General features: G+C 67.7%; 54 protein-coding genes (2 of these 54 cut by a window edge). 42 read left to right on the plus strand and 12 right to left on the minus strand.

Going from position 1 to position 57671, the window contains the following annotated elements; genetic code table 11:
• Positions 1-876: the 3' portion of a mitochondrial fission ELM1 family protein gene (locus tag MC380_RS17040; RefSeq protein WP_242166183.1), read on the plus strand. 99 nt of this gene lie to the left of the window's left edge; the window shows 876 of its 975 coding nt (coding positions 100-975); its start codon lies beyond the left edge, outside the window; its stop codon occupies positions 874-876.
• A gap of 49 nt (positions 877-925) precedes the next feature.
• On the opposite strand, the gene glnE is transcribed toward MC380_RS17040, so the two are convergent.
• The 8 genes from glnE to groES all read right to left on the minus strand — a co-directional run bounded on the left by glnE (position 926) and on the right by groES (position 13130).
• Positions 926-3712: a bifunctional [glutamate--ammonia ligase]-adenylyl-L-tyrosine phosphorylase/[glutamate--ammonia-ligase] adenylyltransferase gene (gene glnE / locus MC380_RS17045; RefSeq protein ID WP_242166185.1), complete on the minus strand. Its 2787-nt coding sequence runs from the start codon at positions 3710-3712 to the stop codon at positions 926-928.
• Between the two features lie 83 nt (positions 3713-3795).
• Entirely contained in the window at positions 3796-5250 is a 1455-nt protein-coding gene (locus MC380_RS17050) for a S8 family serine peptidase (RefSeq protein WP_277930019.1), read from the minus strand.
• 254 nt (positions 5251-5504) lie between these two features.
• Positions 5505-7085, minus strand: coding sequence for an NAD(P)/FAD-dependent oxidoreductase (locus tag MC380_RS17055; protein WP_242166187.1), 1581 nt, complete (start codon positions 7083-7085; stop codon positions 5505-5507).
• A gap of 62 nt (positions 7086-7147) precedes the next feature.
• Positions 7148-8782, minus strand: coding sequence for an NAD(P)/FAD-dependent oxidoreductase (locus MC380_RS17060; RefSeq protein WP_242101469.1), 1635 nt, complete (start codon positions 8780-8782; stop codon positions 7148-7150).
• Entirely contained in the window at positions 8779-9909 is a 1131-nt protein-coding gene (locus MC380_RS17065) for a UDP-N-acetylglucosamine--N-acetylmuramyl-(pentapeptide) pyrophosphoryl-undecaprenol N-acetylglucosamine transferase (RefSeq protein WP_242166189.1), read from the minus strand. The genes MC380_RS17060 and MC380_RS17065 overlap by 4 nt, the downstream gene beginning before the upstream one ends.
• 20 nt (positions 9910-9929) lie before the next feature.
• Complete coding sequence (locus MC380_RS17070; RefSeq protein WP_242166191.1) at positions 9930-10964, minus strand: DUF4349 domain-containing protein; 1035 nt, start codon at positions 10962-10964, stop codon at positions 9930-9932.
• Positions 10965-11105: 141 nt separating this feature from the next.
• Entirely contained in the window at positions 11106-12746 is a 1641-nt protein-coding gene (gene groL, locus MC380_RS17075; RefSeq protein WP_242101472.1) for a chaperonin GroEL, read from the minus strand.
• A gap of 96 nt (positions 12747-12842) precedes the next feature.
• Positions 12843-13130 carry a co-chaperone GroES gene (gene groES / locus MC380_RS17080; protein WP_242101473.1) on the minus strand — a complete coding sequence of 96 codons (288 nt, stop codon included), beginning with the start codon at positions 13128-13130 and terminating at the stop codon, positions 12843-12845.
• 524 nt (positions 13131-13654) lie between these two features.
• Between groES and MC380_RS17085 the strand changes: the two genes are divergently transcribed.
• The 37 genes from MC380_RS17085 (at position 13655) to MC380_RS17265 (ending at position 48928) form a co-directional block, all read left to right on the plus strand.
• Entirely contained in the window at positions 13655-14065 is a 411-nt protein-coding gene (locus MC380_RS17085) for a helix-turn-helix transcriptional regulator (RefSeq protein ID WP_242166192.1), read from the plus strand.
• 58 nt (positions 14066-14123) lie between these two features.
• On the plus strand, positions 14124-14468 hold the full coding sequence (gene cutA, locus MC380_RS17090) for a divalent-cation tolerance protein CutA (RefSeq protein ID WP_242166318.1): 345 nt from the start codon (positions 14124-14126) through the stop codon (positions 14466-14468).
• Between the two features lie 5 nt (positions 14469-14473).
• A complete protein-coding gene (dsbD, locus tag MC380_RS17095) occupies positions 14474-16861 on the plus strand; it encodes a protein-disulfide reductase DsbD (RefSeq protein WP_242166203.1) in 2388 nt (795 codons plus the stop codon).
• A gap of 49 nt (positions 16862-16910) precedes the next feature.
• Positions 16911-17513 carry a TlpA disulfide reductase family protein gene (locus MC380_RS17100; RefSeq protein WP_242166205.1) on the plus strand — a complete coding sequence of 201 codons (603 nt, stop codon included), beginning with the start codon at positions 16911-16913 and terminating at the stop codon, positions 17511-17513.
• Positions 17514-17664: 151 nt separating this feature from the next.
• Positions 17665-18147, plus strand: a complete 483-nt coding sequence (aroQ, locus tag MC380_RS17105) for a type II 3-dehydroquinate dehydratase (RefSeq protein ID WP_242166328.1) — start codon at positions 17665-17667, stop codon at positions 18145-18147.
• A 20-nt stretch (positions 18148-18167) separates the two neighbouring features.
• Positions 18168-18650: an acetyl-CoA carboxylase biotin carboxyl carrier protein gene (gene accB, locus MC380_RS17110; RefSeq protein ID WP_242166207.1), complete on the plus strand. Its 483-nt coding sequence runs from the start codon at positions 18168-18170 to the stop codon at positions 18648-18650.
• Between the two features lie 45 nt (positions 18651-18695).
• Positions 18696-20063 (plus strand): acetyl-CoA carboxylase biotin carboxylase subunit, encoded by a 1368-nt coding sequence (gene accC / locus MC380_RS17115; protein WP_242101478.1) that lies wholly within the window; start codon positions 18696-18698, stop codon positions 20061-20063.
• Positions 20064-20158: 95 nt separating this feature from the next.
• Complete coding sequence (gene prmA, locus MC380_RS17120; protein WP_242101479.1) at positions 20159-21109, plus strand: 50S ribosomal protein L11 methyltransferase; 951 nt, start codon at positions 20159-20161, stop codon at positions 21107-21109.
• Positions 21110-21114: 5 nt separating this feature from the next.
• Positions 21115-22698, plus strand: a complete 1584-nt coding sequence (locus MC380_RS17125) for a DUF3426 domain-containing protein (RefSeq protein WP_242166209.1) — start codon at positions 21115-21117, stop codon at positions 22696-22698.
• 107 nt (positions 22699-22805) lie between these two features.
• Positions 22806-23069 carry a DNA-binding transcriptional regulator Fis gene (gene fis, locus MC380_RS17130; RefSeq protein ID WP_242101481.1) on the plus strand — a complete coding sequence of 88 codons (264 nt, stop codon included), beginning with the start codon at positions 22806-22808 and terminating at the stop codon, positions 23067-23069.
• 87 nt (positions 23070-23156) lie between these two features.
• Complete coding sequence (gene purH, locus MC380_RS17135; RefSeq protein WP_242166211.1) at positions 23157-24743, plus strand: bifunctional phosphoribosylaminoimidazolecarboxamide formyltransferase/IMP cyclohydrolase; 1587 nt, start codon at positions 23157-23159, stop codon at positions 24741-24743.
• A gap of 19 nt (positions 24744-24762) precedes the next feature.
• Positions 24763-25263 carry an N-acetyltransferase gene (locus MC380_RS17140; protein ID WP_242101483.1) on the plus strand — a complete coding sequence of 167 codons (501 nt, stop codon included), beginning with the start codon at positions 24763-24765 and terminating at the stop codon, positions 25261-25263.
• Entirely contained in the window at positions 25256-25780 is a 525-nt protein-coding gene (locus tag MC380_RS17145; RefSeq protein ID WP_242101484.1) for a GNAT family N-acetyltransferase, read from the plus strand. The genes MC380_RS17140 and MC380_RS17145 overlap by 8 nt, the downstream gene beginning before the upstream one ends.
• A complete protein-coding gene (purD, locus tag MC380_RS17150; protein WP_242166213.1) occupies positions 25777-27072 on the plus strand; it encodes a phosphoribosylamine--glycine ligase in 1296 nt (431 codons plus the stop codon). Before MC380_RS17145 ends, purD begins: the two co-directional genes overlap by 4 nt.
• A gap of 301 nt (positions 27073-27373) precedes the next feature.
• Positions 27374-28204, plus strand: coding sequence for an alpha/beta hydrolase (locus MC380_RS17155; RefSeq protein ID WP_242166215.1), 831 nt, complete (start codon positions 27374-27376; stop codon positions 28202-28204).
• A gap of 230 nt (positions 28205-28434) precedes the next feature.
• A complete protein-coding gene (locus MC380_RS17160) occupies positions 28435-29340 on the plus strand; it encodes a universal stress protein (RefSeq protein WP_242166217.1) in 906 nt (301 codons plus the stop codon).
• A 544-nt stretch (positions 29341-29884) separates the two neighbouring features.
• Positions 29885-30502 carry a sigma-70 family RNA polymerase sigma factor gene (locus MC380_RS17165; RefSeq protein WP_242166219.1) on the plus strand — a complete coding sequence of 206 codons (618 nt, stop codon included), beginning with the start codon at positions 29885-29887 and terminating at the stop codon, positions 30500-30502.
• On the plus strand, positions 30499-31161 hold the full coding sequence (locus tag MC380_RS17170; protein WP_242101489.1) for an NrsF family protein: 663 nt from the start codon (positions 30499-30501) through the stop codon (positions 31159-31161). Before MC380_RS17165 ends, MC380_RS17170 begins: the two co-directional genes overlap by 4 nt.
• Before the next feature lie 175 nt (positions 31162-31336).
• On the plus strand, positions 31337-33478 hold the full coding sequence (locus MC380_RS17175) for an FAD-dependent oxidoreductase (protein ID WP_242166221.1): 2142 nt from the start codon (positions 31337-31339) through the stop codon (positions 33476-33478).
• 4 nt (positions 33479-33482) lie between these two features.
• Positions 33483-34577 (plus strand): inorganic phosphate transporter, encoded by a 1095-nt coding sequence (locus MC380_RS17180; RefSeq protein WP_242166223.1) that lies wholly within the window; start codon positions 33483-33485, stop codon positions 34575-34577.
• 15 nt (positions 34578-34592) lie between these two features.
• On the plus strand, positions 34593-35636 hold the full coding sequence (locus tag MC380_RS17185) for a methyltransferase domain-containing protein (RefSeq protein ID WP_242166225.1): 1044 nt from the start codon (positions 34593-34595) through the stop codon (positions 35634-35636).
• Positions 35637-35641: 5 nt separating this feature from the next.
• A complete protein-coding gene (locus tag MC380_RS17190; protein WP_242166229.1) occupies positions 35642-36313 on the plus strand; it encodes a glycosyltransferase in 672 nt (223 codons plus the stop codon).
• A complete protein-coding gene (locus MC380_RS17195; protein ID WP_242166232.1) occupies positions 36310-36999 on the plus strand; it encodes a DUF2064 domain-containing protein in 690 nt (229 codons plus the stop codon). The genes MC380_RS17190 and MC380_RS17195 overlap by 4 nt, the downstream gene beginning before the upstream one ends.
• Positions 36996-37820, plus strand: coding sequence for a sterol desaturase family protein (locus tag MC380_RS17200; protein WP_242101495.1), 825 nt, complete (start codon positions 36996-36998; stop codon positions 37818-37820). Before MC380_RS17195 ends, MC380_RS17200 begins: the two co-directional genes overlap by 4 nt.
• 6 nt (positions 37821-37826) lie before the next feature.
• A complete protein-coding gene (gene arsS / locus MC380_RS17205) occupies positions 37827-38783 on the plus strand; it encodes an arsenosugar biosynthesis radical SAM (seleno)protein ArsS (protein ID WP_242166240.1) in 957 nt (318 codons plus the stop codon).
• A gap of 8 nt (positions 38784-38791) precedes the next feature.
• Positions 38792-39322: an arsenate reductase ArsC gene (locus MC380_RS17210; RefSeq protein ID WP_242166245.1), complete on the plus strand. Its 531-nt coding sequence runs from the start codon at positions 38792-38794 to the stop codon at positions 39320-39322.
• 14 nt (positions 39323-39336) lie between these two features.
• Complete coding sequence (locus MC380_RS17215; protein WP_242166247.1) at positions 39337-39750, plus strand: MauE/DoxX family redox-associated membrane protein; 414 nt, start codon at positions 39337-39339, stop codon at positions 39748-39750.
• A 172-nt stretch (positions 39751-39922) separates the two neighbouring features.
• A complete protein-coding gene (gene msrB, locus MC380_RS17220) occupies positions 39923-40468 on the plus strand; it encodes a peptide-methionine (R)-S-oxide reductase MsrB (protein WP_242101499.1) in 546 nt (181 codons plus the stop codon).
• Positions 40469-40470: 2 nt separating this feature from the next.
• A complete protein-coding gene (gene msrA, locus MC380_RS17225; protein ID WP_242166256.1) occupies positions 40471-41136 on the plus strand; it encodes a peptide-methionine (S)-S-oxide reductase MsrA in 666 nt (221 codons plus the stop codon).
• A 96-nt stretch (positions 41137-41232) separates the two neighbouring features.
• On the plus strand, positions 41233-41946 hold the full coding sequence (locus tag MC380_RS17230) for a DUF1499 domain-containing protein (RefSeq protein WP_242166258.1): 714 nt from the start codon (positions 41233-41235) through the stop codon (positions 41944-41946).
• Positions 41947-42028: 82 nt separating this feature from the next.
• On the plus strand, positions 42029-42853 hold the full coding sequence (locus tag MC380_RS17235; RefSeq protein WP_242166259.1) for an AraC family transcriptional regulator: 825 nt from the start codon (positions 42029-42031) through the stop codon (positions 42851-42853).
• A 98-nt stretch (positions 42854-42951) separates the two neighbouring features.
• Positions 42952-43089 (plus strand): hypothetical protein, encoded by a 138-nt coding sequence (locus MC380_RS17240; protein WP_242101503.1) that lies wholly within the window; start codon positions 42952-42954, stop codon positions 43087-43089.
• Entirely contained in the window at positions 43086-44141 is a 1056-nt protein-coding gene (locus MC380_RS17245; protein ID WP_242166269.1) for a saccharopine dehydrogenase NADP-binding domain-containing protein, read from the plus strand. The genes MC380_RS17240 and MC380_RS17245 overlap by 4 nt, the downstream gene beginning before the upstream one ends.
• A 102-nt stretch (positions 44142-44243) precedes the next feature.
• Complete coding sequence (locus tag MC380_RS17250) at positions 44244-44963, plus strand: class I SAM-dependent methyltransferase (RefSeq protein WP_242166271.1); 720 nt, start codon at positions 44244-44246, stop codon at positions 44961-44963.
• 285 nt (positions 44964-45248) lie between these two features.
• A complete protein-coding gene (locus tag MC380_RS17255) occupies positions 45249-46301 on the plus strand; it encodes a sensor domain-containing diguanylate cyclase (protein ID WP_242101506.1) in 1053 nt (350 codons plus the stop codon).
• Positions 46302-46492: 191 nt separating this feature from the next.
• Positions 46493-47482, plus strand: a complete 990-nt coding sequence (locus MC380_RS17260) for a CorA family divalent cation transporter (RefSeq protein WP_242166273.1) — start codon at positions 46493-46495, stop codon at positions 47480-47482.
• A gap of 171 nt (positions 47483-47653) precedes the next feature.
• Complete coding sequence (locus MC380_RS17265; protein WP_242166275.1) at positions 47654-48928, plus strand: low temperature requirement protein A; 1275 nt, start codon at positions 47654-47656, stop codon at positions 48926-48928.
• A gap of 114 nt (positions 48929-49042) precedes the next feature.
• Here the strand turns inward: MC380_RS17265 and MC380_RS17270 are convergent, their stop codons facing one another.
• Positions 49043-49465 carry a DoxX family protein gene (locus MC380_RS17270; RefSeq protein WP_242166277.1) on the minus strand — a complete coding sequence of 141 codons (423 nt, stop codon included), beginning with the start codon at positions 49463-49465 and terminating at the stop codon, positions 49043-49045.
• Between the two features lie 29 nt (positions 49466-49494).
• Entirely contained in the window at positions 49495-50100 is a 606-nt protein-coding gene (locus tag MC380_RS17275) for an isochorismatase family protein (protein WP_242166280.1), read from the minus strand.
• Between the two features lie 125 nt (positions 50101-50225).
• On the opposite strand from MC380_RS17275, the gene MC380_RS17280 reads away from it, so the two are divergent.
• A complete protein-coding gene (locus MC380_RS17280) occupies positions 50226-51089 on the plus strand; it encodes a LysR family transcriptional regulator (RefSeq protein WP_242166282.1) in 864 nt (287 codons plus the stop codon).
• Positions 51090-51182: 93 nt separating this feature from the next.
• On the opposite strand, the gene MC380_RS17285 is transcribed toward MC380_RS17280, so the two are convergent.
• On the minus strand, positions 51183-52232 hold the full coding sequence (locus tag MC380_RS17285; RefSeq protein WP_242166284.1) for an ATP-binding protein: 1050 nt from the start codon (positions 52230-52232) through the stop codon (positions 51183-51185).
• Position 52233: 1 nt separating this feature from the next.
• Positions 52234-52929 carry a response regulator transcription factor gene (locus MC380_RS17290; protein ID WP_242166286.1) on the minus strand — a complete coding sequence of 232 codons (696 nt, stop codon included), beginning with the start codon at positions 52927-52929 and terminating at the stop codon, positions 52234-52236.
• A gap of 132 nt (positions 52930-53061) precedes the next feature.
• Between MC380_RS17290 and MC380_RS17295 the strand changes: the two genes are divergently transcribed.
• The 3 genes in view from MC380_RS17295 to MC380_RS17305 are tightly spaced (at most 3 nt apart) and all read left to right on the plus strand, a layout consistent with a single transcriptional unit that may run on beyond the window.
• The gene (locus MC380_RS17295; protein WP_242166287.1) at positions 53062-54507 is read left to right on the plus strand and encodes an efflux transporter outer membrane subunit; all 1446 of its coding nucleotides are present in this window, start codon (positions 53062-53064) and stop codon (positions 54505-54507) included.
• A gap of 3 nt (positions 54508-54510) precedes the next feature.
• Positions 54511-55620 (plus strand): efflux RND transporter periplasmic adaptor subunit, encoded by a 1110-nt coding sequence (locus tag MC380_RS17300; protein ID WP_242101515.1) that lies wholly within the window; start codon positions 54511-54513, stop codon positions 55618-55620.
• A protein-coding gene (locus MC380_RS17305; RefSeq protein ID WP_242166289.1) for an efflux RND transporter permease subunit crosses the window boundary here: on the plus strand, positions 55617-57671 show its 5' portion. 1035 nt of this gene lie beyond the right edge of the window; 2055 of the gene's 3090 nt are visible here — the first part of the coding sequence; the start codon lies at positions 55617-55619; its stop codon lies off the right edge, out of view. Before MC380_RS17300 ends, MC380_RS17305 begins: the two co-directional genes overlap by 4 nt.

Here is a 57671-nt window from a genome sequence, read left to right on the forward strand (position 1 = left end):
GCGCTCGGGATCGCAGCCGAACGCGACATCGTGCTGCAGCCCGGATGGCTGGCGCAGCAGCTGGCGCCGCGCCGCTGGCCGGGGGCCACGCGGGCCTTCGGCCCTGCATTCGCGTCTGCATTGCAAGCGGCGCCGCAGCTGGCCGTTGGCTGTGGACGTCAGGCCGCGTTGGCCACACGCCTGCTGCGGCAGCGTGGCACGCGCGCAGTGCAGATCCTCGACCCGCGCATCCGGCCCACACACTGGGACCTGGTGGTCGCACCGGAGCACGACGGGCTGCGGGGCGACAACGTCATCACCCTGCTCGGCAGCCTGCACCCGGTGGACGATGCCTGGCTGGCGCAGGCGCGCGCGCACTTTGCAGCGTTCGCCCAGCTGCCGGCACCACGCACCGCGGTGCTGGTCGGCGGCGCCAGCCGGCACGCACGACTCGATGCTGCGGCGCTTCCGATCCTGCTCTCGCAGCTGGATCGCGCCCTGGCGCGCGACGGCGGCAGCCTCTTGCTCACCGCATCGCGGCGCACGAATCCGGCGCTGTTCGACGCACTGCGGGAGTTCGCCTCCCGCTGGCCCGGGACTTGTTGGCTCGGTGCGGCGGACGGCGAGAATCCCTATCCCGGCCTGCTGGCATATGCGGACCGAATCGTCTGTACCGCCGATTCGGTGAACATGATCAGCGAAGCCTGCGCCACCCGCGCGCCGGTCTTCGTCTTCGATCCCGGCTCGGTCGGCGGCAGGCCGCGCCGATTCCTGGATGCGCTGCTCGCGCGCGGACGCATCCAGCCGGTCGACGCCGCGCTCAAATCATTTCCGGCCGAACCGCTCCGCGAAACCGCGCGTGTGGCCGCCGAAGTACGCCGCAGGCTAAGCCTGTAAGCGCATCGCCCGCTGCGCCGGCGGCGACATCGACCCGGCCATGCCCTCTCTAGCGTGTGCGACTGAAATCCAGCCCTGCACGCCGGACCGCAGCCGCCACCGCCTCGCGCGCGGCCGCGATGGCATCGGTCGGCGCGGTCAACCGCGGGCGGCGATCGAGCGTGCAGCGCAGGCCAGCGTCGGTGAGCACCGCATGCGCCTGGCGCAAGGAATTGGCGGTTTCGACATCCAGCAGCCGCGCCTGGCCCGCGGCGGCCAGCAAGCCAGGCGTCGCGCGCGGTTCGAGCAGAGCCGGTGCGCGCGAGGACTCGGCCAGTACCAGCGCCTGCAGCATGAATTCCAGATCCACCAACCCACCCTCGCCCTGCTTGAGATCGAAGCGCGCGGCATCGGAGCGATCGAGTTCCGCGCGCATCCTCCGGCGCATGTCGCCGACGTCGCGCAAGAGCGCGGCATGGTCGCGCACGCGCCCCAGCACCTGGCCGCGCAGGCGGCTGAAGTCGGCGCTTAGCGACCCATCGCCCGCCACGCAGCGCGCGCGCACCAGGGCCTGGTGTTCCCAGGTCCATGCGCGCTCGCGCTGATACTCGCAATAGCTTGCGAACGTGGACACCAGCAGCCCGTGCGTGCCATCCGGCCGCAGGCGCACGTCGACTTCGTAGAGCTTGCCCGCGCCGGTTTCGCTGCCCAGCAGCGCCACGATCTTCTGCGCCAGCCGCGCGAACCAGCGCGGCGCGTCCAGGGAACGTGCGCCATCCGAATGCGCCGTCGCAGCAGCGTCGTACAGGAACACCAGGTCGAGATCGGAACCGAAGGCGAGTTCCTCGCCGCCCAGGCTGCCGTAACCGAGCACGGCGAAGCGCGCGCCCTCGATGCGGCCGTGGCTGCGTTCCACTTCCGCGGTCGCCAGCTTGAGCACGATCGCGACCACCGCATCGGCCAGCCATGCCAGCTGCCGCGCGCTGTCGGTGGCCGGCTGGCGGCCGTCGAGCGTAGCCAAGCCGATGCGGAAGCCGAGCGCCTGGCGGCGCTCGTTGAGCGCCTGCAGCGCGGACTCGACGTCGCCGTGCAGGCCGGTCACGGCGGCTTCGCACTCCTCGCGCAGCCCGTCGCGCCCTGGCAACTCGCCGGACACGCGCGCATCGAGCAGCTCGTCGAGCAGCAGCGGATAGGCGGCGATGCGTTCGGCCAGCAGCGCGCTGCGCGACACCGCATCGACCAGCCGCGTCACGGCCGCCGGCTGTTCGTCCAGCAGCGCCAGGTAACTGCCACGGCGCAGGATGTTGTGCAGCAGCGCCAGCACCCGGAGCAGCGCCGCATCGGGCTGCGACGCGTCCGCTGCAGCCTGCAGCAGCGCCGGCATGACCCGATCCAGGCGCGCGCGCGCAGCATCGGAAAGATCGCGCACGCCGGGCGCACGCGCGAAATCGCGCAGCCTGGCGTCCAGGCCGCCGGCGTCGGCGAACCCAGCCGTGGCCAGCGCGTCGCCATCGCCGCCGTTTGGCAGCGCGAACCAGTAGGCGCCGAGCGCGGCCGGTGCGCGGCTGCGGCCGCGCGGCGCCAGCAGGGCCGCAAATTCACCGGCAACGCGCGCCCGATGCAGCTCCAGTTCGCCCTGCAAGGCCTCCCAGTGGACGAAGCCCAGGCCGCGCGCCAGCCGCAGGCGGGTGAGCGCATCGGCAGGCAGCACATGGGTCTGCTCGTCGCGCAGCATCTGCAGCCGGTTTTCGAGCCGGCGCAAAAAGCGATACGCCGCGGACAGGCTTTCAGCAACGTCGGGGTCGACCTGACGGGCGGCGACCAACCCGTGCATTGCCGGCAGCAACCGGCGTTCCTGCAGCGCCGGTTCCCGTCCGCCGCGGATCAGCTGCAGCGCCTGCACCAGGAATTCGATCTCGCGGATCCCGCCAGGTCCGCGCTTGATGTCGTCGGCCAGCTCCCTGCGTGCCACTTCGGCCGCGATCGCCGCCTTCATCGCGCGCAGCCCGTCGAGCGCGCCGAAATCCAGATAGCGCCGGTAGACGAATGGCCGCAGCGTGGCCAGAAAACGTTCGCCGGCGTCGAGATCGCCCGCGACCGGGCGCGCCTTCTGCCACGCGTACCGCTCCCAGTCACGACCTTCGCGCTGGAAGTACTGCTCCATCGCGGCGAAGCTGAGCGCGATCCTGCCGGCATTGCCGAACGGCCGCAGCCGCAGGTCGACGCGATGGCTGAAGCCGTCCGCGGTCACCTCATCGAGCAACCTGGCCAGCTGCTGGCCGATGCGGGCGAAATAGTCTGGTGCCGCCAGGCTTCTGGCACCGTCGGACTCACCATCGCTCTCGTAGGCGTAGACCAGGTCGACGTCGGAGGAAAAATTCAGCTCGCCACCGCCCAGCTTGCCCAGCCCGAACACGACCAGCCGCTGGACTTCGCCTTGCGCGTTGCGGATCACGCCATGGCGCTGGGCGAAGTCGCGATCCAGCGCGTCGAGCGCGAGCTGCAGGCAGGTTTCCGCCAGCTGCGTGCTGCCGGCGAGCGTTGCGTCCACATCGTCGAGTCCGCGCACGTCGCGCCAGACCAGGCGCGCAGATGCGGCCGCCCGGTAACGGCGCAGCAGCCGCGGCCAGTCCGCACGATTGTCCGGCTCCAGCTGCGGTGCGTCCGGCCATGCGGTGTCGCCGCCTGCCAGTCGCGTCCCCAGCGTGGGTTGGCTGACGAACGTTTCGACTGCGAAATCGCTTGCAAGCGCGACCTGCTCGAATGCCTGCCGATCGACATCGACCGCCACACCCGCGGCTTGCAGCCGCTCCAGCGCCCGCTCGATCACCAGCGCCAATGCGGGCTCGACGTCCATCGCCCGATTCTGGCATGGCCTCCGGAACCGCAAACGAACACGGGCGGCCAGCGCCGCCCGTGCCGTACAACGAAACGCGACGCTTACCGGGTCGCGGCGTCCGCGTCGACCAGGCCCGCACCGAAGCCCTGGCGGCTGCCGACGTTCTGCGCGGTTTCCTTCAGCCAGGAACGCACCTCGCCCGGCGTCCAGTCCGGATGCAGGGCGCGGACCTGGGCGGCCACCGCACTCACGTGCGGCGTGGCCATCGAGGTGCCCGCCATGAAGTAGTACACCGGGACGCCCATGGGTGCGGTCTCGCGGATGCCGGCGTTCAGGATGAAGTACGCCGGATCGCTGCAGTTGCCGGGGCCGCAGTCGCCGCCAGGCGCGGCTACGTCGACAGAAGAGCCGTAGTTGGAATACGACGCAAGGGTGTCTGAACCCGGCGCGGCGACGCTTTCGCCACCCACTGCGATCAGCTGGCTGGTGCCAGTGGCCGACGTGCTCAGCACCGTGGACAGGTCCGAGGGCACGTGCGCCAGCGATCCGTTGAGGTTGTAGGCCGAGTTACCCGCCGATGCCACCAGCAGCGCGCCATTGCGGTTGGCCCACTGCGCGACCCGGTTCCAGGCCAGCCACGAGGCATTGCTGCCCTTGTCGTTGCGCAGTACGTGGCTGCCCAGGCTCATGCTGATCACCGGATAGCCGGCCTGCGTGGCCTGCATGATGGCGCTGAACAGCGGGCCGTCGAACGCGCCGACTCCCTCCACCAGGCCATCGACCGGATCGGTGTAGCGATAGCGGTCAAACACCTTGTACGCGCCGATCTTGGCATCGGGGGAAACACCCACCACCCGGCCGCCGCCGAATTTGGAGGCGATGGTGCCGGCCACGTGGGTGCCGTGGCTTTCGTACGAGGCCGCGACGGGCGTGCAGCCGTCGTCCGGCGACCAGTCCGGATGCGCGTCGAAATCGATCAGGGTGGCGTAGACCGGATAGGCCGCCGAACCATCCGGTCCGACGGTGTTGCAGTAGGTGGTAGACACTGACGCATCCACCTGGCCGACGAGATCCGGGTGCGTGCCCATCACGCCCGTGTCCAGGACCGCGACGCGCGGGGTGCTGGCGGTCAGCGGCAGACGATTCCACAGGGCCGGAGCGCCCATGCGGCGCATGTCCCACTGATAGGTGGCGTAGAGATTGTCGGCGGCAGTGGGGGCGCCGTCGATCTGCGCGAGTTCCTGCTTCGCGGTTGCGGGCAACTTGAACACGTGCTCGCTGCCCACCGACAGCACCTTGCCGTCCTTCGCCATGCGCGCGGCGAATGCCGCATCGCCCTGCACGGTGGCAACGCCGACCTGCTGGAACGAACGCGTGACCTTGCCGCCATTCGCGCGGACGCGCAGCGCGGCGTCGGCAGGCAGGGTGCCGGACTTGAAGACCACCACATAGCGATTGGTGGCGGGAGCGGATGGCGTTGCAGCGTCGACCGACGCGGCAGAGAGCAACACGAGCGAACCGATTGCCGCCGCGATGGCGGTTGCGAGTTTGTGCATGCAAGACCCCTGTTGAAGTGCAGCGCGTGACGGGCGTCACGCTGACACGGAGCGTATCGCAATCCACAGATCGCGTTGCGCCACGTACTGCGGCCTTCGGTCCGGCCACGCAAAGAAAAAGCCCGCAACGACCAAGGTCGCTGCGGGCCTGCTCCCTCCCCCACGTCGGGATGCGGGGAGGATTGTGAAAGTATCGTTAGACCTCGTGCACGCTGCAGTGCAAAAAGAAACCAACGAGTACAGAAATCCGCAAGTTATGCGGCTTTGTTGGAAACGATTTCAAGGTTCGTCAGCACCGCCTCGGCCGCGAGCTCGCCCGATTCGCAGCCACCTTCCATGAAACCCTGGGTTTCCAGCGCACAGTGTTCGCCGGCGAAATGCAGGCCGCCGACCGATTCGCCCATGATTCCGCGCAGGCTGCTCCAGTCGCCGGGCCGCAGGCAGGCGTAGCTGCCACGCGCCCAGGGATGGCTGGGCCAGTGCATCCGTGCTTCGCGCCCGTTGCCGCGTGCGGCGGCGATGCCGGGAAAGATTGCGTCCAGGCTTCGCGTGGCCGCGTTGGCCTGCTCCCTGGCGCTGCCCTGTCCCAGTTCGACGCCGTGCCGGCCGCCGGTGAAGTTGGTCAGCGCGCCGGCGGTGCCGGCCTGCTTGCGACTGGTGTCCCAGGTGGTCTGGAACGGAAGATCGCTCATCACCGCACCGTTGGCGCCGTGCTCGCGCCAGACGCGGCGTTCGTAGCCGATCATCAGCTTGGCGTTGGCGCCGTAACCGAGCGTGTCGATGGCGCGGCGCTTGGCCGCTGGCAGTTCGGCCGAAATGCGGACATCGCGCAGCAGCGTGAACGGCAGGGCGAGGATCACCTGACGCGCGATCACGTCGCGCGATGCGCCCGCGGTACGGAACGTGAGGCGATAACCCTCACTCTGCGATGCGACGGCCTCGAGGACATGCCCGGTCTCGATCGCGTCATCGAGCCGCATCGCCAGGCGCTGCGGGACCAGGTCATTGCCGCCGCGCACGTGGAAGCGCTCATCGCTGGCGCCGAAAATCCTGAACGCGTCCTTCTCTTCGGTGCCGATGAAGGTGAGGAAGTTGAGCGCAGACTGCTGGTCGATCTCCAGCCCCATCTCGGTGGTATAGGCCACGTCGAGCAGCTTGCGCAGCCAGCCGGAAACGCCGTTGCGGTCGAACCATTGCGCGATGCTGAGCGCATCCAGCGCGCGGAACGCCGGATTCGCATCGCGATGGTCGTAGCTGCCATCGCCCGCGGCGGCGAGATCGCGTTCGATCGCCGCGGCGACCGGCACGAAGGCCTCGACGATCTCGCGCTCGCCGATCGCGCGGCCGTCGAAGAACCAGGTGTCGTGGCCGGTATCGCCTTCGAGCAGATCGTCCAGCGCCAGACCCAGTTCCTGCGCCAATGCGCGGATGCGCACGTGGTCGGTGTCGATCAGCTCGCCGCCGAGCTCGATCACCTGGCCCTCCGGAAAATGGTTGCGCAGACTGAGCATCCGGCCGCCGACCCGGGTCTGCGCCTCGAACACGCGTACCCGCACGCCCTGCTGGCGCAGGCGCCAGGCCGCGGTCAGCCCGGCAATCCCGGCGCCGACGATGACCACTTCCTCGCCCCGCGCCATCACCGGATTCGGAACCGCGCTGCAGCCCGCGAGCACCAGCGCCGCCCCGCCGCCCTGCAGCAGGCGTCGGCGTTGTGCGTCGAAGCGCACTTCCCTGCCCCGTGCGTAAAACTCGTCGAGCGGTGCATCGTCGTGCAAGGAAGCACGCGCGATGCGCGCCGCGCGCTGCAGCAGGTGGAACAACGGGGTTCGACCCATGGCTGGTTCCCGGCGGAGGTGTTGCTGGAAACGAACGCGGTGCACGGCCGCGGCGGGACAGCTCAGTCCGGACGCGGCCCCTTGTGCAGGTCCTTGAGGATCTCGCGTGCGGCATTGCGCCCGGGCAGGCCGGTCACCCCGCCGCCCGGATGGGTGCCTGAACCGCACAGATACAGTCCGTCGAGCGCGCCGCGGTAATTGCCCTGGCCCAGCAGCGGCCGCGCGCTGAACATCTGATCCAGGCCGAGTGAACCGTGGAAGATGTCGCCACCAACCAGGCCGAAGCGCCGCTCCAGGTCCAGCGGCGAGAGCGCCTCGTAGCCGAGCACGCTGGCGCGGAAGTTCGGCGCATAGGCATCGACCGTATCGATCATCAGCTTCGCGACCGTGTCGCGATGCGCATCCCAGCCGCCGTCGACCTCGGGATGTACCTGCTGGCAGAACAGGCTGGCGACGTGCTGTCCGGCCTGGGCGAGGCGCGCATCGACCAGCGTGTCGTCCAGGGTCGAGGAAATCACCACTTCCACGATCGGATTGCGCGCCCATCCAGCGTTGTGCGCCTTCGACTTGGCGTCGAAGTAGGCCTGCTCGAAGTACTGCAGCGAGTGACCGATCAGGATCCCGCTCTGGTGGTGCGGCTGCAGCTGCGTGCCAGGCGCGGCGCTGAAGTCCGGCAGCTCCGACAGCGCCACGTTCATGCGGAACGTGCCCGAGCCGCAGCGGTAGCGTTCGAAGCGCTGGGCGATGTCGTCGTCCAGGTGTTCGCGCGCGATGAGCCTGGTGTAGAGCAGCTTGGGGTTGAGGTTGGAGACCACGGTGTTCGCGCGCAGCTCACGGCCGTCCGCCAGCGCGATGCCCACCGCCTTATCGCCTTCTACGATCACGCGCGCGACCTCGGCATCGGTGTCGATGAGCACGCCGCGCACCTCGCACTCCTTGCGCATCGCCGCGGTGATCGCACCCATGCCGCCGATGGCATGGCCCCAGACACCGGCCTTGCCGTTGACTTCACCAAATACGTGGTGCAGCAGCACATAGGCGCTTCCCGGCGTGTACGGGCTGGCGAAGTTGCCCACCACCGAATCCCAGCCGAGCACCGCCTTGAGCGGTTCGGATTCGAACCAGCTGTCGAGCAGTTCGCCGGCCGACTTGGTGAACAGATCGAGCAGATCGCGGCGGCCGCGCATGTCCAGGTGCTTGAGCTGCTTCGCCGCGGACAGCGACGCCATCCAGTCGGCCAGCACGAAGCGGTCGGACACGTTCGGCGGCGTGCGCTGCATCAGCTCGCGCAATACCACCACGACACGGTCGAGCATCGCGTTGTATTCCGGCAGGCGCTGCGCATCTCGCTGCGACCACTTGGCCACTTCCGCCTGGGTGTGCCCGCCACCCAGCCGGAACGCGCGACCGTCCGGCAACGGCAGGAAGTTCGCATAGGGTCGCTCGACCACGCGCAGCCCGTGCTCGGCCAGGCGCAGCTCGCGGATCACCTTGGGGTTGAGCAGGCTCACCGTGTAGCTGGCGACCGAGTTGCGAAAGCCCGGGTGAAACTCCTCGGTCACCGCGGCGCCACCGACGATGCCGCGCCGTTCCAGCACGCGCACCTTCAACCCGGCGCCTGCCAGGTAGGCCGCGCAGACCAGGCCGTTGTGGCCACCGCCGATGATCAGCACGTCGCTGCTGCGCGTATCGCTCATGGTTCGGGGTTTCCGTTGGGTTCGAGCATGCGTTCCACCAGATCGGCCAGGTTTGCAGCTGCGTTGGGCTTTGCCATCGCCACGGCGGCGGCGGCGGCCTGGGGCAGCGTGTCAGGTGCTGCAAACAGCGACTCGAGCCGGCCACGCAACCATGCATCGGTGAAGTCGCTCTCCGGCGTCCACCAGCCCACGCCGGCCTGCGCCAGGGTCTCGGCGTTGCGGCGCTGTTCCTCGCGCGACCCGCCATGCGGGATCGGCACGAAGATCGCCGGGCGACCGGCGGTGAGCAGGTCGGCCGCGGTACTGGCGCCGGCACGGGTAATGATCAGGTGCGCCTGCGCCAGCTGTGCGCCCATGTCGTCGAAGAACGGACGGATGTCGGCGGCGATACCGCCATCGCGCAGGCGCGCGGCGAGGACATCGGCATCCTCGCCCTTGTACTGGAGCGACAGCTGCAGGCGACGGCGCAGCGCCTTGGGCAAGGCAAGCAGCGCAGGCGGCACGATCTCTCCGAAGATGCGCGCGCTCTGGCTGCCGCCGACCACGAGCAGCCGCAGCGGCGCATCCGCGTCGAAGCGGGGATACGCGGCGCGCGCCTCCAGGATCGACGCCCGCACCGGGTTGCCGGTCACCGTCACGCGAGTCGAATCGAACCCTTCCGTGCCGGCGATGGAGGGAAACGAGGAAGCCACGGCGCCTGCGAAACGCAGCAGCTGCCGGTTGGTCATGCTCAAGCGCGTGGCCTGTTCGTGCAGAAGCAGCGGCAGGCCCAAGCTCCTGCCGGCCAGCGCCGGCGCGAAGCTGGGATAGCCGCCGAATCCGGCTACCAAGGCCACCTTGCGGCGCTTCATGTCGGCGCGCGCCTGCAACAGCGCGCGCAGGATCGTCGCACCGGCGGCTGCCTTGCCCGCCAGTCCGCCGGCCAGGCTGCGTGCCGGCAGGACCACGTGTTCGATGCCCTGCAGTGCCTGCACGTACTGCGCGCCGCGTTGCTCGGTATACAGCACCACGGCGTGGCCACGCGCCATCAGCTCGCGCGCCAGCGCCTCGGCCGGGAACAGATGGCCTCCGGTGCCGCCGGCGGCGAGGGCGATGGTCGGAGCAGGAAGCGGTTTGTCGGTCGGCATCGGCGGATTGTCGCCGATCATCATCCGCCCGGGTCGGCGGTGCGCCTGCTCACTGCCTCGTTGTACCCCGAGCGACGCGCGCGGCGCAGGCGCCCGATGACCCAGGCGATGACCGCCAGCCCGATCCCGAGCGGCCACAGCCGGGTCGCGAACACCGTCGCCGCGAGCAGCGCACGCCAACCCGTGCCGAGCGCTTCGCCCATTTCGGCAAAGAAGCCTGGGCCGCGGTCTCGGAGCAGCGCGGCAGTATCAGGCACCGTGTTTTCGCGTACCTGCGAGGGCTCATGCAGCTCCAGCCGCAGCGTGCTGAAGGCGATCCGGTCTTCCAGCTCGCGCTGCGCGACCGTGGCCTCATCGCGGATCGCAAGCATCTGCTCACGCGCAGCGAGCGCGTCGATCTTTTCTCCGGTCCTGGCCGGCTGCGCGGCCGCGCTGCGGATCGCCTGCTGCAGCTCCTGCGCGCGCGCGAAAGCCAGCTGACGGCGCAGCAGCTCGAACTGCACATCATTGGCTTCGAAGTTGCGCGTATCCAGGAACTGCATCTGCCTGGCGATCACGCGCAGGAACGACTGGGTGCGCTCGCCTGGCACCCGAACCACCAGCGATCCCTGGGTGACGACCTCCGACAACTGCAGGCGCTTGAAATCGCCCAACGGACGTTCAAGCTGGCGGATCGTCTGCGTGCTGATGCTGTTGCGCACCACGAAACCGCCTTCGGCGGCCACAGCATCCTCGATCGCCAGGGTCGAGGCATACACGTCCTGGACCTGGAAGCTGGCATCGGCCGTGCGCACGAAGCGCCGCTGCGGACCGGTCGCGGTATTGGCGCTGGATGCGAGCTGGTCGGCGGCCACTCCCGGCTGCTGCACCTGGGCCACGGCCTTGGCTTCCTCCGCGGCGGCGGTGGCATGCGCAGAGCCCGCCTGGGCACGGCCGGCCGCGGGCATCGCCGCATCGGCGGCAACGGAAGACTCGGTTTGAGGCTGGTCGCTGCAGGCTAACAACGCGGCCAGCAAAGCTGCGGCCAGGAATACACGGGGATCGAGCCGGGCCATGCCACGTTCTCCTTGTGAAGGTGCTCCATCAACGCATCGCCGCAGCCGGCGGGGTTAGGGGGCGCCGTGGGCCGGCCCCAAAAAGGAAGGCCCGCTTGCGCGGGCCTTCCGGTGTTGCGATTGCGGCGTCGACGATCCGGATCAGAAATCCATGCCGCCCATGCCACCCATGCCGCCGCCCTGTGGCATCGCCGGCTCTTCCTTCTTCGGCGCATCGGCCACCATGGCCTCGGTGGTGATCATCAGCCCGGCGATCGAGGCTGCGTTCTGCAGTGCCGAACGCGTGACCTTGGTCGGATCCAGGATGCCGAACGCGATCATGTCGCCGTATTCGCCGGTCTGGGCGTTGTAGCCGAAGTTGTCCTTGCCGTCCTTGACCTTGTTGAGGACGACCGAAGGCTCCTCACCGGCGTTGGTGACGATCTCGCGCAGCGGCGCTTCCATCGCGCGCAGGGCGATGGCGATGCCGTGGTTCTGGTCTTCGTTGGCGCCCTTGAGCTCGCCGATGGCCTGCAGCGCGCGCACCAGCGCAACGCCGCCGCCCGGCACCACGCCTTCTTCCACCGCCGCACGCGTGGCGTGCAGGGCGTCTTCGACGCGCGCCTTCTTTTCCTTCATCTCGATCTCGGTCGAGGCACCGACCTTGATCACCGCCACGCCGCCGGCCAGCTTGGCCACGCGTTCCTGCAGCTTCTCGCGGTCGTAATCGGAAGAGGTCTCCTCGATCTGCGCCTTGATCTGCTTGATCCGGCCTTCGATGCCCGAGCTCTCGCCGGCGCCGTCGATGATGGTGGTGTTTTCCTTGCTGATCTGCACCTTCTTGGCGCGGCCCAGATCCTTGATCGTGGCCTTCTCCAGGGTCAGGCCCACTTCCTCGGAGATCACGGTGCCGCCGGTCAGGATCGCCATGTCCTCGAGCATCGCCTTGCGACGATCGCCGAAGCCCGGCGCCTTGACCGCGCATACCTTGACGATGCCGCGGATGGTGTTGACCACCAGGGTCGCCAGCGCCTCGCCTTCCACTTCCTCGGCGACGATCAGCAGCGGCTTGCCCGACTTGGCCACGCCTTCCAGCACCGGCAGCAGGTCGCGCACGTTCGAGATCTTCTTGTCGTGCAGCAGGATGAAGGGATCATCCAGCTCGGCCGACATCGACTGCTGGTTGTTGATGAAGTACGGCGACAGGTAGCCGCGGTCGAACTGCATGCCCTCGACCACATCCAGCTCGTTCTCCAGGCCCGAACCTTCCTCGACCGTGATCACGCCTTCCTTGCCGACCTTCTTCATCGCGTCGGCGATGATCGTGCCGATCGACTCGTCGCTGTTGGCCGAGATGGTGCCGACCTGGGCGATCGCCTTGTCGTCGGCGGTTGGCTTGCTGATCTTCTTGAGCTGCTCGACGGCGGCGATCACCGCCTTGTCGATGCCGCGCTTGAGGTCCATCGGGTTCATGCCCGCGGCCACGCCCTTCATGCCTTCGCGGATCAGTGCGGCGGCCAGCACGGTGGCGGTGGTGGTGCCGTCACCGGCGTTGTCGGAAGTCTTGGACGCGACTTCCTTCACCATCTGCGCGCCCATGTTCTCGAACTTGTCGGCCAGCTCGATTTCCTTGGCGACGGAGACGCCGTCCTTGGTGATCGTCGGCGCGCCATAGCTCTTCTCGAGCACGACGTTGCGGCCCTTCGGGCCGAGGGTGGCCTTGACGGCATTGGCGAGGATGTTGACGCCGCGCAGCATGCGCGCGCGGGAGTCTTCGCCGAAACGGATTTCTTTGGCAGCCATTGTTGCTAACTCCGAAGTTGTGATTCGTAGGGCGGGTTTCGACCCGCCGTCAGGAAAAGGAGATTGCGAAACGGCGGGCTTGGGCCCGCCCTACGCTCAGCCGACGATGGCGAGGATGTCGTCCTCGCGCACGATCTTGTATTCGACGCCGTCGAGCTTGTAAGCGCTGCCCGAGTACTGGCCGTAGATCACCTTGTCGCCGACCTTGACCTTCGGCGCGCGCACGCTGCCGTTGTCCAGGGCCTTGCCCTCGCCCACCGCGAGCACTTCGCCCTTGGTCGGCTTTTCCTTGGCGTTGTCGGGGATGACGATGCCGCCGGCGGTGACTTCGTCGGCTTCGATGGGCTTGACGACCACGCGGTCGTAGAGCGGCTTGAGATTCATGGCACCCTCTGCAAGTGATTGATTGGACAAAAGAAGAAGCGGAATTTTAGCAGCCGCACAGGGCGACTGCCAGAATTGCCGACACAAAGAACCCGCTAGGCGGGACGCGACTGCATATGGGGCTGCGGTCCTGGCCTTCAAGGGCCGAAATGAAAAAAGCGCGCATGGGGTCCATGCGCGCTTGGGAGATAACGCCTGTTCCTGGCCCGGCTGTCCTGGCCGTGTCCCCCCGAGACCCGACTCCTGTCGAAACCGGTCTCCAACCGGTGTGGATGCAGCATCGCCCGTGCCAATACCAAAGCGAAAGCTGGGGCAGACCCTAGGCAGCGCCTGCTAATGGTGGCCGGGGACCCCGATCGGCCCGATTGCATACCCGCATCGGATCAATACGCCCCTTGGTGACCGAAAGTAGACAATTTGTGCCTACTGTTGCTCACATAGTGACCATCGCTATCATTTGCGGCTAACCGGTCGCGCACGCGTTGTTTACTGTGGCTGCCATGACATTTGGCCAGGGAGTTGGCATGAGCTTGCAAGCCCGGATCCGGATGGCCCGCCGCCATGCGGGCCTGACCCAGACCGCTTTGGCGCTGGCCGTGGGGGTCCAGCGCAGTGCGGTCAGTCACTGGGAGTCACCACAGGGCAAGAATCCACGGATGGCGCATCTGCGTGAAATCGCCACCACCACCGGAACCCAGTTCGAATGGCTGGCCACAGGGCGCGGCCCGATGACCCTGGGCCCCGAAGTCGCGCAGTACTCGGTCGCGGCCGCGGATGCCCTGCTGGTCGACGATCCACTGGAAATGCGCCTGCTGCTGGCGTTTCGCGACGCGCCCAGCCGCGGCCGCATGGCGCTGGTGGAACTGGTGGAAGAGCTGGCGCATCAGCGCCTGGGCCGGAGTCGCGCCGCCAGGACCTCCAAGCCGTCGTCCTAGTGCCGCCGCCGGCCGCGCCCGGTGCTCGGCTACCCTAGCGGGCCCTCGATGCCCGGATCTGCCCGTGCCGGCCCTGCTCTGCCTCAGCACCTGCCCCGACGAAGCTACCGCCCGGCATATCGCCGACACGCTGGTAGGCGAGCAGCTGGCCGCCTGCGTGAACCTGCTGCCTGGCGTGCAATCGGTGTACCGGTGGCAGGGAAAGGTCGAGCGCGCCGGCGAAGTGCTCATCCTGGTCAAGACGACCCAACAGCGGTTCGCTAAGCTGCGCGAACGCCTCGTCGCGCTGCATCCGTACGAACTGCCGGAACTGATCGCGGTCGAAATCGCCGACGGATTGCCTGCCTATCTGGACTGGATCGCCGCGGAATCCGCGGCCGGATCCGGATCCCTCTCGAACTGAACACCATGTCCCTGTCGTTGCGCGCCCTGACTTCGTTGCTGTTGCTGCTGTTCGCCGTTCCGGCGCTGGCGATCGACGAGGACGATCTGCTGCCGGTGGACGAGGCCTTTGCGCTGAGTGCGCGCGCCATCGGCCCGGACCGGATCGCCCTGGACTGGACCATCGCCGAGGGGTACTACCTGTACCGACACCGGATCTCGGCGGTCCCCGCCGACGCCACCGGCCAGGCCGCGGCAATTGCCCTGCCGCGCGGCGAGGCGCACACCGATGAATTCTTCGGTCGCGTCGAAACCTTTCGCGGTGCGGTGCGCGGCACGCTCGAGCAGGTCGTGGCACCAGCGGGCAGCATCGCCCTCAAGGTCAAGTACCAGGGCTGCGCCGACCTGGGCATCTGTTATCCGCCGCAGACGCGCACCGTGACCGTGGCGCTGCCCGCGCCTTCGCAGCCGTCAAACACGGGACTGGCCTCGTTGGGCCGTGCGCTCACAGGCCAGGGCGCGGCGCCTGCTCCCGGGGTGGCCGCAACAGGCACAGACGCCATGCCGCTACCGCCCGAGCAGGCGTTTGGCTTCGAAGCGATCGCCGGCGATGGCAACACCCTGCTGCTGCGCTTCACGCCAGCGAAGGGCTACTACCTGTATCGCGATCGCAGCAGCTTCCGGCTGGAGGGCGCCGACGGCATCGCCACCGCCGGGCCCGGCTGGCCGCGGGGGGTGAGCTATCACGACGAGTATTTCGGCAACGTCATCGTCTACTTCGACCAGATCGACGTGCCGTTGCCGCTGCTGCGCGAACGCACCGACGCGGCCAAGGCGGTCCTGGTCGCAACGTTCCAGGGCTGTCAGACCGGTGGAATCTGCTATCCGCCGATGACGCGGCGGGTGGCGGTGTCGATTCCCGCCGGCAAGCTCCGATCCGAAGCCCCGATAGGAGCGACGTCAGTCGCGAGCCCTTCCCCCAAAGGCCCCAACGATGCCAACGCAGAAGTCCCCACGGTGGGAGATCAACAGGTCGCGGCTGACGTCGCTCCTACGAAAGGCGTCGCTTCCAGGGAAGGCGTCGCTCCTGCGATAGGCGTTGCTCCCACGCAAGGCGAGCCGGTGCAGGCCGAGGACCAGCGCCTGGCGGGCGCGCTGTCCGGATCCAATCGCTGGTTCGCGCTGCTCGGCTTCCTCGGGGCCGGCCTGCTGCTGGCGTTCACCCCGTGCGTGCTGCCGATGATCCCGATCCTGTCGGGCCTGATCGCAGGACGCGGCGAGCGCATCGGCGCCCTGCGCGCGTTCTGGCTGTCGCTGGTCTACGTGCTCGCCAGCGCGGTGGTGTTCACCATTGCCGGGGTGATCGCCGGGCTGGCCGGCGCCAACCTGCAGGTCGCGTTCCAGACCCCCTGGGTACTGGTGCTGTTCGCGGCGCTGTTCGTGGCGCTGTCGCTGTCGATGTTCGGCCTGTACGAATTGCAGCTGCCCGCCAGCTGGCGCTCGAAGCTGGGTGCGCTGAGCGACCACCAGCGTGGCGGCTCCTGGATGGGCGTGGCCGCGATGGGCGCACTGTCGGCGCTGATCGTCGGGCCCTGCGTGGCCCCGCCGCTGGCCGCGGCCGTGCTGTATATCGGCCAGACCCGCGACCCGGTGTTCGGCGGCGCGGCGTTGTTCATGCTCGCGCTGGGCATGGGCGCCCCGCTGCTGGCTTTCGGCATGGCGGCCGGTCGCGGCCTGCCCACGTCCGGTCCGTGGATGGTGGCGATCCAGCGCGTGTTCGGGTTCGTCTTCGTCGGACTGGCGATCTGGATGCTCTCGCGCATCCTGCCTGCGGCCGCCACCCTGGCGCTGTACGGGCTGCTGGCGCTCGCCTTCGCCGTGTGGGTCCTTTCGCTGGCCACCCCGGCACTGGGCGAGGGCCGGCGCTGGGCCTTGCGATTCGCCGGTGTCGTGTTCGGGCTGGTGGGCGCGGCCGAGCTGTTCGGTGCGATGGCGGGCGGCCACGATCCGCTGCAGCCGCTGGCCGGTGTCGTCGGCGCGCGGGACGAGCGCCAGGCGTTGCCATTCCGCAGCATCAAGTCCCTGTCCGACCTGGACCGGGAAGTGGCCGCGGCGAAAGCCGCAGGCAAGCCGCTGCTGTTCGATTTCTATGCGGACTGGTGCGTGGCCTGCAAGGAAATGGAGAAGTACACCTTCCCCACGCCCGAGGTCCATGCGGCGCTCGAGGGCTTCGTCCTGCTCAAGGCCGACGTGACCGCCAACGACGCCACCGACCAGGCGCTGATGCAGCGGCTGGGGATCATCGGCCCGCCGGCGACCCTGTTCTATGTCGATGGCGCGGAACGCCGGGAGCTGCGTCTGTTCGGGTTCGAGGACGCGCAAGCTTTCGCCCGGCGCGTGGAGCGGGCACGATGACCGGACGGTCCGCCGCCGGGCGCGGGCGAAGCGGATGAAATCCGGCACCGTGCGGATCCTGCTGGTGGCCGTGGGCGCGGGCCTGGTCGGGGTCGCCGCCAGCCTGCTCACCACTGGCCCGGGGCCACTGCTCCGGTCCGAAGTCGGGCAACGAGCGCTCCAGGGTGCGCTTTCAGTCACCGCACCGAAGCCGCCGGCGGGTGTCGCGGTCGCCAGACCCGGCACGACGATCCCCACGCTCACGCTGCAGGCGCTCAAGGGCGGGGTCGTCACCCTGCCCGGCGCTTATGCGGGGCGCCCGCTGCTGATCAACTTCTGGGCGAGCTGGTGCGGGCCATGCATCGAGGAGATGCCGGAGCTGCAGCGTTATTTCGCCGAACAGGGAAGCAACGGAGCGCAAGTGGTTGGCATCGCGCTCGACGACAAGGCCGCGGTGGACGCCTTCCTGGAACGGGTGCCGGTGCGCTATCCGATCTTGCTCGACACGGCCGGCCCCACCGACAGCAGCGTTCGCCTGGGCAATCCCAAGGGGGTGCTGCCCTACTCGGTCCTGCTTTCGGCGGACGGAAAGCTGCTGAAGCAGCGGATCGGCCCGTTTGCGCCCGGCGAAATCGACAGCTGGGCTCGGGCCATGGCGCAAACCCCCGAATGAGCGCGATCCGGCGGGTTCCCGGTGGACTAGAGCACACACTCAAACAAGCGCTTAAAATTCGGAAATGCGGCTGAATTTCGGCGAACTGGACACCATCCCCGCCTTCGTCCAGACTCGCGCCCTTCCGATCCATGGCGGCGGCGCCGGCGAGATGGCACAGATCCTGGTCCTGCATGGCCCCAACCTCAACCTGCTCGGCACCCGCGAGCCGGAGGTCTATGGTCGCCAGACCCTGGCCGAGATCGACGCAATACTGGCCGCGCGCGCGACGCGCGCCGGCCACGCGCTCAGCAGCGTCCAGGCCAACGCCGAGCACGCCCTGGTCGAGCGGATCCAGAGCGCCCGTGACGACGGCACCGCCTTCATCCTGATCAACCCGGCCGCCTTCACCCACACCTCGGTGGCGATCCGCGATGCCCTGGCGGCGGTCGCGATCCCCTTCATCGAGGTCCACCTGTCCAACCCGCACGCCCGCGAACCCTTCCGCCATACCAGCTACTTCAGCGACCTGGCCGTGGGCGTGGTCTGCGGCTTCGGCGCCAACAGCTATGTGTATGCGCTGGAAGCCGCGCTTGCGCGTCTGGACCAGCACGCCGATGCCGCGCCCGCCGGGCAGGCGCGAACCTCACCCTGACACATCCCAAGAGAGCCCCCATGGATCTGCGCAAGATCAAAAAGCTCATCGACCTGCTCGAGGAATCCAACCTCGCCGAAATCGAGATCAAGGAAGGCGAGGAATCCGTGCGCCTGGCCCGTATCCCGCAGGGCGCCGCCGCCCCCGCGCCGGTGGTGCACCATCTGGCCGCGGCGCCGGCGCCCGCCCCCGCAATGCCGATGCATTCGCCTACCGATGCGGCGACCGGCGGCCTGGGCAAGCCGGCGGCCGAGGCGGGCCTGCCCGAAGGCCATATCGTCCGCGCGCCGATGGTCGGCACCTTCTATGCCTCGCCCGCGCCGGACAAGCCGGCCTTCGTCAGCGTCGGCCAGGCGGTCAAGGCCGGCGAGACGCTGGGGATCATCGAGGCCATGAAAATGTTCAACCCGATCGAGGCCGACATCTCCGGCACGGTGCTCGCGATCCAGTGCGAGAGCGGACAGCCGGTCGAATTCGACCAGCCGCTGTTCGTGATCGGATGAGTCCTTCGACTTCGCTTCGCCACGCTCAGGACGAACGGAACTCATATGCTCGATAAAGTCGTCATCGCCAACCGCGGCGAGATCGCGCTGCGCATCCTGCGCGCCTGCCACGCGCTGGGCATCCGCACGGTCGCGGTGCATTCCACCGTGGACCGCAACCTCAAGCATGTCGCGATGGCCGACGAATCGGTCTGCATCGGGCCGGCGCCATCGAGCGAGAGCTACCTCAACATGCCGGCGATCATCGCCGCGGCGGAGGTGACCGACGCGCAGGCGATCCATCCGGGCTATGGGTTCCTGAGCGAGAACGCCGACTTCGCCGAACGCGTGGAGCAGTCGGGCTTCATCTTCATCGGGCCCAAGGCCGAAACCATCCGGCTGATGGGCGACAAGGTCGAAGCGATCCGGGCGATGAAGGAGGCCGGCGTGCCCTGCGTGCCCGGCAGCGGCGGACCGTTGGGCGACGATGCCGCCGCCAACGTCAAGATCGCGCGCGAGATCGGCTATCCGGTGATCGTCAAGGCCGCCGGCGGCGGCGGCGGACGCGGCATGCGCGTGGTCCATACCGAAGCGCACCTGGCCACGGCCATCCAGACCACCAAGACCGAAGCCAAGGCCGCGTTCGGCAATGACATGGTCTACATGGAGAAGTTCCTGGAAAATCCGCGCCACGTGGAGATCCAGGTGCTCGCCGACGGCCAGGGCGGCGCGATCCACCTGGGCGAACGCGACTGCTCGATGCAGCGCCGCCACCAGAAGGTGGTGGAAGAAGCGCCCGCGCCCGGCATCACCGCCGCACAGCGCGCGGAGATCGGCAAGGTCTGCGTGGAGGCGTGCAAGCGCATCGGCTACCGCGGCGCCGGCACGTTCGAATTCCTGTACGAGAACGGCCGCTTCTACTTCATCGAAATGAATACCCGCATCCAGGTGGAGCATCCGGTGACCGAACTGGTGACCGGGATCGACCTGGTGCGCGAGCAGCTGATGATCGCCGCAGGCGAAAAGCTCTCGATCAAGCAGAGCGAGGTAGTGCTGGAAGGCCATGCGATCGAATGCCGCATCAATGCCGAAGACCCGGAGACCTTCCTGCCCTCGCCCGGCCTGATCGCCCACTTCCACGCGCCCGGCGGCCCGGGCGTGCGCGTGGATTCGCATATCTACGAGGGTTACCGGGTCCCGCCCAACTACGATTCTATGATCGGCAAGCTGATCGTGCACGGGCCCGACCGCGACACCGCGATCGCGCGCATGCGGGTGGCGTTGAGCGAGATGGTGGTGGACGGTATCCGCACCAACATCCCCCTGCAGCAGCGGATCATGGCCGACGGCGGCTTCCAGCAGGGCGGGCAGAACATCCACTACCTCGAGAAGCGGCTGGCCGAGCGCAAGGAAAAATCGCTCTCGATCGTCTGACGACGCCCGTCGCCACGGGGCGCGCGGCGCCTGCCAGAGCGTTGCGCGTCAGACTTTGGGTACGTTGCAGCTCCCCGCCTTCCCGCCACGCCGCCATGCCCTTCCTCGAACTCAGCCTCCCGTGCACCGAAGCCGAGCAACCGCGCTACGAGCGCGCGCTGGAGGATGTAGGCGCGCTGTCGGTGACCCTGCAGGATGCGCACCTGGACGCAGCCGACGAACAGGCGATCTTCGAGCCCGGCGTGGGCGAGATCCCGCTGTGGCATGACATGCGCCTGGCGGCGTTGTTCGCCGCCGACACCGATCCGCTGATGCTGCTCGCGGCGCTAGAGAGCTTCGATCCAGAGCTCGACTGGTCGCAGGCGCGCTTCGACACCGTGGCCGACCAGGACTGGGAACGCGCCTGGCTGGACCAGTTCCAGCCGATGCGGTTCGGCGCGCGCACCTGGATCGTGCCCTGGAATCACGACCTGCCGGCCGAGGCCAGTTCGCCCGACACGGCGGTGGTACGGCTCGACCCGGGACTGGCGTTCGGCTCGGGCACCCACCCCACGACCGCGCTCTGCCTGCGCTGGCTCGACGGCCTGGCGCAGTCCGGCGAGCTGCAGGGGCGCGAGGTGCTCGACTTCGGCTGCGGCAGCGGCATCCTCGCGCTGGCGGCGCTCAAGTTGGGTGCGGCGCAGGCCACCGGCGTGGACAACGATCCGCAGGCGCTCATCGCCACGCGCGACAACGCGCAGCGCAATGGCGTCGCGCCCATGCTCCAGGCGCTTCTTCCGGACGACGCGCCACGCGCGCGCTATCCCATCGTCGTCGCCAACATCCTGGCATCTGCGCTCGATGCGCTCGCCGGCACGCTGGCCGAGCGGGTGCAGCTAGGCGGCCGGATCGCGCTGTCGGGCATTCTGCAGGGTCAGGAAGACGAACTGCTCGCGCGCTATGCGCGCTGGTTCGATGCGCTGCAGGTCGAATCCTGCGAGGACTGGGTGCGAATCGACGGAGTCCGCAATGACGTCGGGAGCGCAGCCAGCGGCGTGGTTGAATAGCCGGCATGTTCTCCAATTGTCCCTATTGCGGATTCCTGGTCGCGCTGGATGAGGCCGGCCAACCGCTGTCGCGCTGTCCCAACTGCGCACAGCGGCTGCGCGAAGACGATGCATCGACTGATGCCGCCACCACGCCGACCGCGCACGACGCCGGAACGACGACGTCCGCCCCGGCCGGTCACGTATCCGAACCCACACCGTCCGCATCGGCACCGTCTCCGGTGCTCGAACCTCCGCGCGGCAAAGCAGACGCCGCGGCTGCGGACACGCGCCGTCAACCCGGCGCGGCGGTTGACCTGCAGCCCATCGCCGTAGCGGACGAGACTGCATCGGCACGGCCCGATGCGACGCCCCCTGCCGTCGTGCCGGACGCAGCGGCGTTGGCACGACAGGATGCGGCTCCGGAAGCGATGACCCCGCAGGCGAATGCGGGCGACGATGCAGGCACGATGCAGGCGGCCGGCCCGGCCACATCCGTATCGAAGGTCCGGACGCCCGAGGGCGAAGAGGCAGCCACGCCGCTCGGTGCGAGCGCGGCCGCTGCCGACGACACATCGCCGCAACCGGCACTGCGGGCCGCACGTCCCGAGCCCCCTGCCGTGGCCGCGGCGGCGGACGTTGTACCAGCCGCAGCGGACGTGCAACCCGCGGAACCAGCGCAGGCGGGGGAACCAGGCGGCGCAGCGCCACCGCTTCCGGCACCAGAATCCGGCACGGAACCGCCATCCGCCATCGCCCCGGAGCCGAATGCGCCGTCTGCGGCGATGATGACCGACGATTCCACCGCAGGGATTGCCGACGAGTCGCCGTCAGCGAGGGCAACGGACACCTCCTCGACCGCGGCCAAAAAGACCTCGACGCCATTACTGGCTGCCGATTCCCTGGCGGCCGCCAAACCCATTGAAGGCGCGCCTCCCGCACCGCCGGACGGCGACGGGCCGGCGGTCTCTGGGAAGGGGGAAGGCGTGGCGATGTCAGCCGCAACACCCGCGGCGACGTTTCCCCAATCCACCGACGCGACCGCCGCAGCCGCACCGGCCGTGCCGCCGAAGCCGGTCCGGCGCAAACCCGGCACGACCGCTGTACCGAGCTTCGCGCGTGCCAGAGCGGGCGCGGTTGCGGTTGATCGCCGGCGGCTCGCGCTGCGTTGGTCCGCGATCGTCGCGCTGTCGTTGCTGCTGATCCTGCAGCTGGTGCTTTCCGATCGCGCGCGACTGGCCGGCGATGCGCGCTGGCGTGTAGTGCTGAAGCAACTATGCGGCGTGTTGCAGTGCACGCTACCGGCCTGGCACGAACCGCGGGCATTCCGCGTGATCGAACGCGACATCACCCTGCGCAGGCCAGGCGTGCTGCGCGTGAGCGCACGCATCCGCAACGATGCGCGCTGGCCCCAGCCTTGGCCGGCGCTGCAGTTGACGCTGTCCGACGCAAACGGACGCGATGTCGCCACCCGGGTCTTTACCCCGAGCGAATACCTGGGCGGCGCGCCAACGCAATCCGAGCTCGGCAGCGGACAGAGTGCGGCACTCTCGATGGAGATCGTCGAGCCCGGTCCACAGGCGGTCGCATTCACCTTCGATTTTCACTAACCACCGCACGCATCGCGGCGTGCGCGGCGATGGCAAGCGCGCAAGCGGCGCGCTAGACTGTGCCCCCGCCGGCAACCCGGCGGTGTTCGTTCCTCCGGGGGGCCGCGTTGAACGCCGACCGCATCGACAGCAAGATTTCGCGCACGCCGCTGCGCGAGCACGTCGCGAATTCGGTGCGTCGCTACATCGGCGACCTCAACGGCAGCGGTACCGACAACCTCTATGAGATCGCCCTGCGCGAACTCGAGATCCCGCTGTTTGCAGAAGTGCTCGAACACTGCGACGGCAACCAGAGCCGCGCTGCGGCCATGCTCGGCATCCACCGCGCCACGCTGCGCAAGAAGCTCAAGGAATACGGTCTGTCTTCGTAGACGCCGACCTCCATATCGGCTTGTGCGGGGATCGCTCGCGGCGCCGCGTCACCTATAATTCCGCGACCTCTCGCTGCCCCGCTCCTCATGCCGCAAATCCCCGCCTCCGGCGACCCGGTGAAGATCCGCCGCGCCCTGCTGTCCGTGTCCGACAAGAACGGGCTGATCGAATTCGCCAGGGCGCTGGCCGCGCGCGGCGTGGAACTGCTGTCCACCGGCGGTACGGCGAAGGCGCTACGCGAGGCCGGCCTGGCGGTTCGGGATGTCAGCGAAGCCACCGGTTTCCCGGAAATGATGGATGGCCGGGTCAAGACGCTGCACCCGGTAGTGCACGGCGGTCTGCTGGGCCGCGCCGGCATCGACGAAGACGTGATGGCGCAGCACGGGATCGAGAACATCGACCTGCTCGTGCTCAATCTGTATCCCTTCGTCAAGGTATCGATGGACCCGGCGAGCAGCTTCGACCAGGTCATCGAGAACATCGACATCGGCGGTCCGGCGATGCTGCGCTCGGCGGCGAAGAATTTCGCACGTGTCGCGGTGGCGACCGATCCATCGCAGTACGCCGGCATCGTCGCCGAGTTGCAGGCCAATGACGGCGCGCTTTCGGCGCGCACCCGTTTCGACCTGTCGGTGGCCGCGTTCAACAACGTCGCCTACTACGACGCCTGCATCAGCAACTATCTGTCCTCGTTGCAGGAGGACGGCAAGCAGACGCTGTTCCCGGCGCAGAACAACAGCAACTTCGTCAAGGTGATGGATCTGCGCTACGGCGAGAACCCGCACCAGCAGGGCGCGTTCTACCGCGACCTGTGGCCGGTGCCGGGCACGCTGGCCACCTTCACCCAGCTGCAGGGCAAGGAGCTGAGCTTCAACAACCTGGCCGACGCCGACGCAGCCTGGGAGTGCGTGCGCCAGTTCCAGCGCGCGGCCTGCGTGATCGTCAAGCACGCCAACCCCTGCGGCGTGGCCGAAGGCGCGGCCTGCGGCGACGCGTACGAACTGGCTTATGCCACCGATCCGACCAGCGCCTTCGGCGGCATCATCGCCTTCAATACGAAACTGGACGCGGCCACCGCGAAGACGATCCTGGACCGCCAGTTCGTGGAGGTCCTGATCGCGCCCGAGTACGACGACGGCGCGCTGGAGATCGCCAGGAAGAAGGCCAATGTGCGGGTGCTGCGCATCCCCCACGGCGAGGGCCGCAACAACATCGACGTCAGGCGCGTGGGGTCCGGGCTGCTGATGCAGACCAGCGATATCCGCGAAGTCGCCCGCGAAGAACTGAAGGTGGTCACGCGGCTTGCGCCCACCCCCGCGCAGCTCGACGACCTGCTGTTCGCCTGGCGGGTGGCCAAATACGTCAAGTCCAATGCGATCGTCTACGCGAAGGATCATCGCACCATCGGCATCGGCGCCGGCCAGATGAGCCGCGTCATCTCTGCGAAGATCGCGGCACTCAAGGCCGAAGAAGCGGGCCTGGTCGTTCCCGGCTCGGTCATGGCCAGCGACGCATTCTTTCCGTTCCGCGACGGCATCGATGCCGCCGCTGCTGCGGGAATCAAGGCGGTGATCCAGCCGGGCGGATCGATGCGCGACAACGAGGTGATCGCCGCCGCCGACGAACATGGCCTGGCCATGGTCTTCACCGGCGTGCGCCACTTCCGGCATTAGGCAAGGGCCAGGCGACACCATGTGGATCCGCAGCGAAACCGGAGCCGACCACGCCGCGATCCGCGCCGTCGTGGACGCCGCGTTCGCGCAAGCGCCCTATGCGTCCGGTACCGAATCGCGCATCGTCGAAGCGCTGCGGCGCGAAGACGCGTTGAGCATTTCGCTGGTGGCCGACATCGACGGCCGCGTCGCAGGCCATGTGGCCATCTCGCCCGTCTCCATCGCAGGCACAACCGGCTGGCACGGCCTTGGCCCGGTCGCGGTCGCCCCGGCCGAGCAGGGACATGGCATCGGTTCCGCATTGGTGCAGGCAGCGCTCTCCGAATTGCGCACTGCCGGCAGTCTGGGCTGCGTAGTGCTCGGCGAACCCGGCTATTACGCCCGCTTCGGCTTCGATGCGGTCGAAGGGCTGTCGTACCCCGATGCGCCGCCGGGATACTTCATGGCGCTTGTGTTCGGCGAAACCGTGCCGCGCGGCGTCGTGTCCTATCACCCCGCATTCTCCCTTGCCAATGGCTGACCTCGTCCTTCGCGCAGCCCTGCCCGGCGACTTCGCGCGCATCGTCGCGCTCAACGACGCCGAAGTGACCGCCACCAGCGCGATGGACGTGGCGCGCCTGGGCCTGCTCGATGCGCTCGCCGCGTACCACAGGGTCGTCGAGCTGGAAGGCCTGGTCGTCGCGTTCCTGCTCGCGATGGACGATGGCGCGGCCTACGACAACGACAATTTCCGCTGGTTCGCCGCCCGCTATCCGCGCTTTCTCTATGTCGACCGGATCGTGGTCGACGCCGGCCACGCCGGCCTCGGCCTCGGTAGCCGGCTGTATCGCGACCTGTTCGAGCACGCGCGCCGTGCCGGCATCGGCACGGTCGTGTGCGAATACAATCTCGAGCCGCCCAATCCCGCGTCGGCGGCCTTCCACGCACGCTTCGGCTTCAATGAGGTCGGCACACGCCGGCTCGCCGATGGCAGCAAGCGCGTCTCGATGCAGGCCGCAAGCGTCCCGCCCCACGGATCGACAGGAACACTGCCATGAAACTGCTGGTCATCGGCTCGGGCGGTCGTGAACATGCGCTGGCCTGGAAGCTGGCGCAGTCGCCGCGGGTGACCGAAGTGCTGGTCGCGCCCGGCAACGCCGGGACCGCGCGCGAGGACAAGTGCCGCAACATCGACATCAAGGCCACCGACATCGATGGCTTGCTGGACCTGGCCCGGCGCGAAGAGGTGGCCCTGACCGTGGTCGGGCCCGAGCAACCCCTGGTGGTCGGCGTGGTCGACATGTTCCGCGCCGCCGGGCACCGCATTTTCGGCCCGACCGCGGCGGCCGCGCAGCTGGAAGGCAGCAAGGCGTTCGCGAAGGATTTCCTGGCGCGGCACGGCATTCCCACCGCGTTCTACGCCGTGCACACCGATGTCGACCAGGCGCTCGCCTACATTCGCGACAAGGGCGCGCCGATCGTGATCAAGGCCGACGGCCTGGCCGCGGGCAAGGGCGTGATCGTGGCGACCACACTGGCCGAGGCCGAAGCGGCGGTGCGCGACATGCTCGAGGGCAACGCCTTCGGCGAGGCCGGCGCGCGGGTGGTGATCGAGGAGTTTCTCGAAGGCGAGGAAGCCAGCTTCATCTCCATGGTCGACGGCCGTACCGCGCTGCCGATGGCGACCAGCCAGGACCACAAGCGCGTCGGCGACGGCGACACCGGCCCCAACACCGGCGGCATGGGCGCGTATTCGCCCGCACCGGTGGTCACGCCCGAGGTACATGCACGGGTACTGCGCGAAGTGGTGGAACCCACCGTGCGCGGCATGGCCGCCGACGGCATCCCGTTCACCGGGTTCCTGTATGCGGGGCTGATGATCGACGCCAGCGGCGCGCCCAAGGTGATCGAATTCAACGTGCGCTTCGGCGATCCGGAAACGCAGCCGGTCATGCTGCGCCTGCGCAGCGACCTGGTGGAACTGGTGGAAGCTGCGATCGACGGCGCGCTGGCGGGGGTCGAAACGCATTGGGATCCGCGCCCTTCGCTGGGCGTGGTGATGGCGGCCGAAGGTTATCCCGGTACTCCGCGCATCGGCGATGCGATCAACAGCCTCGACGTGCCCGACGTGAACGACACCAAGGTGTTCCACGCCGGCACCCGGCTCGAAGACGGCAATGCGGTCACCGCCGGCGGTCGCGTACTGTGCGTGTGCGCGCTCGGCAACAGCGTCGAGGACGCCCAACGCAAGGCCTATGCCGAAGTTTCGGGCATTTCCTGGCACGGCGAATTCCACCGCCATGACATCGGCTGGCGGGCGATCGAACGCGAGCGCAGATCGGCTACATAAGCCGTCGCCCACGGACGACCGGGCCTTGGACATTCGCTTTCGCCGATCGTGGGCGACAAGCGGATCGAGCACCGGAACCACGGGACAGGACTGGGGCGCGAACCAATGCGCTGGTGATTGGCGTCGGCGCGTCCGGCCAGATGCCCTCGGGCGTCAGGATTCGAGGTCGTTGTCGAATGGACGCCGTTCCGCTGCACGTGTCCGACAGGGCGCACTAATATGAAGCGCCGACCCGGGCGCAGGATCTTCGATCGTTCGCGCGCGCCCGGTGTTGCCCCTGCCCCCCCACGGAGAACTGGCTATGAGCACGATCACCACCCAAGACGGCGTCGATATCTTCTACAAGGACTGGGGCCCCAGGACCGCCCAGCCGATCGTCTTCCACCACGGCTGGCCGCTCTCGAGCGACGACTGGGATACCCAGATGCTGTTTTTCCTCGAGCAGGGCTACCGGGTCATCGCCCACGACCGGCGCGGGCATGGGCGCTCCAGCCAGGTCAGCGATGGTCACGACGTGGATCACTACGCTGCCGACGCCGCGGCCGTCATGGAACATCTCGACCTGCGCAACGCAGTGCATATCGGCCATTCCACGGGCGGTGGCGAGGTCGCGCGGTACGTCGCGCGCGATGGCAAGGGTCGTGTTGCCAAGGCGGTCCTGATCAGTGCCGTGCCGCCGATCATGGTCAAGACCGATGCCAACCCCGGTGGTCTGCCGATCGAGGTGTTCGATGGCCTGCGGGCCGCGCTCGCCGCCAATCGCGCGCAGTTCTTCCGCGATCTTCCCAGCGGCCCCTTCTACGGCTTCAACCGTCCTGGTGCCAAGGTCGACGAGGGCGTCATCGCCAACTGGTGGCGGCAAGGCATGAACGGAAGCGCGAAGGCGCATTACGAGGGCATCAAGGCCTTCTCCGAAACCGACTTCACCGAGGACCTCAAGGCGATCGACGTGCCCACCCTGGTCATGCACGGCGATGACGACCAGATCGTGCCCATCGCCGATTCCAGCCTGCTTTCGGTCAAGCTGCTGAAGAACGGCACGCTCAAGGTCTACGAAGGCTATTCCCACGGCATGTGCACCACCAATGCTGACGTGATCAACCCGGACCTGCTCGCCTTCATCAAGAGCTGAGTCTGCCCGCGCATGCCCGGCGCGAAGCCCTGGGAGGGTGCTTCGCAAGCAGTACGCGGGGCAAGGCGTGCGGCGCCCGCAGCGGCGGCGGTCCTGGAGTGATATCTGGAGACGGTCGCCGGAGCCAGGGCGGTCGCCGCTCGCCTGCCCGACTCGCTGCGCGGCCCGCACGCCGGTGCAATGGCGCGACGCGCAGGAAGCAAAGGGGCGGTCACCAACGACCCGAAGGATTGATCTGGGTCAATCCCCCGCACGCTCGATCTGGCGACAGTGGCGCATCTGTCCGTGAGGAAGATCGCATGCCTCCCAAAGACCTCGTGGTGTTCATCGAGCCGCACCGCGGTGACAGCCAACGCCTCGCATACGCCGTGGCGCTGGCCAAGCGCTGGCAGGCGCACCTGATCGCAACGTTCGTCACCCAGCCGCTGGCGCTCAACCCGCACGCGGCGTTTGCGGTCGGAGCCGCACTGTCCACCATGCTGGCCGACTATCGGGACGACGCGGCGGCCGCACAGGCCAGAGCGCGTTCCGAGTTCGATCATCTGGTGGGGCAGCGCAGCTTTACCGGCGAATGGCGCGTCTCCGATGACGAGACCGGTGAGGCCTTGATGCTGCACGCGCGGCACGCAAGCCTCGCCATCCTAGGTCCGCCCGCCCGCCGGAACACGCAGACGACGGCGCTTGGCCTCGCCGAGCGCATGATTTTTGCTTCGGGACGTCCCTGCCTGCTGGTGCCCGATTCATGGTCGCCCGAGCGGATCGCCAGCCGCATCGTCGTGGGCTGGAACGGGGGTCGCGAAGCCACCCGCGCCATCGCCGATGCAATGCCGCTGCTGACCGCGGCCGAAGCGGTACACCTGGTCGTCGTGCCCGACACCCGGATCCAGGCGCTGTACGGGGAGGACCCGGGCGCGGACATGGCCGCGCACCTGGCACGGCAGGGCGCGTCCGTGGTGCTCGAACAACGCCGGGGCGAAGACGCCGGCGCGGTGCTGCTGGAGCGCTGCGAGGCGATCGACGCCGACATGCTGGTGGTTGGCGCGATGGGCCGATCGCGGATCAGCGAATTCATCCTCGGCGGCGCGACACGCACCATCCTGGAGCGGGCCGGCCTGCCGGTGCTGCTCTCGCGCTAAGCACCCCGGTCCCGGATCTTTGCCGCAGGCACGGGACGAGGCTGCACACCCAGCCTGGCCAGCTGTCTCCGTGGGTAGTTGCGGCCTGAAAAGACAACGGGCTATTGATCTGCCGGCCTGCTACGGGCCGTTCGCAAAGCCATGCGCCCCAGGCATCTTCTCAATCAACCAGTCAGTACTCCGAGGCGCTGTCGTCCCGCGGTCGGCAGCTGCGTCCGTTTTTCTTTCGGCTTGATGTAACCATTCGTCCCCTCGCGCGAAGTCTCCTGATGCGAGCGGCGCCCGGACTGCCATACGCGGTTCGTCGGCCTCGCTACTACCCATTCCCAGGAGAACTTCCATGACGACCCGTTTCCGGTCCGCGGTTCCCGCCTTGGCCCTCGTTGCTGCGCCGGGTTTGGCCCGGCGTCCGGTCGGGGTGTCGCTGGACCATCTGGTTGCGCGTCGTGTGCGTGCCTAGGCACGCGCGCGCTTGGTGATCGCATCGGACCGTCGCATCATGGCCGAGATCCTTCCCTTCCCGAAACCGGAGCAGGCGACTCCCATGCCCCTGCGCAGCGTATCGGCTACCCCCGCGGGCCCGTCCGGGCAGACGCGGGACAGCGGGGAAGCCTGGGGCGCGTGGATGGTCAGCGCCCAGGACGGCGATCGCGACGCGTACCACGCGCTGCTGGTCGGGATCACGCCCTACCTGCGCGCCATCGCCCAGCGCTACCTCGGTCGCGGCGACGATGCGGAAGATGCGGTGCAGGAAATCCTGCTGGTCGTGCATGACATCCGCCACACCTACGAGCGCGGGCGTCCGTTCAAGCCGTGGCTGAGCACGATCGCGACGCGCCGCTGCATCGACCTGCTGCGGCGCCGCGCGCGCCGGTTCCAACACGAATTCACCACGGACGAGGATCTGGATCATCTGCAGGAAGCCGCGTCGACGCCGGACGAAACCACCGCGCGCCTGCACGACGCGCGCAGCGTGCGCGATGCGGTCGCCGGCCTGTCGCCGAAACAGCAGGAAGCGATCCGCCTCGTGCACCTGGGCGAGATGTCGCTGGGCGAGGCTTCGGCGCAGAGCCGGCAGAGCGTCGGATCCTTGAAAGTGGCTTGCCATCGGGCGCTGAAGACGTTGCAGCGGACCCTCGGCAGCAAGGGGGCAGGACCATGACTGATACCAACATCCTGATCGAACAGCTGGCAGCGCGCGCCAAACCCGTGCGGCCGCTCGCGTCGCCGATGCGGCGCACGGCGTTGTGGATCGCGATGGCGAGTGCCATCGTCGCGCTGATCGCCGCCGCCATCGGCCTGCGTCCGGGGCTGGCCGCCGAGCTCGCCGCCGCGCCGGCGCTGATCGAATGGGTCGCCAGCGTGCTGACCGGGATTCTCGCCGCCTATGCCGTGTTCCAGATCAGCGTGCCTGGCCGTTCGCCGGCCTGGGCCTGGCTGCCGGTGCCGACCCTGCTGTTGTGGCTCAGCGGGCTGGGCTGGGGCTGCCTGCGCGATCTCGCCCGCATCGGCAGCGACGCCTTCCTCTTCCAGCTCAGCAGCTGGCATTGCGCCCTGGCGATCACCATGACCGGCGTGCCGCTGGGCCTGGTGCTGCTGCTGATGGTGCGCCATGCCGGCGTGGTCCGGCCCAGGGCGACCGCGATGCTGGCGGCGCTGAGCGCCGCGGCGCTGTCGGCCGCGGGCGTCACCCTCATTCACGGCCACGAGAGCGCACTGATGGTGCTGGTCTGGCACCTGGGCGCAGTGGCGCTGCTGTCGCTGCTGTGCCTGCTGTTCGGCCGCCCGCTGTTCTCGTGGATCGGGCACGCGCGGCGCTGATCTGTTTTTGTCCGCTGCCCGAAGGAAGTAAGTCGTCACTCCAGCGGAAGCTGGAGTCCACACCGACCTCGTTCCTGAAATCGCAATATCAATGGATTGCGGCTGACCAGCCTCGCTGTTGCAAAGCGCTTCGCTGGAATGACGAAAGTCCTCCACTTTCCTACGAAGGAAACGCATGTCCCGTTCGAGAACCCGCCTGATCTTCGCCGTCGTGCTGGTCGTTGCCGCTTTCGCGCTGTGGCGCAGCGGGCTGCTGGGCGAGCTCAGCCTGGAAGCGCTGAAGGCGCGGCAGGATTCGCTGCAGGCGTGGACGGCGGCCAATCCGTGGTATGCAGCCGGCGCATTCTTCGTGTTGTATGTCGTGGTGACCGGCTTGTCGCTCCCGGGCGCGGCCGTGCTCACGCTCGCCGGTGGCGCGCTGTTCGGCCTGCTCGAAGGCACACTGCTGGCCTCGTTCGCCAGTTCGATCGGCGCCACGCTCGCCTTCCTCGCCTCGCGCTTCGTGTTCCGCGACGCGCTGCGCGACAAGTACGGCGAGCGCCTGCGCACCTTCGACGAGGGCATCGCGCGCAACGGCGCGTACTACCTGTTCACCCTGCGCCTGGTGCCGGTGTTCCCGTTCTTCGTGATCAACCTGCTGGCGGGGTTGACGGCGCTGAAGACGCGAACCTTCTACTGGGTCAGCCAGGTCGGCATGCTGCCCGGCACCATCGCCTACGTGTATGCCGGCACCCAGCTGGCGCGCATCCGCGAGCCGTCCGACATCCTGTCGCCGGGGCTGATCGGCGCGTTCGCGCTGCTGGGCTTCCTGCCGCTGATCATGCGCGGGTTTACGCGCTGGCTGGCGGCGCGGCGCGTGTACCGCGGGCACACGCGCCCGCGCCGCTTCGACTACAACCTGATCGTCATCGGCGCCGGATCGGCCGGGCTGGTGTCGGCCTACATCGCCGCGACCGCGCGCGCCAAGGTGGCGTTGATCGAGCGCGACCGCATGGGCGGCGACTGCCTCAACACCGGCTGCGTGCCGTCGAAGGCGCTGTTGCGCAGCGCGCGGCTGATGGCCGATGCGCGCAACGCCGGGCGCTACGGCATCGCCAGGGTCGATGTCCAGATGGACTTCGCCCAGGTCATGGCGCGCGTGCACGAGGTCATCCGCAAGATCGAGCCGCACGACTCGGTGGAGCGCTACACAAACCTTGGCGTCGAGGTCATCACCGGCGAGGCGCGGATCGTGTCGCCGTGGGAAGTCGAAGTCGGCGGCAAGCGCCTGAGCGCGCGCAGCCTGATCATCGCCACGGGCGCGCGACCGCTGGTTCCCAGCATCCCCGGTCTCGATAGCGTCGCGTACCTCACTTCGGAGAACCTGTGGGAGTTGCGGGCGTTGCCAAAGCGCCTGCTCGTGCTCGGCGGCGGCCCGATCGGCTGTGAGCTGAGCCAGGCCTTCGCGCGCCTGGGCAGCGAGGTGACCCAGGTGGAAATGGCGCCGCGCCTGCTGCCGCGCGAGGACGCCGACGCCGCGGCCGAGGTCGCGTCGCGCTTTCGCGCCGAAGGCGTACGGGTGATGACCGGCTGCAAGGCGCTGCGGGTCGAGCGCGACGGCGAGGGCGATTGCCTGGTCTGCGCGAAAGACGGCGAGGAAGTCGCCCTGCCCTTCGACCGCCTGCTGCTGGCGCTGGGCCGCAAGGCGAACGTGGAAGGCTTCGGCCTGCAGGAGCTCGGCGTCGAGATCCGGAAGAACGGCACGGTGGAAGCCGACCCGTTTTTGCAGACCAGCTTCCCCAACATCCTGGTGGCCGGCGATGTCACCGGCCCCTACCAGTTCACCCACGTCTGCGCACACCAGGCGTGGTACGCCTCGATCAACGCGCTGCTGTCACCACTGTGGCGCTTCAAGGCCGACTACCGCGTGATCCCGTGGGCGACGTTCACCGATCCGGAAGTGGCGCGCGTGGGCCTGTCGGAAGACGAGGCCAGGGCGCAGGGCATCGCAGTGGAAGTGACCAGATACGGACTGGACGATCTCGACCGCGCGATCGCCGATTCGGCGGACCACGGCTTCGTCAAGGTGCTCACGCCGCCGGGCAAGGATCGCATCCTCGGCGCGACCATCGTCGGCGAACACGCCGGCGACCTGCTCGCCGAGTTCGTGCTGGCGATGAAGCACGGCCTGGGCCTCAACAAGCTGCTCGGCACGATCCACATCTATCCCACGCTAAGCGAGGCCAACAAGTACGCCGCCGGCGCGTGGAAGCGCGCGAACGCACCGCAGGGCCTGCTGCAATTCGCCGCGCGTTACTTCGCGTGGCGACGGGGCTGATCGCATGGCACTGATCCTGCTCGTGCTGGTCACCCTGGTGCTCGCCGCCGCCAACGGCGCGAACGACAACATCAAGGGCGCGGCGACCCTCGTCGGCTCAGGGATCGTGGGTCATCGCGGCGCCATCGCGTTCGCCACGCTCGCCACCGCGGTGGGCGGCGTGGCGTCGATCTACCTGGCCAATGGCCTGCTGATGGCGTTCAGCGGCAAGGACATCGTGCCGGATGAGATCACCGCCTCGCTCCCGTTCCTGCTTGCGGTCGCGAGCGGTGCGGCGATGACCGTGTGGCTGGCGACGTGGACCGGCATGCCCGTCTCCACCACCCACGCCCTGCTCGGCGGCTTGCTGGGCGCCGGTGTCGCCGTGGTGCCACAACAGGTCGGCTGGGTAGTCGCCACGAAGGCGATGCTGCTACCGCTGCTGATTTCGCCGCTGCTGGCCTTGCTGCTGGCGCTGGTGCTGGTGCCGGCGGTGCGACACCTGCGGGCGCGGCCGGCGCAAAACGATCCCTGCGTGTGCGCCGACATCCAGATGGTGACCGACAGCCCGGCGCTGGCCGCCGCGCGCACCACGATCACCTTCGCCACCGCGGGCGCTAGGGCATGCGCGCCAGCGCCCGGCCGGGCGATCGCCTCGCTTCCGGTTCGTGTGTGGCTGGACCGCGCGCACCTGGGCAGCGCGGCTGCGGTCAGTTTCGCGCGCGGTTTGAACGACACGCCGAAGATCGCGGCGCTGATGGTCGCTGGCGGCGGCGGACTGGGGATCGGGACGGCCTCGATCACCGTGGTGACGGCCATGGCGCTGGGCGGCCTGCTGGCGTCGCGCCGGGTGTCAGACACTCTCGCGCATAAGGTGACCCGGATGGATGCCGGCGAAGGCCTCAGCGGCAACCTGGTCACGACCGCCCTGGTCATGGGCGCATCGCGCTTCGGCCTGCCCGTATCGACCACGCACGTGAGCACCGGCGCGCTGTTCGGCATCGCCGCGGGCAACGGCAGCGGCCACGCCGAGGTGATCCGCCGGATCCTGCTGGCCTGGTGCGTCACATTGCCGCTTGCGAGCGTGCTCGCCTTCGGCTTCGGACTCCTTCTGCGTTGATTTCCTGGTGACCCAATGAACCTGCACACCATTCACGATGATGTCCGCCACTACTACGGCGACGTGCTCCAGTCCACGCGCGACCTGCGCACCGGCGCCTGCTGTCCGGCGGAGGCCATGCCGGCGGCGCTGCGTGCACTGCTCGAGGATGTGCATCCGGAAGTGAAGGACCGTTTCTACGGCTGCGGCTCGCCGCTGCCGCCGGCGCTGGAAGGCCGGACCGTGCTGGATCTGGGCTGCGGCACCGGGCGCGACGTCTACCTGCTGTCGCGCCTGGTGGGCGAACCCGGCAGCGTCATCGGTGTCGACATGACGCCGGAACAACTGCAGGTCGCCACCCGCCACCAGGCGTGGCACGCGCAGCGCTACGGCCATGCGCAATCCAACGTGCGCTTCGTCGAGGGCTACATCGAGCGGCTCGCGGACTGCGGCATCGCCGACGCCAGCGTCGACGTGGTCGTGTCCAACTGCGTGCTCAACCTGTCGCCCGAGAAGGAACATGTATTCGCGGAGATCTTCCGCGTGCTCAAGCCCGGCGGCGAACTGTATTTCTCCGATGTGTTCGCCGACCGCCGCATCCCCGACGCGTTGCGCAGCGATCCGGTCCTGCTGGGCGAATGCCTGGCCGGAGCGCTGTACGTCGAGGACTTCCGCCGCATGCTCGATCGACTGGGTTGCGCCGACGCGCGCTGCGTCAGCCAGTCGCCGATCCCGCTGCTCGACCCGCAGATCGAGGCCCGGATCGGCATGGTCGGATTCCGCTCGATGACGATGCGCGCGTTCCGCCTGCCGCTGGAGGATCGCTGCGAGGATTACGGCCAGCTCGCCACCTATCGCGGCAGCATCGCGGGCCTGCCGCACGCCTTCGTGCTCGACGACCACCATCGCTTCGAGACAGGAAAACCCATGCTGGTGTGCGGCAACACTTTCGACATGCTGGCGCAGTCGCGCTACGCGGCGCACTTCGACCTGCATGGGGACAAGCGCGTCCATTTCGGCCTGTTCGATTGCGGTACCGGGCCGACGACTGCGACCGCCGCCGCCGGCGCCTGCTGCTGAAGTCCATGAGCCCGAGTCTCGCCATCGTCGTCCCTGCCGGTCCCGGCGATCGCGCCTGGGAGGGCTTGCTGCCGCAGCTGGCCGCTGCGCGGCCGCGCGAGGTCATGCTCGTGCTGGCGCAAGGCGATGACGAGGTCATGGGCGCGTTGCCGGCAAACGTCACCGTGATCCGCTCCGCCGCCGGGCGCGCTCGCCAGCTCAACGCCGGCGCAGCCCGAATGAATGCGGACTGGCTGTGGTTCCTGCACGCCGATTCCCGGATCGTGGCTTCGACCCTCGACGCCTTGCATCGCTTCGTCGAAGCCGACGAAACCGCTATCGGCTACTTCGACCTGCGCTTCCTGCACGATGGTCCGCGCCTGATGTTCCTCAACGCGTTGGGAGCGCATATGCGCAGCCGCCTGCTCGGGCTGCCGTTCGGCGACCAGGGCCTGCTGATGCCGCGGCGCGTGTACGACGCCATCGGCGGCTTCGACGAGCATGTCGGCGCAGGCGAGGACCACGCTGCGATCTGGGCGGCACGCGCGCTCGACATTCCGCTGCGCGCGTTGCGCGCGCCGGTCTACACCAGTGCGCGCAAGTACGCGCAACGCGGCTGGTGGGCCACCACGCGCGACCACGTGCGCGCGACTGCGCAGCAGGCGCGGCGTTTCTCCCGTCCGGAGCAGGTGTCATGAGCTGCGGCATTGCCATCTTCGTCAAGACGCCGTCGCTGTCGCCGGTGAAGACGCGGCTGTGGCCGGGGATCGGGCGTCGTCGCGCGGAGGCGCTGTACCTGTCGTCGGCACAAGCCGTGGCCTCGGTGGCGATGCAGACGCGCGACCAGGGCGGTATCGAGCCGTACTGGGCGGTGGCGGAAGACGCCGCGCTTACTGTCGAGGCATGGACCGACCTGCCGCAGCTGCCGCAAGGCATCGGTTCCCTGGGCGAGCGCATGGCGCAGGTCTACGCGCGGCTGCGTCAAGCCCATCACGCGGCGATCCTGATCGGCGCCGATGCGCCGCAGCTGACCGCGCACGCACTGCAGCGGGCGGCAGTTTGGTTGTCCGGCGTCGAGTCGCGCCTGGCGATCGGCCGCGCCGCCGACGGCGGCTTCTGGCTGTTCGGCGGCAACGCGTCGCTGCACGACGACGCGTGGACCGGCGTGCGCTACAGCGCGCCGGATACCGCGGCGCAGTTCATGCACGCCATGCACGGAACCGGCGCCTGGCTCGAACTGGAAACGCTGCACGACCTCGACACCGTGGACGACCTCCCCCACGTGCGCACCGGCCTGGCGGCACTCGCCGCGCCGACCCCGGCGCAACTGCGGCTGATAGGCGAACTCGAGGCGCTGTCCGACATCGCGGAGGCCAGCACATGAACGCCTGGTGGCTCGCGCATGCCGGCCCCACCAGGTTGCTGGTCGTCGCCGCCCTGCTGCTGGCGCTGCTGTTGTGTCAGCGCGCGTGGCCCACGCGCGGCGAAGCGCCGGTACGCGGGCGGCGCTGGCGCAACCTCGGCCTGGCGGCGGTGTCGACGCTGCTTGTCTACCTGATCCTGCCGCTCACCGCGGTGACGTTCGCCTGGCAGATGACGAGTCGCGGCATCGGCCTGCTGGCCATGGTCGATATGCCCGCGGCGCTGGAATTCGCGGTCGCGATCGTGGCCCTGGATCTGGCGATCTACTGGCAGCACCGCTGGTTCCACGTGGTGCCGCCGCTGTGGCGCATCCATCGCGTCCATCACAGCGACCTGCAGTTCGAGGTGACGCTGGGCCTGCGCTTCCACCCGGCGGAGATACTGCTGTCGATGCTCTACAAGTTTGCCGTCATCGCCGCGCTCGGGCCGTCCGTGGCTGCGGTGGCGGTGTACGAAATCCTGCTCGCCGGGTTCGCGCTGCTGACCCACGCCGACATCGCCATCCCGCATGCCTGGGACCGGCAGCTGCGGCGCGTGCTGGTGACGCCGGACTGGCACCGCGTGCACCACTCGGTGCACCGGGACGAGACCGACAGCAACTACGGCAACATCCTCTCGCTGTGGGACCGGCTGTTCTGCTCGCGCGTCGAACAGCCGCGCGACGGCCACCGCGGCATGACGATCGGCCTCGACCAGTTCCGCGACTCGCAGGAGCAGACGCTGATCGCGCTGCTGCGGCAGCCGCTGGCCCGCGACACCCGCCTTCCCGCCCACCGGCAATAGACCCCCATGCACGACACCTGGCCCCTGCTGAAAGACAGCGACTTCCCCGAGATCGAGCGCGGCGCGGTCACCACGCTGCAGCTCAACCTCGGCTACCGCTGCAACCTGAGCTGCATCCACTGCCACGTCAACGCGAGCCCGCGCCGGACCGAGGCCATGGACCAGGCCACGATGCAGCTGGCGCTCACCGTGGCCGAACGCCTGCAGGTCCAGAACCTCGACCTCACCGGCGGCTCGCCGGAAATGAACCCGCGGTTCCGCTGGCTGGTCGAGCAGGCGAAATCCGCGGGCCTGCACGTGATGGACCGGCTCAACCCGACCATCATGGAAGAGCCCGGCTACGACTGGGTCGGCGGCTTCCTCGCACGCCATAAAGTCGAAGTCGTCGCATCGCTGCCCTGCTACAGCCAGGACAACGTCGATGAGCAACGCGGCGACGGCGTATTCGAAAGTTCGATCCGCGCGCTGCGGACACTCAACGCGCTCGGCTACGGCCAGCCCGGCAGCCCGCTGCAGCTCAACCTGGTCTACAACCCCAACGGCGCATTCCTGCCGCCGGCCCAGGACGCGCTGGAGCGCGACTACCACCGCCTGCTCGGCGAGAATTTCGGCATCGTCTTCCACCGCCTGTACGCGCTGGCGAACATGCCGATCCAGCGCTTCGGTTCCTGGCTGCTGTCCAAGGGCCAGTTCCAGGGCTACATGGACACGCTGCGCAACGCGCATCGCGAGGAAAACCTGGCGTCGGTCATGTGTCGCTCGACCCTGAGCGTGGGCTACGACGGCCAGCTCTACGACTGCGACTTCAACCAGATGTTCAAGCTGCCGCTGGCCGGGCGCGAGCAACCGACCCACCTGCGCGACCTGCTCGACCACGACATGCCGCGCCGGATTGCTGTCGCAGGGCACTGCTACGGCTGCACCGCCGGCCAGGGCTCCAGCTGCGGAGGCGCACTCACATGAATGCCGCAATGCCGACGTCGAACCGCACGTGGCGCGTACTGTTCCTGTGCACGCACAACTCGGCGCGCAGCATCCTGGCCGAAGCGCTGGCCACACACCTCGGACAAGGGCGGCTGCAGGGCTACAGCGCCGGCAGCCAGCCCTCGGGCACGGTCAATCCGCACGCGCTGGCCACCCTGCAACGCCTCGGCTGCCGCGTCGACGGTCTGCGCAGCAAGTCCTGGGAGGAGTTCATCGGACCAGATGCGGTGCCCATGGACCTGGTCATCACCGTCTGCGACAACGCGGCGCACGAGATCTGCCCGGTGTGGCCGGGAACTCCGGTGCCGACGCACTGGGCCTGCCCGGATCCTACTTCCACCCGTGGCGGCGCGCATGCAACCGCGCGCGCCTTCCAGCAAACCGCCGAACTGATCGCCGATCGCATCCAGCGCCTGCTCGTGCTGCCGCTGGATGCGATGGACGCCGCAGCGATCGGCATCGCGCTGGCCGCAATCGCCCAGGACACCCGGCCGGCCGCGCTCGAACCCGTCACCTGACCTGGAGAAACCCGATGTCTTCGCCAACCCGAAAGCTCGAAATTTCGCTGCTCGCGCTGCGCGTGAGCGTAGCCGCGGTGATGCTGGTCTGGGCCGTGGACAAGCTGGTGCGGCCGGAACATTCCAGCAGCGTGTTCGCCGGCTTCTATGGCATGCCCGGCGTCGGCGAGGGCATCGTCGTCGGCCTGGGTGTCGTGCAGTTGTTGCTGGTGCTGGCGTTCCTGGCGGGTGTCGCCCGCACCTGGACCTATGGTGCGATCCTGCTGCTGCACGCCGCGTCCACCTTCGTGTCCTGGCGCCAGTACCTGGCGCCGTACGAGGGCCCCAACATCCTGTTCTTCGCCGCCTGGCCGATGCTCGCGGCGTGCCTGACCTTGTTCCTGTTGCGCGACCAGGATCGCCTGTGGGTGGCCGGCAAGCCGGCATGACGCCGTCATCGCCAGATCGCGCAAACCGTCGCCCGGCACGCACGCGCCATTCGCACCCCGGGGCTTCTGTAGGAGCGCCTCTTAGGCGCGACCGGACCCTGATGCACGCACAAGGCGTCGCAACTAAGAGGCGCTCCTACAAAGTTCCTCTTCTTGTAGCCGGAGTCTTCCCATGAACCGTCGTAATGCATTGCACACCCTCACCGCGCTGGCCGCGCTCCCGTGGCTACCGGCCTGCTCGCGCGCTCCCGACACCGGCGCAGCGGCAGCCGCGCCCGACGCGAAGACTGCATCGTCGAAGATCGCGCGCCTGAACAAGCCCGCCGCAGCCTGGCGCGACCAGGTCAGCCCGGCCGCCTACCGCGTGCTGTTCGAAGAGGACACCGAGCCATCCTTCAGCAGTCCGCTGGACAAGGAGAAGCGCGACGGCACCTTCGTCTGCGCTGCCTGCCACCTGCCCCTGTTCGACAGCGCGCACAAGTTCGACAGCGGAACCGGCTGGCCCAGCTTCACCCAGCCGATCGCCGGCCATATCGGCACCAAGAAGGATTTCAAGCTCATCCTGCCGCGCACCGAATACCACTGCGCACGCTGCGGCGGGCACCAGGGCCATGTCTTCGACGACGGCCCACCGCCGCGCGGTGAGCGCTGGTGCAACAACGGCGTGGCACTCGTGTTCGTGCCCAGGGGCCAGCCGCTGCCCGCCTTGAGGAGCTGAGCATGACCATCTTCCGACATCGCATGTCTGGCGTGATCGCCGCGATCGGTGGCTTGCTGATGCTGGCCATCATGCTCGGCGCCGGCGCGCAGACGACTGCACGTCCATCCACGAGCGGGTCGTCTGCGAAGACCGCCGTGGCGATCTTCGCCGGCGGCTGCTTCTGGTGCATGGAGCCGCCGTTCGACAAGCTGCCCGGGGTGAAGTCGACCACCTCCGGCTACATCGGTGGCCACGTCGCCAATCCCACTTATGAGCAGGTGTCGGCTGGCCGCACCGGCCACGCCGAGGCGGTGCTGGTGCGCTACGACCCGACCCGCGTCAGCTACCAGAAGCTGCTGGACGTGTTCTGGCGCAACATCGATCCACTCGCGGTCGACCGCCAGTTCTGCGACGTCGGCGACCAGTACCGCAGCGCGATCTTCACCACGGCCGCCGAACAGCAGCGCCTGGCCGATGCAAGCAAGCGCAAGCTGGAGGCCTCCGGCCGCTTCAAGCTGCCGATCGCGACGCAGGTCGTTCCAGCGTCGAAGTTCTATCCGGCCGAGGCCTATCACCAGGACTACTACCGTCGCAATCCCGTCCGTTACAAGTTCTACCGCTACAACTGCGGCCGCGACCAGCGGCTTGAACAGCTCTGGGGGCCTACTGCGAATGCTTCGTCATAGGCATCGTCGTTCCACCTGCGAAGCAAAGCGTCATCGACACAGTGCGACACCCGACCGAGCCCGCACTGCCCGCCATCCCATCCAAGAGGCATCGCCATGAAACCTGCACACATCGCTTTCCTGCTCAGTCTGATTGCGGCCGTGCTGCTGCTGGCCGCTGGCCCGGGCACGCGCCTGGAACTGTGGGAATTCCGTACCGGTTTCGCCCTGATGCGGTGGGCCGCGTTCGCCGGACTGGCCGCGGCCGCGCTGGCGATCGTGATGCTGCTGGTGCCGCGCACGCATCGTACAGGGCCGGCGTGGTTGCTGGCAGCGCTGGTGCTGGGCCTGGGTGTCGCCTTCGTGCCGTGGAACGGCATGCGCCAGGCACGCGCGGTGCCGCCGATCCACGACATCAGCACCGACACGGAGCGTCCACCGGAATTCGTTGCCGTGCTGCCGCTGCGCGCCGATGCGCCCAATCCGGCCGCATACGGCGGTGCGGAGGTGGCGCAGGCCCAGCGCGAGGGCTATCCCGACCTGGGTCCGCTGCGCATGGACCTGCCACCACCGGAAGCGTTCGCAAAAGCGGAGCAGGTGGCGCGCGACATGGGCTGGGAGATCGTGGCCGCGGATCCGGCCACCGGGCGCATCGAAGCCACCGACACCACCCTGTGGTTCGGCTTCAAGGACGACATCGTGATCCGGGTGGAAGCCGACGGCGAGGGCAGCCGCGTCGACATGCGCTCGGTCTCGCGCGTGGGCAAGAGCGACGTGGGCACCAACGCCAGGCGCATCGGCACCTATCTGCAGGCGCTCGGCTCCGGTTAGGCAAGCCTGCGGGGGGCGACGCCGCATCTGGCCGTCGCCGTATGCGCTACCCTTCCCGCTCGCTTCAGCGCGCGACCCGTTCATGTCGGATCTCGAAGTCGAAATGCTGCTCGACACCGCCGCCGTCGCGGTGCGACATGTGCGCTGCGCGGGCACCTGCCGGCATCGCAGCACCGAGGAATGCGTTTCGGCGACGCACCTGGTGTTCCCCTACCGCGGCACCTACCTGCGCCATGTCGGCAGCGACCAGGCGGTGGCCGATGCCAACCACGTGCTGCTGTTCAACGCGGGCGAGGGTTACCAGGTCAGCCATCCGGTAAGCGGCGGCGACACCAGCCTGGTGCTGGTCCTGTCCGAGTCGCTGCTGCGCGAACTGGCGCCGGCAGCGCTGCTGCACAAGCGCGATGCGCTCGGCTTCCGCATGCAGAGCCTGCGCATCGATCCGCGCGCGCAGGCGCTGGTGGCGCTGCTGCGGCACGGCCTGCAGAGCGGCAACATCGAGCCGCTGGAAGCCGAGAGCCTGCTGCTGATCCTCGCCAGCCGCAGCCTGGGCCCGCGTACCGCACGCGCCTCCGGCGCCACCCCGGCCAAGCGCCGGCTGGTGGACCGGGTCAAGCTGCTGATGGCGAGCGACCTGGGTCGGCGCTGGACGCTGGCGGAGATCGCCGCCGACATCGGCGGTTCGCCGGTGTACCTTACCCAGGCTTTCCAGCAGGTCGAGGGCATGCCGCTGTATCGCTACCAGCTGCAGCTGCGCCTGGCCCGCGCGCTCGACCTGCTCGCCGGCGCCGAGGACCTGTCCGCGCTCGCCCTGGATCTGGGCTTCTCCAGCCACAGCCACTTCAGCGCGGCGTTCAAGCGCAGCTACGGGCGCTCGCCCGACGCCTTCAGGCAGTCGTTGTCCTAGGGCGCGCGCCCGAGATCGCTAAAGAATTCGACAGCGACGCCGGCCGCCGGCTGGTCTCATGTGCGTGCCCGGATGGCGGGCATCCACAGGAGAGTGTCATGGCCAAACAGACTTGCGCGGTATGCGATTACGAGCTGGACGAGAATGCGATCAAGGTGACGATCGGCGGGCGCACCGTCGAGGTGTGCTGCGAGGAATGCGCACAGAAGCTGCGCGAGGCGGAAGCGCAATCGTGACGGCCGCCGCCCACGGAGCGGGTGCACCGGTGACGGCGAACCGCGCCGTCACCGTCTTCGGTGCCTACGGGCACACCGGCCGCTTCGTTGTGGCCGAACTGCTCCGGCGCGGCTGGACGCCGATCCTGTCCGGTCGGGATCCGGACAAGTTGGCGGCGCTCGGCGCCGAACATCCGACGCTGGAACTGCGCATTGCGTCGATCGACGATGCGGCCTCGCTCGATCGCGCCCTGGACGGCGCGGTCGCGGTGATCAACTGCGCCGGACCGTTCCTGGACACGGCCACGCCGGTGATCGAAGCGGCCCTGCGCGCGCGCGTCCATTACCTGGATCCGGCCGCCGAGCAGCGCGCGGTGCTGGACGTATTCGAGCAGCAGACACAAGCCGCGCGCAACGCGGGCGTCGCGGTGCTGCCGGGCATGGCGTTCTACGGCGGCCTGGCCGACCTGCTGGCCACGGCTGCCATGGACGGATGGCCGCAGGCCGATGCGATCGACATCGGCGTGGCGCTCGACAGCTGGCATCCCACCGCGGGCACACGCCTGACCGGGCAGCGCAACCATTACCGGCGCCTGGTGGTGTCGGATGGAAAGCTCGAGCCCCTGGCCGATCCCGCGCCCACGCGCGACTGGACCTTCCCTGCCCCGTTCGACACGCAGCCGATGGTGGCGCTGCCGCTGTCGGAGACGATTACGATCTCGCGCCATCTGCGCGTGCGCGAGCTGCATTCGTACATGAACCTGGCGCCGCTGCAGGAATTGCGCAATCCGGATACGCCCGCGCCCGTGGCCAGCGATGCGCAGGGGCGATCGGCCCAGCGCTTCATGATGGAAGCGGTGGTCCGCAACGGCACGGAACTGCGCAGCGCGGTCGCCAGCGGACGCGACATCTACGCGGTCACCGCGCCGCTGATCGTGGAAGCGATGGAACGCATCGTCGCAGGACGCGCCCACCTGTCCGGCGTCATCACCGCAGGCGCGGCCTTCGATGCGCGCGACTTCCTCGCCACGCTGGCGCCCGAGCACCTGCAGCTCGAGTGCGTCGATGTTTGATGCTGCGGAGGGCATCGACCGACGTGCCCAACCCCACGAGGCGCTTCGGACAGGTAACCTGACGCCCGTTCGCCCCACGATGAAGGCATCACGGTGCCGCCCATGCATGCCGAGCACGACCTGCTGCAGCGCAACCGAAGTTTCTACGATGGGCTGTGGAGCGGCGCGCGCCTGAGCGAGCCGCAGCGTTTCAACACCTGGCCGCTGGTCAGCCGGCTGACCGCGGGTGCCATGCAGCGGCTCGAAGTGGCGCCTGGCCTGCGACCACGGTTTCCGCTGCAGGGCACCCAGTTCGTGGAGATCAGTGCGCCGGCGTTGCGGCGCCTGCAGGCCGGCGGGGCGAATGCCGTGCAGGGCCAGGTGACCGCGCTGCCGTTCTCGGATGCGACGTTCGATGCCGTTTGCGCCATGGACATCATCGAGCACGTCGTCGACGACGATGGCGTGCTTGCCGAGCTTGCGCGGGTGGCAAAGCCCGGCGCGGCCGTGCTGCTGTCGGCGCCGCTGCATCCGGCCAGCTGGACCGCGTTCGACGACTTCGTCGGCCACTACCGCCGTTACGAGCCGGAGCCGCTGCTGGCGAAGATCCGCGCGCACGGGCTCACTCTCGAGCAGAGCGCGATCTACGGCATGCAACCGAAGGCCTCGTGGATGCTCGATCTGGGCATGTGGTTCCTCACCCATCGGCGCCAGCAGGCGATGTGGTGGTACAACTGGACGCTGCCGCTGTTCGCGCGCTTCCAGAAACCACTGGCACTGGTTCCGGGCATGGTCGGTACCGCACAGGTGGACGAGGTGCTGCTGGTCTGCCGCAGGGATTGACTGCCGGCCCGACTGAGGACATCTGGGCCTTGTGGATGCCAGGCCCCCGGATGAGCGGGTCAACCCGGAGAATCGCCCACGGCGGTGCGAAAGCGCCACGGCCCTGGCAGTGATCGGGTTCGACTAATGTCGCCTTGGATACCGCAAGGCTTGCTGGTGCAATGGCCGGGTGTCGACGCGAATGCTGTCGCTTGGCGAAAACCGGACTCGGGATCTTCTCCGTCTCGGTCCCGGGCAAACCCGGAACAATCGCTAGAATTGGCTTCTGCTTCGATGGACTGACGCATGCCCCACTACTCCACCGCAGAGGAGTTCCGCACTCGGGGTTTGCGTTTCGTGCGGCGCATCCATCGCATGCGCATGGTCGGAACGGTCCTGTGCGCGCTGCCCATCGCCTCGGTGCTCCAGGAGCGGGCCGCGGGCGAACCGTTCTGGGTCTTGCTGGTCCTGAACGCCTTTGTCTGGCCGCAGGTTGCCGACTGGCTGTGCCGCAGATCGCGGGATCCGGTAGCAACCGAATTCCGCTGTCTGATGCTCGACTCCGCGTTCGGCGGCGCCTGGATCGCAGCGATGGCCGTCAGCGCAGCGCCGGCCGCCGTGTTCGTCACCATGCTGATCGCCGACAAGATCGCCGCAGGGGGCTGGGGGCTGTTGTGGCGCTCCAGCATCGCGTTGGGGCTGGGCTTCGCCATCGCATGGGCTGCGCTGGGGTTTCCCTTCGAGCCTGAAGTCTCGCAACGGACCCTGCTGGCGTGCGTGCCTTTCCTGTTCGTCTACGCCGTGGCGCTGAGCGTGCTGACCCACCGCCTTGGCCGCAGGATCGCAAAGCAGAACCGGGAACTCGAGCACCTCACCCGTACCGATCCGATCATGCAACTGCCCAATCGGCCCTACTTCGAGACCAGGGCGTTCAACGAACTCTCCCGCTTCAAGCGCAGTGGCCACCTCGCAACCCTGCTGCTCATCGATATCGATCATTTCAAGGCGATCAACGACTGCTACGGCCACGGCATGGGCGATGTGGTGCTCAAACGCGTGGCCGAGCTGCTCCGCTCCAGCGTCCGCGACATCGATCTTCCCGCGCGCTACGGCGGCGACGAGTTCGCCATGCTGCTGGTGGACACCGACGCCAACCAGGCCATGCAGGCGGCAGAGCGTCTGCGCATCCGGATCAGCGAGCTCGTATTCGAAGCCGAGCCTGGCTTGCACTGTTCATCGAGTATCGGGCTGGCCGAGCTGAGCAAGGATCACGACAAGCTGGACCAGTGGATCCAGGCCGCCGACGCTGCGCTCTATCGCGCCAAGGCAGCGGGGCGCAACCGTGTCGCCACCGCTTGACCCCGGGCTTGCGGGTGCTCGCGAGCGCGCTTTGACAGCAATCGCCCGCTGTGCCGGACATGATCAGTACCGAGTAGGTGGACGAGGTCCTGCCGGACCACCGAGAGACGTCCACCCGCATGCCGGCCTTTGCTCCGCGTTCACGACCCGGCGACCAGATTGGCGCCCTGCCCTGGTTTGGCGGGATCGCGATGACAACAGCAACGAATCCAAACGGCGTGCGTGCCCGGCTCTATCGCAGCGACGACCGGGACGAGGACGTGGATCTGTCAGCCCTGGCGAAGCTGTCGCCGGCCAAGGATGAACTGCTCTGGGTGGACCTGCAGGACCCTGCCGAAGACTGCCTGCGCGAGGTGTGCGCAAGCCTGGGCATGCACCCCGATGCGGTCGAGGATTTCAGCGGCCCGAGCACGATGCCGGGCCTGGGCAAGTCGGCCGATCAGTTCTGGCTGCGGGTAGTCCCGGTGACCGACGACGATGGCCTCAACTCGCAGGGCCCGCTGCTGCTGATCGCGGCGGGCACCAACTGGGTGGTGAGCGTGCACCGCGAGCCGATCGGCTTCATCGACGAGCTGCGCAAGCGCGAACGGATGGATTCCGATCTGGGCGGCCTGAGCGCGGAGAGCTTCGTGGCCGCGCTGCTGGACTGGCATCTGTCGACCTACTTCGCCGCGTTTGCCGAGTTCGAGATCGCGGTGGAACGCATGGAGGTCGGGATCCTGTCCGATCACCCGCGCGACTGCCTGCCCGAACTGCGGCGCCTGCGCAAGGCTGCATCGCGCCTGCGCCGCATGCTGGCGCCGCACCGGGCGGTGTTCGGTGCGCTATCGCGTCCCGACTTCAGGCCCGCGGACGACGGCGTCGCCGCGCGCCATTTCGCATCGCTGGATACGCGTTACGAGCGCGCGATGGACATGGTCGAGAACGCCCGCGAACTGGTCATCGGCAGCTTCGAGCTGCTGACCAGCCGGACCGGAATCGACACCAACCAGTCCATGCGCACGCTGACCTTCGTCACCGTGGTCACCGGCGTGCTGGCGGTGATCGCCGGCGTGCTGGGGATGAACTTCGATGCCAGCTTCTTCGACACCAGGGATGTCGGCTTTGCCGTCGCCGCCGGGGTGATGCTGGTCCTGGCCGGCATCGCCCTGTGGTTCGGGCGTCGCCGCGCCTGGTTCTGAGCGAACGGAAGCGGGCGAACGCAACTTCGACGCGAGCGGTCGCATGCAAGCGGCGCTCCTGCATGGCGCCGCGACCAGTCTGCCTCGCAAAGCTCCGATCGCTTCGATCCGTGGCCGCACGATGCGTATCATGCCGCGGAGCTTTCCGCCTGCGCAGCGATGAGGGGCCAAATGAGCACATCCACACCGGATGCCGACGATCTGCACCATCACGCACGGCGAATGGGCGGTCGCGACCCCCACGAAGCGCACCGCAGCGCGACGCCGCTGGAACTGCTGTTCGACCTGACCTTCGTCATCAGCTTCGGCTTCGCTGCGTCGCGCTTCGCGCATGCCCTGGCGGAGGGCCACTACGCCGTGGCCCTGCTGGGATTCGCCTTCGCCAGCTTCGCCATCTGCTGGGCATGGATCAATTTTTCCTGGTTCTCGTCGGCCTACGACACCGACGACTGGCTGTTCCGGCTGCTGACGATGGCGCAGATGGCCGGCGTGCTGGTGCTGGCCATCGGCCTGCCGCGCATGTTCGCCTCGCTCGAGGACAACGATGGACGGGTCGACAACACAGTGATGGTGCTGGGTTACGTGATCATGCGCATCGCACTGGTGCTGCAGTGGCTGCGCGCGGCGAAGCAGGATCCGGCGCGCAGGCGCGTGTGCCTGACCTACGCCGTGGCCATCGTGCTGGCGCAGATCGGCTGGACGGCCACGCTGTTCGTCGACCTGCCCGCCGCAGCGATGTTCGTGTTCATCTGCACCCTGGTGCTGACCGAACTGGCCGGGCCAGTGCTGGCCGAGCGCAAGGACGGCGGCACGCCCTGGCATGCGCACCACATCGTGGAGCGTCACGGCCTGTTCGCGATCATCGCCCTGGGCGAAGGCGTGGTGGGCACGGTCGCCACGCTGTCTGCGGTGGTGGACACGCAAGGCTGGACACTGGACACGGCCTTGGTGTGCGCGGCCGGCGTGGGGCTCACGTTCGGAATGTGGTGGATCTACTACATCCTGCCTTCGGCGCATGTGCTGCGCGAACACCGCGAACGCTCGTTCGTGTGGGGGTATTCGCAAATGGCGATCGTCACCGCCATCGTCGCCACCGGCGCCGGCCTGCACGTGGCGGCGTACTACCTGGAGCACAAGGCGCATATCGGCGCCTTCGCGGTGCTGCTCACCACGGCCATTCCGGTGAGCGTTTTCATCGGCTCGATCTATGCGCTGTACTACTACCTGGTGCGGCGCTTCGACCCGTTCCACCTGTGGCTGCTGCTGCTCACCGCAGCGGTGGTGGCCGCCGCCGTCGTGGCAGCGCTGGCCGGCGTGCGCATGTCCGTGTGCCTGTGCATCCTGACCCTGGCGCCGGTGGTGACCGTGGTGGGTTACGAGGTGCGCGGCCATCGGCACGAGGCGGAATCGCTGGCGCGCGGCGAAGCCGGCCACCCAGCTCTCTGAATCTGTCTACGCGCGCCATAAGCGCCGGTGCCCGTGAGGACCGAATGATCGAGAGCCCGGACCGGCGACCGATCCGATTGAGGGAACGGGGGCAATCGGTCGAAAATGAGCTTCCTAACGGCCGTCGAGTCGGGTCGCACGCAAACGGCGCAGTGTCGCGACCATGCGGGCGCGGTGCAGCCAGGCAACCGTCGCCGTGATCAGGAACAACACGACGGCAGGGACGGGACTGCCCCCGGTGACGAAGAGGTGCGTCATGACCGCAAAGACCATGGTGACGGCAAGCAGCAAGCCACCGAACGCGGCAGTCGCCGGAACCAGCAGAGCAGTGGCGCCGACGACTTCGACCAGGCCGGTGACCAGACGGAACCATTGGCCGATGCCGATCTGGTCGAAGACCGCCACCATCATCGGCACGCCTGCAAGCTTCGCGCCGCCAGCGGCAAGAAAGGCGGCTGCGGCGAGAATCCGCAGCCCCCAGGAGACGTACTTGAGCACTCGGCTGTGCTCGACCGTCAGGGGAACATTCGTGTTCATTTCAGGACCTTCGTATGGGAGCTCGCCGCTCAGGCGGACAGCTTTTGTGCTTCGGGCAGGTACCACTTGACGATCTCCCTCGCCTTGTCGGCGATCGGAGATTTCCAGTCGCGGAAAAGTTCGGTGACCAGGGCGAGGGACGTGTTCGGGATCGCGCCGGCGGCGGTCAGGCGTTCGATCGCCGTGCGATGCGCGAGCTGGGACATACCCCCCACGGCATCCACGACGAACATGGCCTCATAGCCGTCGCGCATGGCGTCGACCACCGGAAAGGCCAGGCAAATCTCCGTGTACAGGGCCCCGAAGATCAGCCGCTTGCGCCCGGTCTTCTCGACGGCGGCGCGGAATGGCGCGTCTTCCCAGGCGTCCATCGAAGTGCGGTCGATCACCTCGACCCCCGGCAACTCATCCTGGATCGACTTCCGCGTCGGGCCGTTCACGCCCATTTCGACCCCGACGGTACTCAGCACCACGGGAATGTCGAACGCCTTCGCTGCCTTCATCAGCAGACGGACGTTCAACTCGATCTGGTCCGGGGTGGTTTCGGACCGGATGTTCTCGAACATCTCCTTCTGGTAGTCGATCAGGACCAGGGCGACCTGTTCGGAAGTCCAGACACCGGCGGCATGGCTCATGGCAAATCTCCTGCAAGTTCGGTGGGCGCCCGGGACGGCGCCGCTCGCAGGAGACTTTGGCGTCCCGACTTTTAGTACGCTAGCCCCAAGTTGCGTCTTGGTGTGTCGCGGAAACAGGAACGCCCATGGAAATCGAGGACCTGCACACCTTCGTCGAGGTCGCCGATGCGGGCGGCGTATCCCCCGCCGCCCGCCGGCTTGGCGTGTCGAAGTCGATCGTCAGCCGGCGGCTGGTGCGGCTGGAAGCCGACCTCGGCATCCAGCTGCTCGCCCGGACCACCCGCGGTGCCGCCCTGACCGAGGCAGGCACCGTCTTCCGCGAGCACGCCGCGCGGATCTGCACGGAGATGGACATTGCGCGCGAAACGATCCTGCCTGCCGGCGACCTGCGCGGGCTGCTGCGGATCGCAGCGCCACTGACATTCGGCCCGACCCACCTGGCGCCCGTGCTCGCCGAGCTGGCGCTGAGGCACCCGCTCCTGCACGTGCATACGCGCTACACCGATCGCTTCGTCGACATCTTGGCGGAGGGATTCGACTGCGCAATCCGTGTCGGCTACCTCAGCGACTCGAACCTGATCGCGCGTCGCGTGGCGCCGCTCCACGGCAAGCTCGTCGCGAGCCCGGACTATGTCCGGGTACATGGCGCACCCGAGACGCCGGAACAACTCCTTGCGCACCAAGCACTCATGCAGGGCACGGAAAGCTGGCGTTTTACCGATGGCGACAGGACGATCACGGTTCATCCACAGGGCCGGTTCAAGGCGGACAACGGCGTCGCCCTTGCTGCTGCGGCCGTCGCCGGGCTCGGCATCGCCGTGCTTCCGGACTTCCTCGTCGAGGAGCATCTGGCATCCGGCGCGCTGGTCGCGGTGATGACGAACTATCCGGCACCCGCAGGCGGCATCCATGTCGTGCGTCCGCCCGGCCAGCACCCAGCGCGCAAGATCCGCGTGCTTACCGAGCTGCTGATCGCACATTTCAGATGAAGCGAACAGGCAGATATCAAGCGGCAGCTATGGGCGCAGCCACTCTTGTGTGGCATCCGCATCTACCTCACTTGTGGCACCACCAACCGGGCCTCAGGACTCAAGGTGCAACGGGATTGTGAGCAGCACTTCGAGCCCACCTCCCGCGCGGCGACAGGCCCTGACGTGACCTCCATGCATCTCGATGGCTCGCAGTGCAATAGCAAGTCCCAGACCTGCTCCATGCACGGGCTCGCTGCCTTCCACGCGGATGAATGGCTGGAATATTGCCTCCAGCATGTGCTCCGGAACCCCAGGACCGCGGTCACGCACCGTCGTCTTCAACATGCGGCCGTTATCCGTCACCTGGCACTGAATCTCTACGACGGCATCCTCAGGACTGAACTTGACGGCATTCCTGATCACGTTCTCGAACGCCCGGTAGATCAGATCGCCATTGACGTTCGCGACGAACTGACCAGGAGCTTCGATCGTCACCGAGCGCGAGGAGGCGCGCGCTTCGAAATCGGCGTCTTCTGCTATCGCGTGCAGGAGCTCGATGATGTCCACGCGCTCGCGGACCGCTTCGCCCGCTTCCATGCGGTGCAGAGTCAGCAGTTCCTCGATCAGTGCATCGAGCCGTTCGCTCTCGCGCCCGATGCGGCTGATCATCGCGTCGCTCTGGGATGGGTCCTGTCGCAATAGACCGATCGCCGCCTGGATGCGGGTCAGCGGGGAGCGCAGCTCGTGAGAAATGTCGTGGAGCAGTATCCTTCTTGACTCGGTGAGCTGCTGCAGCTGCACCGCCATACGATCGAAATCGTGCGCAAGATCGACGATCTCGTCGCTGCGACGACCCATAAGCGGCCGCACGCGCGTATCGAGACGGCCCTCGGCCATCCGACGCAGCGCCCAACGCAAGTGCTGCAGTGGACGCGACAGATACCAGGCCAGCGCCAGCCCCGTAATAAGAATCGCGATGCCAGCCGACACCAGAGGTGCCAGCGGCAACACGCCGATTCGCTCGATTCCGTCGCGCGGTGGTGGCGGCGCTTGACCTGTCAGATAGAAATAGGTCGCTGCGACCGCGATCGACAGGATCATGCTGATCCACAGCGCAACCACCAGCTTCCAGAACAGCCGTCCGGGTGTCCACCTGAACATGTCAGTCCTCCAGGAGCTGGTAACCCAGCCCCCGCACGCTCTGGATCCAGGACTGGCCATCCGGCCGGGTGCCCAGCTTCTGACGGATGCTGCTGATATGCACGTCGATGCGACGGTCGAACCGGGCCAAGGGACGGTCAAACGCCTGCAGCGAAATGTCCTGCTTGCTGACCAGTTGCCCGGAATGTCGCGCAAGGACCTCCAGCAGACGGAACTCCGTTCCGGTGAGTTCCAGAGACGCGCCGCGCCAGGTCGCGCGCCGGCTTCCCGGCCATAGCGAGAGATCACCAACCTGCAGCAGACGCTGGGCACTGGCGGCGCCTGCCGGTCCGCGCCCCTCCGCACGCCGCAGGATCGCGCGTATACGCGCCACGAGCTCCCCGGGCGTGCAGGGCTTCGGCACGTAATCGTCGGCGCCCATGTCGAGTCCGACGATACGATCGATGTTGTCGCCCCGGGCGGTGAGCATCAGGATGGGGACCGCACTGACGGCCCGGATGCGGCGCAACGCCTCGATACCCGAAACGCGCGGCATCATGATGTCCAGCACAACGATCGCGTAATCGTTGGAGATCGCCTCCGTGACCCCGGCCTCACCGTCACGGACCGTGGTCACGTCGAATCCCTCCCGCACCAGATACTGCGAGAGCAGAGCGGTGAGGTCGACGTCATCGTCGACAAGCAAGACCTTGACCATGCTGGCAGTATCTACGCACGCTCGACGAAAAACATCCATTTTCGAGAGACTTTACCCAACTTAACCTCACCGAACGGCAGCGAACGGTTTGGGTATCTACGATGCTCCGACACTTCGCTCGGTGCAGTGCACATGCAGGCAATCGTCCTTCGCCGTGCCGCGGGGATGGCGAGCCTGATTCTGGTGCTCGCCTCTTGCGCGGTCGGTCCCAACTACCGCGAACCGGTGCCCGAGGCGCCGTTTTCCTGGAGCGCAGCCTTACCGCATAACGGCAGCGTTGTCGCAATCAACGAATGGTGGCGCCAGTTCGATGATCCGCTACTGGGCCAGTTGGTGGCGGCCGCCGAAGCCGATAGTCCCTCCCTTGCAAAGGCATGGGCGAATATCGAAAAGGCCCGCGCCGCGCTTTCTTCCGCTGAGGCCAGCGGCCTTCCTTCGATGACTGCGGCAGGTTCCGCCAGCCGCAGCAAGCAGTCCGTGCAAAGCGGTGCATCTGCGGTCACCAACGCTCGCAGTGCTGGAATGGATGCGTCCTGGGAACTCGATCTCTTCGGCAAAGTCCGACGCAGCGCGGAGGCCGCGCAGGCGCGTGTGGATGCCCGCGTGGGCGACTGGCACGAAGCCCGTGTCTCACTGGCCGCAGAAGTCGCCGATACGTACGTTAAGTATCGGGCCTGCGCTCTACTCGCCGAAACATACCAGAGCGAGTTGACATCCATACTGCGGACAGAAAAGGCGATCGCTTCGCTGGTAGAGGCCGGCCTGCGGTCTCCCTCGGAGGGCGCACTCGCCCTCGCAGGTTCCGCCAGCACCCGATCCAGCCTGGCCCTGCAGCGCGCCCAATGCGATCTGCTGGTGAAATCCCTGGTGAGCCTCACCGGCATTGACGAATCCGGTCTGCGCGAACTGATGGCCGCCCCTGGCACGGAACTCCCGCAACCAGGGGCATTGGAAGTCGAAAGCGTTCCGGCGCAGGTCCTGCGACAGCGCCCCGACCTTGCCTCTCTGGAACGGGAACTTGCAGCGACCAGCGCGGAGATCGGTGTGGCGCAGGCCGATCTGTACCCCAGCCTGTCGTTGTCGGGCTCCATCACCGTATCGGCAAGCGATCTGGCTTCTTCCGCGAACTCCTGGTCGTTCGGGCCATCGCTGTCGCTTCCGATCCTCGATGGCGGCAAACGCCGCGCCGCCGTCGACAGCGCCCGCGCCAGCTACACGGCGGCACTGGCCGACTATCGGCAGGGTGTCCGCAATGTGGTTAAGGAAGTCGAACAGGCGTTGGTGAACCTCGATAGCGCTGGCCGCCGGGCTGACGACGCGACCACCGCGGCGCGGGAATACCGTCGCAATTTCGAAGCCACCGAGGCGAGCTGGCGCGCCGGACGCGACAGCCTCCTTACGCTCGAAGAAGCACGACGGACGGCGCTCTCCGCCGAGATCCAGCAGATCACGTTGCGAGGCGACCGCGTCGCCTATTGGATCGCGCTCTACAAGGCATTGGGCGGCGGCTGGCTACCCGGCACGCCGGCCGTCCCGCCGGAGACGATGGCCAGGCAACGAGCCCCCATTGAGGACTGAATCTTGAATCGGAAGCTTCGTATCGGCGCGCTTGTCTCGGTTGTGGCACTCCTGGGCCTGAGCCTCTGGCTGCTGGTGCCCGACAGCCAGCCTGAAGTGGAACCCAGCGCCTCAAGCGCCTTGACCGTCAATGTCGTCGGGCTCGACAAGCAGGCGTGGCCGCAGACAGTGGAAGCCACCGGCCCGATCACCGCATGGCAGGAGGTGATCGTCAGTCCGGAAACCGGCGGACTGCGCATAGCCGACCTTCTGGTCGACGTCGGTGCCAGCGTGAAGCGGGGCCAGGTGCTCGCGCGCCTGGCCGATGACAGCGTCCGCATGGAGCTACGCAAGCAGGAAGCCACGCTCGCACAGGCACGGGTTGCGCTTGAACAGGCAGCATCAAACCTAAAGCGCGCCAAAGTCGTGGGAGACAGCGGCGCCCTGTCCGAGCAACAGCTGGAGGAATACCGGATCAACGAAGCCACGGCACGTGCGTCATTGTCGTCGGCGCAGGCCGACGTGGGCAGCACCCGGCTGAAGCTCGCACAGACCCGCATCCTCGCTCCCGACGACGGCTTCGTCTCGTCCAAGTCGGCGGTGCTTGGCAATGTCGTCAATGCCGGCTCCGAGTTATTCAGGCTCGTGCGCAAGAGCCGGATCGAGTGGCGACCGGAGCTGGACGCGCGCCAGCTGGGTCTGGTGCGCATCGGGCAGTCGGCAGATGTGGTGCTGCCCGGCGGCACGCAGGTGCAGGGCGAGGTTCGGCAAGTGGGGCCGACGCTCAGCGAGAAGACCGGACGCGCCATCGTCTATGTCAGCCTGCCCACGGATAGCGCTGCACGATCGGGCATGTTTGCCAGCGGCACCATAACGCTCGGAACGAAGTCCGCTGCGACGCTGCCGCAGTCGGCCATCGTGCCGCGTGACGGCCGCTCCTACGTCTTTGCAGTCGATGCTCGAGGCAAGGTCAGTAGTCAGGCGGTAGACACCGGGCGCACCCAGGGCGATCGCGTCGAGATCCTTACCCCCATCGAGGAGAAGACACGGATCGTGGCCAGCGGTGGCGCCTTCCTCTCCGAGAATGCGCAGGTCACCGTGGCCGGACAGCGCCAAGCGAAGGCCACGCCGTGAACTTCTCCGCCTGGTCCATCCGCAAACCCGTCCCATCGGTTCTGCTGTTCATCCTGCTGACGGTGCTGGGCCTCATCGGCTTCCAGCGACTGGACATCCAGGATTTCCCGGACATGGACCTGCCCACCATCCAGGTGTCGGCGGCCCTGGAAGGCGCCGCGCCGTCGCAGCTGGAAACCGAGGTGGCACGCAAGATCGAGGACAAGCTGGCGTCGCTCACGCGACTCGACCACATAACGACGACGATCACGGACGGCGCGGTCAGCATCAGCGTCAGCTTCGAGCTCGACAAGGACAGCGAGGAAGCGCTCAGCGAAGTCCGGAACGCGGTGGATAGCGCCCGCGCCGAGCTGCCGAGCAGCATGGCGGCACCCACCGTGTCGAAACTGACCGCGGCCGGCGGATCGCTGCTCACGTACACGGTGGCGTCGAGCCGCCTGGACGAACAGGATCTGTCCTGGTTCGTCGACAACAAGGTGTCCAAGGCCCTGCTCGCAGTCAAGGGCGTCGCTTCGGTAGCGCGTGTGGGAGGCGTCGATCGCGAGGTGCATGTGGATCTCGATCCGACATTGATGGCCGGGCTCGGCGTGACTCCCTCCGACGTTTCGCGTCAGCTCAAGGCGGTGCAGAGGGACAGCTCCGGTGGCCAGGGCACGGTAGGTGGGCAGCGGCAGTCGACACGCACGATAGGCACGGTAGGCACCGCCGCCGAAGTTTCGGCCATCGCCATACCGCTCAGCGACGGACGCTATGTGCGCCTGGACCAGGTCGCCCGTATTACCGACGATCACGCCGAACGCAGCACTCTGGCTTTCCGCGACGGAAAGCCCGTTATCGGCTTCCAGGTTACCCGCTCGCGCGGTTATTCCGACGTCGGCGTAAGCCGCGATGTGCGGATGGCCATGAAGACCTTCGCCAAGGATCATCCGGAAGTAAGCATCGCCGAAGCCAGCAACACTGTCGAACCGATCGAGGAAAGCTACCAGGACTCGATGATGCTCCTGATCGAGGGCGCCATCCTTGCCATCGTCGTGGTCTGGTGGTTCCTGCGGGATTTGCGCGCCACCCTCATCTCCGCAACCGCGCTTCCGCTGTCGATCATTCCCACCTTCCTTTTCATGGCGCTTGCGGGCTACTCGCTCAACACGATCACGTTGCTGTCGCTGTCGCTGGTAATCGGCATCCTCGTGGATGATGCGATCGTCGAAGTCGAGAACATCGAGCGACATCTTCGGATGGGCAAGACGCCCTACCAGGCCGCAATGGAGGCGGCCGACGAGATCGGACTTGCCGTCATCGCCACGACGTTCACCCTGGTTGCAGTGTTCCTTCCTACGGCCTTCATGGGTGGCATCCCGGGGCTGATATTCCGCCAATTCGGGGTGACCGCATCCGTCGCTGTACTGGCGTCGCTGCTGGTCGCGCGTCTGTTGACGCCCATGATGGCAGCGTACTTGCTCAAGCCGGCGAAGCCCGGTGACGATGCCGCGATCGATGGTTCGATCATGACGCGGTATCTCCAATGGGTACGCACGGCCCTGGCGAGGCGTCGGACTGCGGTGATCGGCGCGGCCGCGTTCTTCGTTCTTGGGTTGGCCGTATTGCCGATGTTGCCCACGGGCTTCATTCCGAACAAGGATCAGGCCCAGTCCCAGGTGACACTGACGCTGCCGCCGGGGAGCACGCTCGAGAGCACTGCGGCGACGAGCCAGCGGGCCGCTAGGTTGTTGCGGTCGTTGCCGGAAGTGCGCAGCGTCTTCGTCGCCGCGGGTACGGCCACGAGTGGCGGCGGCTTGTCCGCCAGCGCCACAAGCGACGTCACCAGCGCAACGCTGACGGTCGACCTCGTACCTCGTGATGAACGAGATCTCAAGCAGTCGGAGATCGAGGCGAGAATGCGCGATCTGTTGCGCGCCCTGCCTGGAACCCGCATTGCGGTAGGCAGCGGCGCGAGCGGCGAGACGCTGGGCATCACGCTAGCCAGCGATGACCCATTGGTGTTGGCCACGACGGCGATGAAGGTCGAAGCCGAACTGCGCACGCTCAAGGGA

The sequence above is a fragment of the Lysobacter sp. M15 genome (genome assembly GCF_022662515.1).
GTDB lineage: Bacteria > Pseudomonadota > Gammaproteobacteria > Xanthomonadales > Xanthomonadaceae > JAKPBU01.

Bases quoted from the DNA above. Each gene is read 5' to 3' on its own strand.
- glnE (WP_242166185.1), bottom strand. From the start codon at position 3,712: ATGGACGTCGAGCCCGCATTGGCGCTGGTGATCGAGCGGGCGCTGGAG.
- MC380_RS17050 (WP_277930019.1), bottom strand. From the start codon at position 5,250: ATGCACAAACTCGCAACCGCCATCGCGGCGGCAATCGGTTCGCTCGTG.
- MC380_RS17055 (WP_242166187.1), bottom strand. From the start codon at position 7,085: ATGGGTCGAACCCCGTTGTTCCACCTGCTGCAGCGCGCGGCGCGCATC.
- MC380_RS17060 (WP_242101469.1), bottom strand. From the start codon at position 8,782: ATGAGCGATACGCGCAGCAGCGACGTGCTGATCATCGGCGGTGGCCAC.
- MC380_RS17065 (WP_242166189.1), bottom strand. From the start codon at position 9,909: ATGCCGACCGACAAACCGCTTCCTGCTCCGACCATCGCCCTCGCCGCC.
- MC380_RS17070 (WP_242166191.1), bottom strand. From the start codon at position 10,964: ATGGCCCGGCTCGATCCCCGTGTATTCCTGGCCGCAGCTTTGCTGGCC.
- groL (WP_242101472.1), bottom strand. From the start codon at position 12,746: ATGGCTGCCAAAGAAATCCGTTTCGGCGAAGACTCCCGCGCGCGCATG.
- groES (WP_242101473.1), bottom strand. From the start codon at position 13,130: ATGAATCTCAAGCCGCTCTACGACCGCGTGGTCGTCAAGCCCATCGAA.
- MC380_RS17085 (WP_242166192.1), top strand. From the start codon at position 13,655: ATGAGCTTGCAAGCCCGGATCCGGATGGCCCGCCGCCATGCGGGCCTG.
- dsbD (WP_242166203.1), top strand. From the start codon at position 14,474: ATGTCCCTGTCGTTGCGCGCCCTGACTTCGTTGCTGTTGCTGCTGTTC.
- aroQ (WP_242166328.1), top strand. From the start codon at position 17,665: ATGGCACAGATCCTGGTCCTGCATGGCCCCAACCTCAACCTGCTCGGC.
- accB (WP_242166207.1), top strand. From the start codon at position 18,168: ATGGATCTGCGCAAGATCAAAAAGCTCATCGACCTGCTCGAGGAATCC.
- accC (WP_242101478.1), top strand. From the start codon at position 18,696: ATGCTCGATAAAGTCGTCATCGCCAACCGCGGCGAGATCGCGCTGCGC.
- prmA (WP_242101479.1), top strand. From the start codon at position 20,159: ATGCCCTTCCTCGAACTCAGCCTCCCGTGCACCGAAGCCGAGCAACCG.
- MC380_RS17125 (WP_242166209.1), top strand. From the start codon at position 21,115: ATGTTCTCCAATTGTCCCTATTGCGGATTCCTGGTCGCGCTGGATGAG.
- purH (WP_242166211.1), top strand. From the start codon at position 23,157: ATGCCGCAAATCCCCGCCTCCGGCGACCCGGTGAAGATCCGCCGCGCC.
- MC380_RS17140 (WP_242101483.1), top strand. From the start codon at position 24,763: ATGTGGATCCGCAGCGAAACCGGAGCCGACCACGCCGCGATCCGCGCC.
- MC380_RS17145 (WP_242101484.1), top strand. From the start codon at position 25,256: ATGGCTGACCTCGTCCTTCGCGCAGCCCTGCCCGGCGACTTCGCGCGC.
- purD (WP_242166213.1), top strand. From the start codon at position 25,777: ATGAAACTGCTGGTCATCGGCTCGGGCGGTCGTGAACATGCGCTGGCC.
- MC380_RS17155 (WP_242166215.1), top strand. From the start codon at position 27,374: ATGAGCACGATCACCACCCAAGACGGCGTCGATATCTTCTACAAGGAC.
- MC380_RS17165 (WP_242166219.1), top strand. From the start codon at position 29,885: ATGCCCCTGCGCAGCGTATCGGCTACCCCCGCGGGCCCGTCCGGGCAG.
- MC380_RS17170 (WP_242101489.1), top strand. From the start codon at position 30,499: ATGACTGATACCAACATCCTGATCGAACAGCTGGCAGCGCGCGCCAAA.
- MC380_RS17175 (WP_242166221.1), top strand. From the start codon at position 31,337: ATGTCCCGTTCGAGAACCCGCCTGATCTTCGCCGTCGTGCTGGTCGTT.
- MC380_RS17180 (WP_242166223.1), top strand. From the start codon at position 33,483: ATGGCACTGATCCTGCTCGTGCTGGTCACCCTGGTGCTCGCCGCCGCC.
- MC380_RS17185 (WP_242166225.1), top strand. From the start codon at position 34,593: ATGAACCTGCACACCATTCACGATGATGTCCGCCACTACTACGGCGAC.
- MC380_RS17190 (WP_242166229.1), top strand. From the start codon at position 35,642: ATGAGCCCGAGTCTCGCCATCGTCGTCCCTGCCGGTCCCGGCGATCGC.
- MC380_RS17195 (WP_242166232.1), top strand. From the start codon at position 36,310: ATGAGCTGCGGCATTGCCATCTTCGTCAAGACGCCGTCGCTGTCGCCG.
- MC380_RS17200 (WP_242101495.1), top strand. From the start codon at position 36,996: ATGAACGCCTGGTGGCTCGCGCATGCCGGCCCCACCAGGTTGCTGGTC.
- arsS (WP_242166240.1), top strand. From the start codon at position 37,827: ATGCACGACACCTGGCCCCTGCTGAAAGACAGCGACTTCCCCGAGATC.
- MC380_RS17210 (WP_242166245.1), top strand. From the start codon at position 38,792: ATGCCGACGTCGAACCGCACGTGGCGCGTACTGTTCCTGTGCACGCAC.
- MC380_RS17215 (WP_242166247.1), top strand. From the start codon at position 39,337: ATGTCTTCGCCAACCCGAAAGCTCGAAATTTCGCTGCTCGCGCTGCGC.
- msrB (WP_242101499.1), top strand. From the start codon at position 39,923: ATGAACCGTCGTAATGCATTGCACACCCTCACCGCGCTGGCCGCGCTC.
- msrA (WP_242166256.1), top strand. From the start codon at position 40,471: ATGACCATCTTCCGACATCGCATGTCTGGCGTGATCGCCGCGATCGGT.
- MC380_RS17230 (WP_242166258.1), top strand. From the start codon at position 41,233: ATGAAACCTGCACACATCGCTTTCCTGCTCAGTCTGATTGCGGCCGTG.
- MC380_RS17235 (WP_242166259.1), top strand. From the start codon at position 42,029: ATGTCGGATCTCGAAGTCGAAATGCTGCTCGACACCGCCGCCGTCGCG.
- MC380_RS17240 (WP_242101503.1), top strand. From the start codon at position 42,952: ATGGCCAAACAGACTTGCGCGGTATGCGATTACGAGCTGGACGAGAAT.
- MC380_RS17250 (WP_242166271.1), top strand. From the start codon at position 44,244: ATGCATGCCGAGCACGACCTGCTGCAGCGCAACCGAAGTTTCTACGAT.
- MC380_RS17255 (WP_242101506.1), top strand. From the start codon at position 45,249: ATGCCCCACTACTCCACCGCAGAGGAGTTCCGCACTCGGGGTTTGCGT.
- MC380_RS17260 (WP_242166273.1), top strand. From the start codon at position 46,493: ATGACAACAGCAACGAATCCAAACGGCGTGCGTGCCCGGCTCTATCGC.
- MC380_RS17265 (WP_242166275.1), top strand. From the start codon at position 47,654: ATGAGCACATCCACACCGGATGCCGACGATCTGCACCATCACGCACGG.
- MC380_RS17270 (WP_242166277.1), bottom strand. From the start codon at position 49,465: ATGAACACGAATGTTCCCCTGACGGTCGAGCACAGCCGAGTGCTCAAG.
- MC380_RS17275 (WP_242166280.1), bottom strand. From the start codon at position 50,100: ATGAGCCATGCCGCCGGTGTCTGGACTTCCGAACAGGTCGCCCTGGTC.
- MC380_RS17280 (WP_242166282.1), top strand. From the start codon at position 50,226: ATGGAAATCGAGGACCTGCACACCTTCGTCGAGGTCGCCGATGCGGGC.
- MC380_RS17285 (WP_242166284.1), bottom strand. From the start codon at position 52,232: ATGTTCAGGTGGACACCCGGACGGCTGTTCTGGAAGCTGGTGGTTGCG.
- MC380_RS17290 (WP_242166286.1), bottom strand. From the start codon at position 52,929: ATGGTCAAGGTCTTGCTTGTCGACGATGACGTCGACCTCACCGCTCTG.
- MC380_RS17295 (WP_242166287.1), top strand. From the start codon at position 53,062: ATGCAGGCAATCGTCCTTCGCCGTGCCGCGGGGATGGCGAGCCTGATT.